Annotated in this window: 59 protein-coding genes and 3 pseudogenes (1 of these 62 cut by a window edge); 27 read left to right on the top strand and 35 right to left on the bottom strand. The window is 68.0% G+C overall.

Annotation, left to right across the window (positions count from 1 at the left end; all coding sequences use genetic code 11):
• A protein-coding gene (locus tag U0R18_RS17155; protein ID WP_526370577.1) for a glucose 1-dehydrogenase crosses the window boundary here: on the top strand, positions 1-121 show its 3' portion. 623 nt of this gene lie to the left of the window's left edge; the window shows 121 of its 744 coding nt (coding positions 624-744); the start codon falls outside the window, past its left edge; its stop codon occupies positions 119-121.
• Between the two features lie 86 nt (positions 122-207).
• Here the strand turns inward: U0R18_RS17155 and U0R18_RS17150 are convergent.
• Positions 208-756: pseudogene (locus U0R18_RS17150) on the bottom strand (TetR/AcrR family transcriptional regulator); the annotation flags it as partial.
• Positions 757-869: 113 nt separating this feature from the next.
• Here U0R18_RS17150 and U0R18_RS17145 point away from each other — a divergent pair.
• The 4 genes from U0R18_RS17145 to U0R18_RS17130 are packed head-to-tail and all read left to right on the top strand — an operon-like array spanning position 870 to position 3143.
• Complete coding sequence (locus tag U0R18_RS17145; RefSeq protein WP_526370963.1) at positions 870-1562, top strand: hypothetical protein; 693 nt, start codon at positions 870-872, stop codon at positions 1560-1562.
• Positions 1559-2287 (top strand): hypothetical protein, encoded by a 729-nt coding sequence (locus U0R18_RS17140; protein WP_526370575.1) that lies wholly within the window; start codon positions 1559-1561, stop codon positions 2285-2287. The genes U0R18_RS17145 and U0R18_RS17140 overlap by 4 nt, the downstream gene beginning before the upstream one ends.
• Positions 2284-2856, top strand: a complete 573-nt coding sequence (locus U0R18_RS17135; RefSeq protein WP_526370573.1) for a cytochrome c oxidase subunit 3 family protein — start codon at positions 2284-2286, stop codon at positions 2854-2856. Before U0R18_RS17140 ends, U0R18_RS17135 begins: the two co-directional genes overlap by 4 nt.
• The gene (locus tag U0R18_RS17130; protein WP_526370571.1) at positions 2853-3143 is read left to right on the top strand and encodes a cytochrome C oxidase subunit IV family protein; all 291 of its coding nucleotides are present in this window, start codon (positions 2853-2855) and stop codon (positions 3141-3143) included. Before U0R18_RS17135 ends, U0R18_RS17130 begins: the two co-directional genes overlap by 4 nt.
• A gap of 79 nt (positions 3144-3222) precedes the next feature.
• On the opposite strand, the gene U0R18_RS17125 is transcribed toward U0R18_RS17130, so the two are convergent.
• The 11 genes from U0R18_RS17125 to U0R18_RS17075 are packed head-to-tail and all read right to left on the bottom strand — an operon-like array spanning position 3223 to position 16803.
• Complete coding sequence (locus U0R18_RS17125; protein WP_526370569.1) at positions 3223-4647, bottom strand: aldehyde dehydrogenase family protein; 1425 nt, start codon at positions 4645-4647, stop codon at positions 3223-3225.
• Between the two features lie 32 nt (positions 4648-4679).
• Complete coding sequence (locus tag U0R18_RS17120; protein WP_526370567.1) at positions 4680-6392, bottom strand: thiamine pyrophosphate-binding protein; 1713 nt, start codon at positions 6390-6392, stop codon at positions 4680-4682.
• 6 nt (positions 6393-6398) lie between these two features.
• Positions 6399-7391 (bottom strand): acyl-CoA dehydrogenase family protein, encoded by a 993-nt coding sequence (locus U0R18_RS17115; protein ID WP_526370565.1) that lies wholly within the window; start codon positions 7389-7391, stop codon positions 6399-6401.
• The gene (locus U0R18_RS17110; RefSeq protein ID WP_526370563.1) at positions 7391-8554 is read right to left on the bottom strand and encodes an acyl-CoA dehydrogenase family protein; all 1164 of its coding nucleotides are present in this window, start codon (positions 8552-8554) and stop codon (positions 7391-7393) included. The genes U0R18_RS17115 and U0R18_RS17110 overlap by 1 nt, the downstream gene beginning before the upstream one ends.
• Positions 8551-9468, bottom strand: a complete 918-nt coding sequence (locus U0R18_RS17105; protein ID WP_526370561.1) for an acyl-CoA dehydrogenase family protein — start codon at positions 9466-9468, stop codon at positions 8551-8553. Before U0R18_RS17105 ends, U0R18_RS17110 begins: the two co-directional genes overlap by 4 nt.
• On the bottom strand, positions 9465-10619 hold the full coding sequence (locus tag U0R18_RS17100; protein WP_526370559.1) for an acyl-CoA dehydrogenase family protein: 1155 nt from the start codon (positions 10617-10619) through the stop codon (positions 9465-9467). Before U0R18_RS17100 ends, U0R18_RS17105 begins: the two co-directional genes overlap by 4 nt.
• A gap of 14 nt (positions 10620-10633) precedes the next feature.
• Complete coding sequence (locus U0R18_RS17095; protein WP_526370557.1) at positions 10634-11797, bottom strand: CaiB/BaiF CoA transferase family protein; 1164 nt, start codon at positions 11795-11797, stop codon at positions 10634-10636.
• The gene (locus tag U0R18_RS17090) at positions 11790-12722 is read right to left on the bottom strand and encodes an SDR family NAD(P)-dependent oxidoreductase (RefSeq protein WP_526370555.1); all 933 of its coding nucleotides are present in this window, start codon (positions 12720-12722) and stop codon (positions 11790-11792) included. Before U0R18_RS17090 ends, U0R18_RS17095 begins: the two co-directional genes overlap by 8 nt.
• Complete coding sequence (locus U0R18_RS17085; protein WP_526370553.1) at positions 12719-14560, bottom strand: flavin-containing monooxygenase; 1842 nt, start codon at positions 14558-14560, stop codon at positions 12719-12721. The genes U0R18_RS17090 and U0R18_RS17085 overlap by 4 nt, the downstream gene beginning before the upstream one ends.
• Positions 14561-14581: 21 nt before the next feature.
• On the bottom strand, positions 14582-15949 hold the full coding sequence (locus U0R18_RS17080) for an aromatic ring-hydroxylating oxygenase subunit alpha (protein WP_526370551.1): 1368 nt from the start codon (positions 15947-15949) through the stop codon (positions 14582-14584).
• Positions 15946-16803 carry an SDR family NAD(P)-dependent oxidoreductase gene (locus U0R18_RS17075; RefSeq protein ID WP_526370549.1) on the bottom strand — a complete coding sequence of 286 codons (858 nt, stop codon included), beginning with the start codon at positions 16801-16803 and terminating at the stop codon, positions 15946-15948. The genes U0R18_RS17080 and U0R18_RS17075 overlap by 4 nt, the downstream gene beginning before the upstream one ends.
• Positions 16804-16939: 136 nt before the next feature.
• Between U0R18_RS17075 and U0R18_RS17070 the strand changes: the two genes are divergently transcribed.
• The 11 genes from U0R18_RS17070 (at position 16940) to U0R18_RS17020 (ending at position 27514) form a co-directional block, all read left to right on the top strand.
• A complete protein-coding gene (locus U0R18_RS17070) occupies positions 16940-18550 on the top strand; it encodes an SMP-30/gluconolactonase/LRE family protein (protein WP_526370547.1) in 1611 nt (536 codons plus the stop codon).
• A 4-nt stretch (positions 18551-18554) separates the two neighbouring features.
• Positions 18555-19304, top strand: a complete 750-nt coding sequence (locus U0R18_RS17065; protein WP_526370545.1) for a GntR family transcriptional regulator — start codon at positions 18555-18557, stop codon at positions 19302-19304.
• A complete protein-coding gene (locus tag U0R18_RS17060) occupies positions 19301-20815 on the top strand; it encodes an AMP-binding protein (protein WP_526370543.1) in 1515 nt (504 codons plus the stop codon). Before U0R18_RS17065 ends, U0R18_RS17060 begins: the two co-directional genes overlap by 4 nt.
• Entirely contained in the window at positions 20806-21591 is a 786-nt protein-coding gene (locus U0R18_RS17055; protein WP_526370541.1) for an SDR family NAD(P)-dependent oxidoreductase, read from the top strand. Before U0R18_RS17060 ends, U0R18_RS17055 begins: the two co-directional genes overlap by 10 nt.
• The gene (locus U0R18_RS17050) at positions 21588-23054 is read left to right on the top strand and encodes an acyl-CoA synthetase (RefSeq protein ID WP_526370539.1); all 1467 of its coding nucleotides are present in this window, start codon (positions 21588-21590) and stop codon (positions 23052-23054) included. Before U0R18_RS17055 ends, U0R18_RS17050 begins: the two co-directional genes overlap by 4 nt.
• 101 nt (positions 23055-23155) lie before the next feature.
• Entirely contained in the window at positions 23156-23536 is a 381-nt protein-coding gene (locus U0R18_RS17045; RefSeq protein ID WP_526370537.1) for a YchJ family metal-binding protein, read from the top strand.
• A 77-nt stretch (positions 23537-23613) separates the two neighbouring features.
• Positions 23614-24024 carry a (R)-mandelonitrile lyase gene (locus U0R18_RS17040; RefSeq protein WP_526370535.1) on the top strand — a complete coding sequence of 137 codons (411 nt, stop codon included), beginning with the start codon at positions 23614-23616 and terminating at the stop codon, positions 24022-24024.
• A gap of 10 nt (positions 24025-24034) precedes the next feature.
• Entirely contained in the window at positions 24035-25024 is a 990-nt protein-coding gene (locus tag U0R18_RS17035) for an aldo/keto reductase (protein WP_526370533.1), read from the top strand.
• A gap of 19 nt (positions 25025-25043) precedes the next feature.
• A complete protein-coding gene (locus U0R18_RS17030; protein WP_526370531.1) occupies positions 25044-25940 on the top strand; it encodes an MmyB family transcriptional regulator in 897 nt (298 codons plus the stop codon).
• A 10-nt stretch (positions 25941-25950) separates the two neighbouring features.
• Positions 25951-26970: a zinc-dependent alcohol dehydrogenase family protein gene (locus U0R18_RS17025; RefSeq protein WP_526370529.1), complete on the top strand. Its 1020-nt coding sequence runs from the start codon at positions 25951-25953 to the stop codon at positions 26968-26970.
• A 31-nt stretch (positions 26971-27001) separates the two neighbouring features.
• Positions 27002-27514 carry a M15 family metallopeptidase gene (locus U0R18_RS17020; protein WP_526370527.1) on the top strand — a complete coding sequence of 171 codons (513 nt, stop codon included), beginning with the start codon at positions 27002-27004 and terminating at the stop codon, positions 27512-27514.
• 6 nt (positions 27515-27520) lie between these two features.
• Here the strand turns inward: U0R18_RS17020 and U0R18_RS17015 are convergent, their stop codons facing one another.
• The 3 genes from U0R18_RS17015 to pcaD are packed head-to-tail and all read right to left on the bottom strand — an operon-like array spanning position 27521 to position 29711.
• A complete protein-coding gene (locus tag U0R18_RS17015; RefSeq protein ID WP_526370525.1) occupies positions 27521-28171 on the bottom strand; it encodes a 3-oxoacid CoA-transferase subunit B in 651 nt (216 codons plus the stop codon).
• Entirely contained in the window at positions 28168-28950 is a 783-nt protein-coding gene (locus U0R18_RS17010; protein WP_526370523.1) for a CoA transferase subunit A, read from the bottom strand. Before U0R18_RS17010 ends, U0R18_RS17015 begins: the two co-directional genes overlap by 4 nt.
• A complete protein-coding gene (gene pcaD / locus U0R18_RS17005) occupies positions 28947-29711 on the bottom strand; it encodes a 3-oxoadipate enol-lactonase (RefSeq protein ID WP_526370521.1) in 765 nt (254 codons plus the stop codon). The genes U0R18_RS17010 and pcaD overlap by 4 nt, the downstream gene beginning before the upstream one ends.
• 77 nt (positions 29712-29788) lie before the next feature.
• On the opposite strand from pcaD, the gene U0R18_RS17000 reads away from it, so the two are divergent.
• Entirely contained in the window at positions 29789-30679 is an 891-nt protein-coding gene (locus tag U0R18_RS17000) for a LysR family substrate-binding domain-containing protein (RefSeq protein WP_526370519.1), read from the top strand.
• A gap of 22 nt (positions 30680-30701) precedes the next feature.
• Entirely contained in the window at positions 30702-31637 is a 936-nt protein-coding gene (locus U0R18_RS16995; RefSeq protein ID WP_526370517.1) for an LLM class flavin-dependent oxidoreductase, read from the top strand.
• Here the strand turns inward: U0R18_RS16995 and U0R18_RS16990 are convergent.
• From U0R18_RS16990 to U0R18_RS16980, 3 genes are read right to left on the bottom strand one after another with little or no spacing between them, the layout of a single operon-like run.
• Positions 31627-32553: an LLM class F420-dependent oxidoreductase gene (locus tag U0R18_RS16990; RefSeq protein ID WP_526370515.1), complete on the bottom strand. Its 927-nt coding sequence runs from the start codon at positions 32551-32553 to the stop codon at positions 31627-31629. The two genes, U0R18_RS16995 and U0R18_RS16990, sit on opposite strands and share 11 nt — an antisense overlap.
• A complete protein-coding gene (locus U0R18_RS16985; protein ID WP_526370513.1) occupies positions 32550-33134 on the bottom strand; it encodes a hypothetical protein in 585 nt (194 codons plus the stop codon). Before U0R18_RS16985 ends, U0R18_RS16990 begins: the two co-directional genes overlap by 4 nt.
• Before the next feature lie 23 nt (positions 33135-33157).
• Positions 33158-34003 carry an SDR family oxidoreductase gene (locus U0R18_RS16980; RefSeq protein ID WP_526370511.1) on the bottom strand — a complete coding sequence of 282 codons (846 nt, stop codon included), beginning with the start codon at positions 34001-34003 and terminating at the stop codon, positions 33158-33160.
• Positions 34004-34083: 80 nt separating this feature from the next.
• On the opposite strand from U0R18_RS16980, the gene U0R18_RS16975 reads away from it, so the two are divergent.
• Positions 34084-34944 (top strand): TIGR03620 family F420-dependent LLM class oxidoreductase, encoded by an 861-nt coding sequence (locus tag U0R18_RS16975; protein ID WP_526370509.1) that lies wholly within the window; start codon positions 34084-34086, stop codon positions 34942-34944.
• On the opposite strand, the gene U0R18_RS16970 is transcribed toward U0R18_RS16975, so the two are convergent.
• Positions 34916-35995, bottom strand: coding sequence for a phosphotransferase family protein (locus U0R18_RS16970; protein WP_526370507.1), 1080 nt, complete (start codon positions 35993-35995; stop codon positions 34916-34918). The two genes, U0R18_RS16975 and U0R18_RS16970, sit on opposite strands and share 29 nt — an antisense overlap.
• A 1-nt stretch (position 35996) precedes the next feature.
• Positions 35997-36458, bottom strand: a complete 462-nt coding sequence (locus U0R18_RS16965) for a VOC family protein (RefSeq protein ID WP_526370505.1) — start codon at positions 36456-36458, stop codon at positions 35997-35999.
• Positions 36459-36543: 85 nt separating this feature from the next.
• Here U0R18_RS16965 and U0R18_RS16960 point away from each other — a divergent pair, with 85 nt between their 5' ends.
• Positions 36544-37026, top strand: a complete 483-nt coding sequence (locus tag U0R18_RS16960; RefSeq protein WP_526370503.1) for an SRPBCC family protein — start codon at positions 36544-36546, stop codon at positions 37024-37026.
• Positions 37027-37030: 4 nt separating this feature from the next.
• Positions 37031-38548, top strand: a complete 1518-nt coding sequence (locus tag U0R18_RS16955) for a class I adenylate-forming enzyme family protein (protein WP_526370501.1) — start codon at positions 37031-37033, stop codon at positions 38546-38548.
• On the opposite strand, the gene U0R18_RS16950 is transcribed toward U0R18_RS16955, so the two are convergent.
• Both U0R18_RS16950 and U0R18_RS16945 read right to left on the bottom strand, forming a co-directional pair.
• On the bottom strand, positions 38531-38878 hold the full coding sequence (locus tag U0R18_RS16950) for a hemophore-related protein (RefSeq protein ID WP_526370499.1): 348 nt from the start codon (positions 38876-38878) through the stop codon (positions 38531-38533). The genes U0R18_RS16955 and U0R18_RS16950 overlap by 18 nt on opposite strands.
• Before the next feature lie 61 nt (positions 38879-38939).
• On the bottom strand, positions 38940-39425 hold the full coding sequence (locus U0R18_RS16945; RefSeq protein WP_526370961.1) for a hypothetical protein: 486 nt from the start codon (positions 39423-39425) through the stop codon (positions 38940-38942).
• Positions 39426-39466: 41 nt separating this feature from the next.
• Here U0R18_RS16945 and U0R18_RS16940 point away from each other — a divergent pair, with 41 nt between their 5' ends.
• Positions 39467-40057 (top strand): TetR/AcrR family transcriptional regulator, encoded by a 591-nt coding sequence (locus U0R18_RS16940; protein WP_526370497.1) that lies wholly within the window; start codon positions 39467-39469, stop codon positions 40055-40057.
• Here U0R18_RS16940 and U0R18_RS16935 read toward each other — a convergent pair.
• The 9 genes and pseudogenes from U0R18_RS16935 to U0R18_RS16895 form a co-directional block, all read right to left on the bottom strand.
• Positions 40051-40926, bottom strand: coding sequence for an alpha/beta hydrolase (locus U0R18_RS16935; RefSeq protein ID WP_526370959.1), 876 nt, complete (start codon positions 40924-40926; stop codon positions 40051-40053). The genes U0R18_RS16940 and U0R18_RS16935 overlap by 7 nt on opposite strands.
• Before the next feature lie 100 nt (positions 40927-41026).
• Positions 41027-41756: pseudogene (locus U0R18_RS16930) on the bottom strand (SDR family NAD(P)-dependent oxidoreductase).
• Positions 41753-42148, bottom strand: coding sequence for a nuclear transport factor 2 family protein (locus tag U0R18_RS16925; RefSeq protein ID WP_526370495.1), 396 nt, complete (start codon positions 42146-42148; stop codon positions 41753-41755). Before U0R18_RS16925 ends, U0R18_RS16930 begins: the two are co-directional and overlap by 4 nt.
• Before the next feature lie 9 nt (positions 42149-42157).
• Positions 42158-43330: an acyl-CoA dehydrogenase family protein gene (locus U0R18_RS16920; protein ID WP_526370493.1), complete on the bottom strand. Its 1173-nt coding sequence runs from the start codon at positions 43328-43330 to the stop codon at positions 42158-42160.
• On the bottom strand, positions 43327-44193 hold the full coding sequence (locus U0R18_RS16915; protein ID WP_526370491.1) for an acyl-CoA dehydrogenase family protein: 867 nt from the start codon (positions 44191-44193) through the stop codon (positions 43327-43329). Before U0R18_RS16915 ends, U0R18_RS16920 begins: the two co-directional genes overlap by 4 nt.
• 10 nt (positions 44194-44203) lie before the next feature.
• Entirely contained in the window at positions 44204-44986 is a 783-nt protein-coding gene (locus tag U0R18_RS16910; RefSeq protein WP_526370489.1) for an HpcH/HpaI aldolase family protein, read from the bottom strand.
• Positions 44983-45951 carry a zinc-binding dehydrogenase gene (locus U0R18_RS16905; protein WP_526370487.1) on the bottom strand — a complete coding sequence of 323 codons (969 nt, stop codon included), beginning with the start codon at positions 45949-45951 and terminating at the stop codon, positions 44983-44985. Before U0R18_RS16905 ends, U0R18_RS16910 begins: the two co-directional genes overlap by 4 nt.
• A gap of 3 nt (positions 45952-45954) precedes the next feature.
• Positions 45955-47184: a cytochrome P450 gene (locus U0R18_RS16900; protein WP_526370485.1), complete on the bottom strand. Its 1230-nt coding sequence runs from the start codon at positions 47182-47184 to the stop codon at positions 45955-45957.
• A 4-nt stretch (positions 47185-47188) separates the two neighbouring features.
• Positions 47189-47896: an NIPSNAP family protein gene (locus tag U0R18_RS16895; RefSeq protein WP_526370957.1), complete on the bottom strand. Its 708-nt coding sequence runs from the start codon at positions 47894-47896 to the stop codon at positions 47189-47191.
• 58 nt (positions 47897-47954) lie between these two features.
• Here U0R18_RS16895 and U0R18_RS16890 point away from each other — a divergent pair, with 58 nt between their 5' ends.
• The 3 genes from U0R18_RS16890 (at position 47955) to U0R18_RS16880 (ending at position 50668) form a co-directional block, all read left to right on the top strand.
• Positions 47955-48809, top strand: coding sequence for an SMP-30/gluconolactonase/LRE family protein (locus U0R18_RS16890; protein WP_526370483.1), 855 nt, complete (start codon positions 47955-47957; stop codon positions 48807-48809).
• Positions 48809-49615, top strand: a complete 807-nt coding sequence (locus U0R18_RS16885) for an acyl-CoA thioesterase domain-containing protein (RefSeq protein WP_526370481.1) — start codon at positions 48809-48811, stop codon at positions 49613-49615. Before U0R18_RS16890 ends, U0R18_RS16885 begins: the two co-directional genes overlap by 1 nt.
• A 222-nt stretch (positions 49616-49837) precedes the next feature.
• The gene (locus U0R18_RS16880) at positions 49838-50668 is read left to right on the top strand and encodes a type IV toxin-antitoxin system AbiEi family antitoxin (RefSeq protein WP_526370479.1); all 831 of its coding nucleotides are present in this window, start codon (positions 49838-49840) and stop codon (positions 50666-50668) included.
• Here the strand turns inward: U0R18_RS16880 and U0R18_RS16875 are convergent.
• Both U0R18_RS16875 and U0R18_RS16870 read right to left on the bottom strand, forming a co-directional pair.
• On the bottom strand, positions 50665-51921 hold the full coding sequence (locus U0R18_RS16875; RefSeq protein WP_526370477.1) for a cytochrome P450: 1257 nt from the start codon (positions 51919-51921) through the stop codon (positions 50665-50667). The genes U0R18_RS16880 and U0R18_RS16875 overlap by 4 nt on opposite strands.
• A 60-nt stretch (positions 51922-51981) precedes the next feature.
• On the bottom strand, positions 51982-53145 hold the full coding sequence (locus U0R18_RS16870; RefSeq protein WP_526370475.1) for a CaiB/BaiF CoA transferase family protein: 1164 nt from the start codon (positions 53143-53145) through the stop codon (positions 51982-51984).
• Between the two features lie 121 nt (positions 53146-53266).
• Here U0R18_RS16870 and U0R18_RS16865 point away from each other — a divergent pair, with 121 nt between their 5' ends.
• Complete coding sequence (locus U0R18_RS16865; protein WP_526370955.1) at positions 53267-53767, top strand: TetR/AcrR family transcriptional regulator; 501 nt, start codon at positions 53267-53269, stop codon at positions 53765-53767.
• Here U0R18_RS16865 and U0R18_RS16860 read toward each other — a convergent pair whose 3' ends face one another.
• Complete coding sequence (locus tag U0R18_RS16860; protein ID WP_526370473.1) at positions 53768-54778, bottom strand: zinc-dependent alcohol dehydrogenase; 1011 nt, start codon at positions 54776-54778, stop codon at positions 53768-53770.
• 13 nt (positions 54779-54791) lie between these two features.
• Complete coding sequence (locus tag U0R18_RS16855) at positions 54792-55685, bottom strand: IclR family transcriptional regulator (protein WP_526370471.1); 894 nt, start codon at positions 55683-55685, stop codon at positions 54792-54794.
• A 58-nt stretch (positions 55686-55743) separates the two neighbouring features.
• Here U0R18_RS16855 and U0R18_RS16850 point away from each other — a divergent pair.
• Positions 55744-55948, top strand: a pseudogene (locus U0R18_RS16850) (sulfotransferase family protein); the annotation flags it as partial.

Raw genomic sequence — 55948 nt, 5'->3', positions numbered from 1 at the left:
CGAAGAGGTCGCGACGTTCATCGTGTTCCTCACCAGTGACGAGTCGTCGTTCTCCACCGGCGCCGAGTTCGTGGTCGACGGCGGACTGGTCACCGACGTCCCGCACAAGGACCTGTTCTAGCGGCCTGACTTTCTCGGCGAGCGTGCGTGTCGGTCCGCCGACACGCCGCTGCGAGCGGACTTCTGTGCACCCTCGCCGGTAGAAGTTCCGATAATCCGGCGGGTCATTTCGATGACCTTCGCGCGCAACGTCTCGTCATCGATGTCGGCAACCAGCGGATGCATCACCGCCGTACTGATCGCACCGGACAGCATCGCGCCGGCGACGCGGCCGTCGTCATCCAATTCGCCCAACAGCACGCGGTAGAGCCGCGACATGAAGTGTTGGAACTGCTCGTGTTCGGCGAGCAGTCGCACAACCACGGGATCGAACTGCAGTGTCCGTACCAGCCGACGGTCCCGTACCGCCATGTCGATCACCCCGGCCAGCAAAGCATCGCGCGCTTCAGCCGCGTGACTGCGGTCCTCGGCGTCCTCGAGCGCCGGTATCAGCCGGGCGAGTTCCCGTTCGGTGACCGCCAGGACGATGCGATCCTTGGTCGGGAACTGATGGTAGACAGCAGCTTTGGTGATCCCGACGGCATCGGCGATCATCTGGAGTGACGTGGCGCTGACGCCATGCTCGGCGAACAGTCGCAGCGCCGCGTCCAGCACGCGCGTGCGAGCGGCGCTGTATTCGACCACCTTCAGTTCCACACCCCGACCCTAGCCGACCCTTGACTAGCAGCTAGCCGGATGGCTAGCCTTCGCCTGGCTAGCCGATCGACTAGCCGGAAAGGCGGACCGCGGTGCGACGGACTGACGGCGAACTGATCCTGTTGTGGACGCTGCCCCTTGTCGCGCTGATCTGGCTCTCGGCGTTCCTGTGGTTCCCGGGCTTCACCCCACCCATGTCGCCGGGCATGTCGGCACAGCAGGTCGCCGAGTTCTACCGCGACCCCCAGAATGTGCCCCGCATCCGCTACAGCATGGTGCTGTTCAACTGGTTCTGCGTGGGGCTGATCCCGATCCTCATCCTGATCGTCATGCAGATCCGGCGGATGGCACACCGGACGCCGATCTTCTCCTACGCCATGATCGGCTGCATCTCCGGTGCGCCGACGCTGTTCCTGGTCGCCAACGTCTGCTGGTTGCTGGCGGCGTTCCGGCCCGACCGGGATCCGGGTCTGACCCAGTTGCTCAACGACCTGGCCTGGTTGACGTTCACTACTCAGGTGCCGTACCTGATCGCCCAGAGCGTGCTGGTGGCGCTGGCGATCTTCTTCGACGACGGACCCGAACCCGTGTTCCCGAAGTGGGTGGCGTATTTCAATCTGTCGGCGGCCACGGCGTTCGTGCCGGCCGCCTTCACCGCACTGGTCACCGGCGGACCGCTCGCCTGGAACGGCGCACTTTCGTTCTGGCTCAAGAATGTCACCATCGCGGTATGGATCGTGGTGATGACAATCGTTCTGGCCCAGGCGATCTACCGCGAGCGGGCCACGGCACCGGTGCCGGCATGAGAGGCCCGAAACGCGAACTGTGGCTGGCGTGGTGGACCATGGTGGTGTTCTACCAACTGTTCGGGCTGGTGTTCTTCGTCATCACCAGGACCCAGCCACCGCCCCCGCCGGCCTGGGACACCCCACACAAGGTGCAGTGGTTCAACGATCATCACCACGGCCTGCTGATCGGTTTCGCGCTCATGTTCGTCATCACCGGGATGACGGCGCCGATCAACGCGCTGATCGCCTACTCGATGCGCCGCATGTCGGTCAGCCCGGTGTTCGGCTACACGTATCTGGTCATCTACTCACTCAGTGCCATTCCCGGAATGCTGCTGCTCTGCCTGGCACTGACGGCGGGTGCCATGCGACCCGATCGGGATCCCGAATTGATCGGCTGGCTCTACGATTTCGCGTTCCTGTCCTTCGTCGGGACCATGGGGGTATTCCTGATCGGCTCACTGGTCTGGATGCTCGCCATCCTGATCGACAAGAACAACGTGCTGCCCAAGTGGTTCGGCTATCTGAACCTGTGCAACGCGCTCACCGAGATCGTGGTGTCACCGGCGTGGATCTTCGACCGCGGTGGGGTGCTGGCCTGGAACGGTGTCATCGCCTGGTGGGTGAACATGGTGGTGTTCGGCATCTACACGGGGGCCTTCATCGTGCTGCTGCGGAGGATGATCCTGCGCGAGGACTTCGGCACCGGGGTGTTGCCGCCGCTGGCGGGGGCCGCGGTATGACCGGGGTCAAGGCACCGCGCGCGAGAGCCGTTCCCGGCCAGCCGGACATGTGGATGTTCGTGTTGTTCGAGACGCTGGTCTTCACGGCCTATTTCGGCGTGTATCTGTTCTTCCGGGCACAGGATCCACAGCCGTTCCTGGCTGCCCAACGGCAACTGAGCCTCGGCGTCGGAATCTTCAACACCATTGTGCTGCTGTCGAGTTCGTGGTCGGTGGCCCGCTGCATCGAGGCCTCCCGCGTCGGAGACTTCTCTCGCGCCCTACGTGACGTGGCACTGACCGCCGCCTTCGGCGCGGTTTTCGCGGTGTCGAAGGTCTTCGAGTGGGCGCATCAGATCCGGCTGGGTAACACGATCTCAAGCGGCAACTTCTTCACCTACTACTTCTTCCTGACCGGTATCCACCTGCTGCACGTCCTGATCGGTTTCGTGGTGCTCGGCGTGGCGGTCTATCAGATCCGCGGACCGCGCCGCCGCTCTCAGCAGTTGATCGAAACATGCGCAACCTATTGGCACACCGTCGATTTCCTGTGGGTGCTGATCTTCGCGATGCTCTACGTGGTGAGGTGACGACGGTGAACAAACGTCTGCTGGTGGTGTGGCTGATCCTGTCCGGCCTGACGCTGGGCTACCTGTGGATCGATCACTCCGCCCAGCGCGGCGGCGTGCCGACGGCCAGCACGGTGGTGACCGTCAGCGCCATCGTCATCGCACTGGTCAAGGTGCGCATCATCTTTCGTGAGTTCATGGACGTCCGGCATGCGCCGGCGTTCTTGTGCCGGCTCACCGACGCCTGGGTGGTGCTGGTCGCGGTGTGTCTCCTGACGAGTTACTTCGTCGGCTCGACAATGGCCTGAGAACTACCGCGAGTGTGCAGCCATATGCAAAATTGTTGGCCTGATTTGCATATGGCCGCACGCTCGCGCAACAGGTTGTCTAGGCCGGGGCGTAGCCCAGCGCGGCCTTGATCTCCAGGTAGTCGTCGAACCCGAACAGTCCCCACTCGCGGCCGTTGCCGCTCTTCTTGTAGCCGCCGAACGGGGCGTTCATGTCGAAGCCGTGGTTGATCGCCACGGAACCCGCCCGGATCCGGCGTGCCACCGCCCGGGCCGCGTCCAGATCGGCGCCCGAAACATAGCCCGCCAGACCGTATTCCGTGTCATTGCCGATCTCGACGGCCTGATCCAGATCGTCGTAGCCCAGGATGCACAGCACCGGCCCGAAGATCTCCTCGCGGGCGATGGTCATGTCGTTACGCACGTTGGCGAACACCGTCGGCTTGATGTAGTAGCCAGTGTCCAGACCCTCAGGCCGGCCGGGTCCACCGGCCACCAGCGTTGCACCCTCGTCGACGCCCTTCTGCAGCAAGCCCTGGATCTTGTCGAACTGCGCCCTGGACGCCACCGGCCCGATCGCCTTCTCGTCGGCGGGATCGCCGACCGTCACCGCGCCCGCGACCTCACGCGCGATCGCGATGGCCTCATCCATCCGAGAATTGGGAACGAGCATGCGCGACGGCGCATTACAGCTCTGGCCGCTGTTCACCATCATCACCGATGTGCCGGCGACGACGCTCTTGGCAAAGTCCTCGTCATCGAGCACGATGTTGGGGCTCTTGCCGCCGAGTTCCTGCGTGACGCGCTTGACCGTCGGGGCCGCGTTACGGGCCACCTCGATGCCCGCGCGGGTCGACCCGGTGAACGACACCATGTCGATGTCGGGGTGGGTGGCCAGCACGACGCCGACGCCGGGACCGTCGCCGTACACCAGGTTGTAGACACCGGCGGGCACACCGGCAGCATCGATCACCTCGGTGAAGATCTGCGCCGAGTACGGCGCCACCTCCGACGGCTTGAGCACCATGGTGCAGCCGGTGGCCAGTGCGGGGAACACCTTGCAGGCGATCTGGTTGATCGGCCAGTTCCACGGCGTGATCAGACCGCACACGCCGATGGGTTCCTTGACCACCAGCGTCGACCCGTGCTGCTCCTCGAACTCGAAGTTCTTCAGCACATCGATCGCGGTGGCCAGGTGTCCCAGCCCGAGACCGACCTGCGGGCCCGCCGCCAGCGAGGCGGGTGCGCCCATCTCCTCGTTGACCGCATCGGCCAGGTCACCGGCGCGTTTCTGGTACTCGGCCATGATCGCCTGCAGCACGTCGAGGCGCTCCTCGCGGGTGGTCTGCGACCACGTTCCGAAGGCCTTGCGCGCGGCCTTGACCGCCCGGTCGACGTCGGCGGCGGTACCCAGCGCGATCCGGCCGGACACCACCTCGGTGGTCGGGTTGTCGACGTCGAGGGATGCCGGTTCGATGGGGTCGACCCACTGGCCGTCGATGTAGAACTTCAGGTACTCGCGCATGGGTCAGGTCCTTCTGCTGGGGCTACCGGGTGTCACTGGGTTCCTTCTGCATACCATGTGCGGAACCGGTCGTACTTGGGCATTTCTTCAGAATTCGCCTTCGGATCGATGCACACGTGCACCACGCCCACCTTCCCGCTGGCGTAGGCGCGGGCGATGGCCGGGCCGATCTCCTCTTCCTTCTCGACGTATTCGCCGTGGCAGCCGAAGCCCTCACCGATCTTGTCCATCCGGACCTCTTTGCTCCAGTGCACGCCGGGCTGCGGCGAGGGCTGCTCGAAGGTCCGCTTGTACACGCCGACCTCCAGACCCCACTGGTGATCGACGCCCACCACGCAGACCAGCGGAAGTTTCAGTCGCGCAGCGGTTTCCAGCTCGGCGATGTGGAACAGGAAGGCCGAATCCGAGGTCAGCAGCATGACCGGGCGCTTGCCGCCCTCGGCCACCGAGGCGCCGACCGCGTACGGCAGGCCGGTGCCCAGATGACCGAAGTTCTGGTTCCAGATCACGTCGCGAGGCTTGGATTGCGAATAGGTCCACTGGAAGATGACCGTCGCGCCGCCATCGCGGACCAGGATGCCGTCCTCGAGCTCGTTGAACGCCTTGGTGGCCTCGACGACGTACCGCGCCGGGTGGATCGGGGAGCGACCCGACGGCGCTTCCTCGGCCACCCGGGCGATCTCGGCGGCGTCGGCCTTGATCAGTGCATCCAGGTTGGCCGACGCTTCGCGGGGCGCGTCCCGCAACGCCTCGACCAGCTGCGGCACGACGCCGCGCAGATCGCCCACCAGGGCGACGTCGAAGGAGCGGTTGACGCCGATGGCGGTGGGATCCTGCTCGACGTACACCCACTTGCGGTTGGCATCGCCCTCGGCCCAGTGCTGGGTCCTGCCGTAGTGCATGGGCTCACCGAGTTCGGTGCCCAGCGCGACGCACAGGTCGGATTCCTCGACGGCCTGGTTGGCAGCCGGGGAGAACAGGTACGGGAAGGTCCGGTCCTGCAGGCCGGGGATGAACGAGGTGCCGCCGGAGGTCTGGATCACCGGGCAGGCCATCAGCTCGGCCAGCTCCTTGACCGCGGCCTGGGTGCGCGAGGTGTGCACGCCGTGGCCCACCAGCAGCACCGGGCTCTTGGCCGCGCGGATCAGCTCGACGGCCCTGGCGACCTCCGGTGCTCCGGCACCCTGGTTGACGAGCCGGTACTTCGACGGCTCCGGTGCCGCCGCGACATCCAATTCCTCGAGGATGACGTGCGACGGGAACTCGATGTAGGCCGGGCCGGGGGTGCCGGACATCGAGCGCCGGATCGCCTCGTGGATGATCTCGTCGGTCTGGTCGGCGTATTCGATGGAGCTGCTGTACTTGACCGACGGCGCGAAGAGTCCCTCCTGTTGGACGAACTGGATGCGGCCGCGCCGAACCCGACGCTCGGTGACACGGGCCCGCTGGCCGCCCAGGAAGATCACCGGCGAGTTCTCCACCAGCGCGCACATCATGGCGCCGGCGATGTTGGCGACGCCCGGACCCAGCGTGCCGATGCACAGGCCCGGCTTGCCGGTCATGCGGGATGCGGCCTCGGCCATGAATCCCGCCGAAAGTTCGTGGTGCGGTGCGACGACGGACCACCCACGGGCCTCGGCCTCGGTGAACATGTGCACGAAGTTGGGGTCCGGGATGCCGAACAACGTGTTGATGCCCTCGGCCTCGAAGAGGTCGAGGATGCGCTTGTAGACGGGGACGCCCATGGTCTTCTAACTCCTTGATTTCTTGTAGCGTTCTGCGAGTTCGTGTCGGTGCGCTGCCGGCGAGCCGAACAGCGAACGGTTGAGCGCGGCACGTTTGAGATACACGTGGATGCCGCTCTCCCACGTGTAGCCGATGCCGCCGTGCAATTGCATTGCCTTGCCGGCGATCTCGACGGCTGCACTGGTGACGAATGCCTTGGCCATGGCGGCGGCCGTGGTGGCCTCGGCCTCACCGGACCCGGTGGCCAGGGCCTCCACCGCCGTGCCAACCAGCTGGCGCGACACCGCGAGCGACACCATCATGTCGGCGCACGCATGCTTGACGGCCTGGAAGGACCCAATCGGACGGCCGAACTGGTGGCGCACCTTCACGTACGACACGGTGGCGTCCAGCATGGCCTGCGCCAGGCCGAGGCTGTCGCACGCGACGGCGACGGCGGCGCGGTCGCGTAGTTGCGGTGCCGCCTCGAACGGCAGCACCTCTGCGACGGGTGCGCCTTCGGCGGAGATCTCTGCCAGTGACCGGGTTTCGTCGACCACCGGCTGCGGCATCACGGTCAGTCCGGTCGGGGCAAGGGCCAGGGCGTTGCCGGCGACCACCAGAATCCGGTCGGCACCGGCCACATCGGGAACGAATTCCGCCGCACCATAGAGCTTTCCATCGCGCAGCTCGAACCCGTCCAGCACCACGGCGGACCGGATCTGGCCGGCCGCGATACCCGAGAGCAGCTCGTCGCGGGTGCCGCCGGGTGCCACCGCGGCCAGCGCCCCGACCGACAGCAGGCCACCCAGGTAGCCCGTCGCCGCGGCGGCGCGGCCGATCTCCTCACAGATCACCGCCGTCTCGGCGAAACTCGCGCCCGCGCCACCGAGCCCCTCGGGCACCTCGAAGCCGGTCCACCCGGCGTCAGCCAGCACTTGCCAGCCGCCACCCTTGGCCAGCACGCCGCCGGCCACCGACCGTAGCTCGTCGTGGAACTCTGCGAATTGACCTGTCATCAAGCCACACTCGGCTCGCGAGGCAGTTCCAGACCCCGTTCGGCGATGATGGTCCGCTGGATCTCGCTGGCGCCGCCGGGAATGGTCCACTCCCAGGAGCCGATGAAGTCGAGCATCCAGGCACCGGACTCCCAGCCGCTGGACATCGGTTTGGCCACCTGGGTGTGCACCGGCAGCCCACCGATCTCGGTCGCAAAGTCCGTCATCCGCTGCAGCAGTTCGCTGTAGAACAATTTGACGATCGACGCGTCCGCGGGTCCGGCCGCACCGTCATGGCTGCGCTGAACCAGGTCGCTACACAGGCCGCGTAGCGCGGTCAGCTCGATCTCGAACTGCGCCAACCGGTCCAACACCATTGGATCATCGAGCGGAGCGGACTCCACCAGCCAACGGAAGCCGGCGTTGCCCAGTCGCTCGGCCAGCTCGAGCATCGTCATCCCGCGCTCGGCACCCAGCGTCGCCTGCGCCACCTGCCAGCCGTTGTTCTCCGGCCCGATCAGATTGGCGGCCGGGATGCGGACGTCGCTGAGGAAGATCTCGCAGAAGTGCGAGTCGCCGATGGCGTTGCGGATCGGCCGGACGTCGATACCCGGGGTGGTCATGTCCATCAGGAAGTACGAAATACCCTTGCGTTTGGGGGCATCCGGGTCGGTCCGGGCCAGCAGCAGGCACCAGTCGGCATGTGCGCCACCGCTGGCCCACAGCTTCTGCCCGTTCACCACATACGTGTCGCCCTCCCGGCGGGCCGTGGTGCGCAGCGCGGCCAGATCGGAGCCGGCTTCGGGTTCGGAGAAGCCCTGCACCCAGATCTCGCCGTCGAGGATCGCGGGGAGATGCCGTTGCTTCTGCTCCTCGGTTCCGGCAACCAGCAGGGTGGATGCGGCGTGGTGGATACCGACGAAGGCGAGCACCAGGCGAGGTGCGTCCGCAGCAGCCAACTCTTGGTAGAGCACTACCTGCTCGGCCACCGACATCCCGCCGCCCCACTCGGCCGGCCAGTGCGGCACCGCGTAGCCGGCCTGGTGGAGCTCGGCGAGCCACTGCTTCTGGAACGCAACGAATTCGGCTTCGCCGACGCCGGTCTGGCGATCACGCCAGTCCGCCGGGATGTGCTCGGCACACCACGACCGCACCCGGGCGCGGAACTCGTCGAGATCACTCATGCGTACAACCCTGTCAAGCCGCGGCGACCGACGGCATGAGTCAGCGCTTCCCGGGTGCCGGACAGCCCGAATGGCAAGCGCCGCAACGGCTGGCTGTAGCGCGAGAGCCACGACAGGGTGGTCTCATCACAGAATCCGACCGCGCCGTGCAGCTGGTGGCACACCCGGAACACCACTTCGGCGGCCTCCAGTGCCGCCAGCCGCAGCGCCAGCGCGTCGTCGAAGGCTTCGGGCCGGCCACCGGCGATGCTCCACAGCGTGTACTTGGCCAGGATGTCGAGTCCGCTGCGCTCCACCTCGGCATCGGTCAGTTGGAACTGCACCCCTTGGAACGACGACAGCGTCTGCCCGAACTGCTTGCGCAGGCTCACGTGGGCGATGGTCAGCTCCAGGGCGCGGTCCAGCATCCCCAGCAGGGTCCAGGCCGACAGCGTCAGCGGCAGTGCCGCATCGCCGGCGCCCTCGGTATCCAGCGCGCTCAATTGCAGCTCGGTCACGAATGCCGGCCCCACCGCCCCGACTCCGCTGACCGTGCTGCGGGTGCCGTCCAGAGTGACAGTCGTCCAATGGTTTTCGAGGCCGCCCAGTGCGGCCGAGGGCCGCACGTCGGAGACCACCACCAGACCGTCGGCCTCGAGACCGATCGGAGCCGACAGCCGTTCGGCCACCGGGTACGGCAGGGCCCAGTATCCCGCGCTGCGGCACAGTGCGGCCGCCGCCTCGAGCCCGTCGGCGTCGGTCCGCGGATCCAGGTCGAACGCACCCAGACCGTCGAGCACCGGTTCGATCAGCGCGGCACGATCCTCCGGCTTCGCCTCTGCCTGCTGAACGAGTTCATCGCCGCCGGCCGCCTCGAAAGCCCGGAGCGCCTGGCGGCCATACTCTTTGGCGTCATCGCTCAGATCGAGGATCACTTGGCACCTCCCAGGAGCGAGCGGGACAACAGGATCCGCTGCATCTCGATGCTGCCCGAGGACACCGTCGACGCCTGGGAGTACTTCCAGTGGTCCTCGACCTCACCGAGGAACCAGGCGGCCCGCGGGTCGTCGTGGGACACCTCGGCGGCGATATCGGACAGCACCTCGGCGCTGTCCTGGTCCAGTTTCGTCACGGCGATCCGGTAGGCGGCGGCGTCGCCGGGTCGGACCTGCCCGGTGCTCTGCATCTCGACCACCCGGTAGGCCATCAGCCGGGCGCGGCGGCAATGGGTCAGCATCCGTACCCACCGGGCCCGCAGCTCCGCGGGCAACTCGTCCCATCGGTCGCCGAGAACCGTTGGCGCAGATGCCAACAGCCGCTCGCAGCGCGCGTACCGGGCAATGCCGACCCGTTCGAAGGACATCACGTCCTGCACGATCGACCAACCCTGGTCGACGGTGCCCAGCACATGGGCCGGGGTCACCCGCAGGTCATCGAAGAATACCTCGTTGAGGTGGTGCGGGCCCATCATGCAGCGGATCGGCCGCACGGTGATCGCCGGATCGTCCATGGGGACCAGGAAGATCGTCAGGCCCTGCTGCTTCTTCTGCGTTGCGCCCACTCCCACTTTCGAGGTGCGGGCCAGCAGGAAGCACCACTGCGCCATGGTCGCGTACGAGGTCCAGATCTTCTGCCCACTGACCAACCATCCGTCGCCATCGGGGCGGGCGGTGGTGCGCAACGACGCCAGGTCCGAACCGGCCTCCGGTTCGGAGAAGCCCTGACACCAGATGACCTCACCCGCGGCGATCGGCGGCAGGTGCGTGCGCTGCTGCTCGGGGGTGCCGTGCCGCATGATGATCGGCCCGACCCAGTTGACGCCCATGTACTGCGCGCCGCGCGGTTCGTGGTGCGCCCACATCTCCTCGCGGACCACGGTCTGCTCCCACACCGAGGCGTCCCGGCCGCCGAACTGCTCCGGCCACGCCATGCACAGCAGGTTGCGCTCAGCCAGGGTGCGGCAGAATCGTTGCGCCACATCCAGGTCCGCCGGGTCGTCGGTGAAGGCACCCAGATAGTGCTCGGGCACTTCAGCTTTCACCAGGTCCCGCAGTTCGGTCCGCAGGTCGTCGGCCTGCTGTCCCATTCGGAATTCCACGGCTATACCGCTCCCTCTGTTGCGGGCGGGGTGATGCCGAGTTCGCCGAGTACATCCTCGGTATCGGCACCCAGTTCCGGGGCGGGCCCGCGCACCCGGCCCGGTGTGCGTGAGAACCAGGTCGGCACACCGGGAAAGCGCACTGGTCCGGTGGACGTCTGAACCGTCTCGAACATGCCGGCCGCGTTCAACTGAGGTGAGTCGAACAGCGCGTCCAGCGAGTTGATCGGCGTTGCCGGAATCTCCAACTCGCCGAACAGGTCCAGCCACTCCTTGGTGGTTCGCTCGCGCATGGTCTGCGCCACCAACCCGTAGACGGTGTCGATCTGCTTGGCCCGCCCCGCCAGGGTGGCGTATTCATCACGGTTCCAGGTCGGCTGGACGGCCTCGATGAATGCGGCCCAGTGCTTGTCGTTGTAGATCAACGCGGCGACGTGGCCGTCCTTCGTCTCGTACGGACGCCGATTGGGCGCCACCGTGCGCGGATACACCGCCGGCCCCAGCGGGGGATCGAACATCGCACCGTTGGCATGTTCGACGAGCATGAACGAGGCCATCGTCTCGAACATGCTGACCTCGACCTCCTGCCCCTCGCCGGTGCGCTCCCGGTGGAACAGTCCCATCATTGTCGCGTACAGCGCGGTGAGCCCAGTGACCTTGTCCGCCATGATCGTTGCCACGTAGGTGGCGTCCCCGGTGAGTTGCTTCTGGACGGCGGGCAGGCCGCACTCCGCCTGAATGGTGTCGTCGTAGGCGGGCCGGTCGGCATCCGGGCCGCGTCTGCTGTAGCCGTAGCAGTTGGTGTAGACGATCTTCGGGTTCAGTTCGGCAACGCTCTCGTAGTCGAAGCCGAGCTTCGCGATCGCCTTCGACCGCATCGAGTGGATGAAGACATCCGCGGTGGAGATGAGCGCGCTCAGTGCATCTTTGCCCGACTCGGTCCGGAGATCCAGGACGACACTGCGCTTTCCGCGATTGACGTTCATGAACACACCGTTCATCCCCGGTGTCGGCCCGACGGCGACGTTTCGGGTGATGTCACCTTCTGGAGGTTCGATCTTCACGACATCGGCGCCCATGTCGGCCATGATCTGCGTGCAGTACGGCCCCATCACCACCGAGGTGACGTCGACGACGCGGATGCCCGCCAGCGGCCCGTCAGCCAATGGTCACTCCCTCGTCAAAAGGGCGGGCCATGCCGAAGCTGTACGCGATGTGGGCGTTATGGCCGTCGGGGACGACGGGGAACACCACGGATTCGGCGGTGTCGCGGATGTTGTCGATCTGTGCCGCGACGTCCTCGATGGACCAGGACGGCCGATACACGCCGGGTGTCTCGGCGATGTAGGCGCGGGCGATCCGGCCGGCGATTGCCACCAGCATTTCGCCGGTGATCGAACAGCTTTCGTGCGCCAGCCAGCCGACGGCGGGTGCGACCAGGTCGGCCCCCATCGGCGGATAGGCCGTGGTGTCGATGCCCTCGGCCATCCGGGTGACGGCGGCGGGGACGATCACGTTGCTGGTGACGTTGTGCGCCGCGCCCTCGATGGCCGCGACATTGGACAGCCCGATGACGCCCGCCTTGGCCACGCCGTAGTTGGCGACGTCGTGGTTGCCGTACAGGCCACCGATCGACGACGTCAGCACGATCCGGCCGTAGTCGGCGCGGCACATGTGCGGAAACGCCTCGCGCACCACGTGGAACGCGCCCCGCAGGTGCACGTCGAGCACAGCGTCGAAGTCGGTGTGGGACATCAGCGCCAGGGGTGCCCGCCGGACGTTGCCGGCGTTGTGCACCAGGATGTCCAGCCGGCCGAAGTTGTCCAGCGCGGCGGCGATGATCGCCCGGCCACCGGTGACCGTGGCCACGGTGTCGGTGGACACCACCGCGCTCCCGCCGGCCGCCTTGATCTCGGCGACCACCTCGGCCGCCGGACTCACGTCGGCGCCGTCCCCGGTGAGTGAGCCGCCGACGTCGTTCACCACGACGTGCGCGCCCCGGGATGCCAGCAGCAGCGCGTACTGTCGCCCCAGACCTCGCCCGGCGCCGGTGACGACCGCGACCCGGCCGTCGAACCGCAACTCACTCACGACAGTTCGAGACCTTCCAGGTCGCCCTTGTCGCGCCACTCGGCGATCAGTTCGTCGAAGGCGTAGAAACCCGGTGAGTAGAAGTCACCGAGGAAGCCACCGTTGTCGACGCGCGCGCCGCGGCCCTCATTGTTGTAATAGCCCGGGGTGCAGGTCATCTCGAACGCCGAGTTGTCGAATGCGAGTTCGTGGACGGTATCGACCCAGCCGTCCTGGCCCTCCTGGCTGGCCTCGACGACGGTCGCGCCGCGCTTCTGCGCCTCGGCGATGATGTAGGCGATGTGCTGTGCCTGCTGCTCGTACATCGCGGTGGTGTTGGCCGACACGCCACCCTGGATGAAGCCGGTGTGGAACTGGTTGGGGAAGCCCCGGCTGGTCATCCCGTGCAGCGTCCGATAGCTCTCGTGCCAGTGGTCGAAGAGCGACACCCCGTCGCGGCCCTCGATGGCGTCGATCGCATACCGGCGGCTGATCTCGGTGGAGATCTCGAAACCGCTGGCGAAGACCACGCAGTCGACCTCGTACTCAACGCCATTGGCGACAATGCCCTTCGCCGTCAGCCGCTCCACTCCCTTGGTCTCCGACACGTCGACCAGCGTCACGTTGGGCAGATTGAACGCGGGCAGGTACGTCTCGCTCGATGTCGGCCGCTTGCACATGAATCGGTAGTACGGCTTCAGCGCCTCCGCGGTGTCGGGGTCGTCGACCAGATCGGCCACCCGCCGCCGCAACCGCTCCATGATCTTGTAGTCCTCTTCTTCCTTGATCGCCATGATCTCCTCGACGCCCAGCGCGGCGGGGTCGGCGCTGGCCGCGATCCGTGCGCTCACATTGCGGCCGAGTTCGGTCCAGAAATCGCACACCAGATCGGGCTCGCCGAAGACCACGCCCACGAACGGTGACCAGTTGTGGAAGTTACGCTTGCGTTCTTCCTGCCAACCGGGCTGCAGCGCCGCCGCCCAGGCCGGATCGGTGGGCGTGTTGGCGCGCATGTCCACCGAGGACGGTGTGCGCTGGAACACGAAGAGCTGCTGGGCATCCCGGCCCAGGTGCGGTACCAGCTGGACACCGGTCGCGCCGGTGCCGACCAGCGCGACCCGCTTGTCGGCCAGCTTGTGCAGACCACCGTTCGCGTCGCCGCCGGTGTACTCGTAGTCCCAGCGCGCGGAGTGGAAGGCATGCCCGCCGGCGTCCAGGTATTCCTTGATCCCAGGGATGCCCGGCAGTTTCGGCTTGTTGTAGGCGCCTTGGGCCATCACCACGAACCGGGCCCGGATATCGTCGCCACGGTTGGTGCTCAGCCGCCAGCGTTTGATCGACTGGTCCCAGCGCATCGTCTCGACCTGGGTGGAGAAGATCGCGCCGTCGTACAACCCGAAGTGTTTTCCCATCGCCTGGCAGTGCGCGAAGATCTCGGCACCGTCGGCGAACTTCTTGCTCGGAACGAACTCGAGTTCTTCGAGCATCGGGATGTAGCAGTAGGCGTCGTTGTCGCACTGAATTCCCGGGAAGCGGTTCCAGTACCACACCCCACCGAAATCCCCGGCCATGTCGATCACCCGGACGTCCTGTACCCCAGCCTTTTTCAGGTACGCACCGGATAGCAGCCCGGCGAACCCGCCCCCGAGGACCACGACCTCGATGTCCTCATCGATCGGATCGCGTTCGGCCGCGGTGGTATAGGGGTCCACCTCGTAGAGGTCGGCCAGATCGCCTTCGAGTTCGAGGTACTGCGCCCCGCCGTCGGTGCGCAGTCGCTTCTGACGTTCCTGCGCGTACTTGGCGCGCATCGCGTCGATATCGACGTCCTGCGGTACGTCGGTGGGGCCGCATTCCATGTGCTCTCCTTCTCGGTGATTTCAGATCTCGCGGGGTTCGCCGATACCCATGTACTTGGACAACTGGTGGTGCAGGTTCACGGTGCTGCGTTCGCGGTACGGGTTGGGCAGCGTGCCGGGGAAGCCGGCCGACTTCATGCCCCGCTGCACGGCGGCCATGTTCGAGAAGTCCTGCGGCAGCACCGAGCGCCAGCGCGGGTCGCCGACCGGGGTGTATTCCCATTCATTCTGCGGCTCTTGGCCTTTCGGGTACAGCTCGAACACCGACACCTCGAAGATGCACTTGTCCGGGTTGTAGCTCGGATCGGGCCGGGCGCTGTAGCACAGCGCGCTGGTCAGGCCCTGGCCGATCTGGAAGTTCGGGAAGATCTGCCATGCGGTGCCGCTCTGGCCCAGGATGTCGGCGGGGATCACCGGCCAGATGACACCTCGCGCCGCGTCGTCGGCACGCGCCGAGGACAGCCAGTGCTCGAGCACCTTGTCCGCCGGGGTGCCCTCGGGCAGTTCGTCGACCAGTCGTTTGGCCGCCTCCACGAGCGTCTGCGTGGTGGTCGCGTTGGTCTCCTCCATGGTGTAGACCTGCATCTGCGCGGTCGAGATCCGCGGATCGCCGGAACCCAGCCGGATCTTCGACTTGGTCTCCTCCAGGTCGTCCGGTGCGTCGTAGCCGATGTTGGAGTGCCGGCCCTGCGCCTTGGCCCAGCCCTTGAACTCGCCGAACTGGTTGAACTCGGGATGGGTGGTGAACACGTGGTAGGTCTCGTTGAAGGCCTCCAGCGCAACCTTCCAGTTGCAGTCGAAATTCACCCACTTGCGCCACTTGCAGCGCATGTTCTCCAGACCGAACGGGTCGAGGATCTTCGCGGCGGGAAACAGGAAGTCCGCCAACGGTTCAGCGTCGGGATCCATGTTGATCCATAGCCAGCCGCCCCAGGTGTCCACCCGAACCGGGGCGAGGTGGGTGTTGCGCCGTGTCAGCGCCCCCTTCCAGTCGACCTGCTCCCGGACGTGGGTGCAGGTGCCGTCCAGACCGTAGGTCCAGCCGTGGAATCCGCACACGAACGACTTCCGCGCCCGGCCGAGCGCGTTCTTGGCGCCGTCGGGCACATCGATCAGGCGACGGCCGCGGTGCATGCAGACGTTGTGGTGGGCGGTGAATTCGTTCGGGCCAGTTCGTACGATGATGACCGAGTCGTCCAGGATGTCGTAGGTGAGGTAGCTGCCCACCTCGGGCAGCTCCTCGACCCGGCCGACCTGCTGCCAGACCTTGCGCCACAAGCGATCCCGCTCGGCACGGGCGTACTCGGGCGAGATGTAGGCGTCGACGCCGATGGTCGTCGGCTCCGACAGTTCTTCGATGCCGGCGGTGCCGGGTTCGAGGTCCGTCATGTGCCCTCCCAACTGGTGATGGCGGTGCGGAAGCTGTCGTCCTTGAGGAACAGCGAGGTGTTGTCCGGACCCAGGTGCGTCCAGCGCAGGTTCAGACCGCCGTCGACCAACAGGGTCTGCCCGGTGACGTAGCTCGACAGGTCCGAGAGCAGGAACAGGATGGCGCCGGCCTGTTCGGTGGGCCGGCCGCGGCGGCCCATCGCGATGGCGCGCAGATCCCGCTGAGGATCCTCATCGACATAGGCGCCCGACGCCGGCGTCTCGGTGACACCGGGCGCGACGGCGTTGACGCGGATACCCTGCGCGGCCAGTTCGGCCGCCATGGTCCGGGTGGCGGCGACGACGGCGGCCTTGGCGGTGCCGTAGGCCACGTGATACGGCGCGGTGTTCATCCCACTGATCGATGACAGCGACACGATTGATCCCGGCAGCCCCTGGGTCCGTAGCTCCTCGGCCACCGCCTGGCTCATGAAGAACATGGTCTCCAGGTTCTGGGTGAACAGGTCGCGCCAGGCCTGCCGGGTGACGCGGGTGGCCGGCATCCAGGTGTCCGGCGCCGCGCCACCGGCGATGTTGACCAGACCGTAGAGGCGCCCGTCGGCGCTCCGGGCCCGGTCGAGCACGGTGGCGATGCCGACGTCGGTGGCCGCATCGGCAACCACGGGCACCACGGCCAGCCCCTGGTCGGCCAGGGGTGCCACGTGTTGGTCGAGGTTGTCCCGGGACCGGCTCACCGCGAGGACCGTCGCGCCGCACCGGGCCGCCAGCTCGGTCACGGTGGTGCCGATGCCACCACCGCCGGCGCCGGAGACGACGACGATCCGGCCGGTGAGGTCCAACAGTCCCTCACCCATTAATTGTCCAGACAATAGAGTGCCATATTCACGATGGAGAACATCGTTCTACATATCGTGAGGTGGCGTCAAGGTCGGGGATCAAAGTTCCTCGGGACCTATTGTCTGGACCAATCGGCTGCTATGGTCACCACCTGTGACCGCACCCCAGGCCGCAGTCCTGCCGTCCCGCTACGTCGCCGCCGACGCCCCGCGCACCGCGGCTGACTGGACCCTGAAGCGCTGCACACCACCCAGTCGCGTGTTCGGGGCCAACGGCCTGCGCACCGGCCCCGACGGCCGTGTCTACATCGCGCAGGTCACCGGCAGCCAGATCAGCGCCCTCGACATCGCCACCGGATCGGTCGACACCATCAGCCCCAAGGGCAGCGACATCGTCGCTCCCGATGACGTCGCCTTCCTCGGCAGCACACTGATCGCCACCGAGGTGATGAATGGGCGGGTGAGCGCCCTGGAGAACGGTGTGTCCCGGGTGTTGCGCGACGACGTGCCGTCCGCCAACGGGATCACCGTCCACAATGACCGGCTGTTCATCGGCGAGTGCCGGCACGGCGGCAGGCTGTTGGAGCTCACCCTGGATGGCGCGGCACCCCGGGTGATCCTGGAGAACGTGCCGTCGCCCAACGCCATGGAGTTCGGGCCCGACGGCCTGCTGTACTTCCCGGTGATGGACGCCAACGAGATCTGGCGAATCGACGTCGACAGCCCGGATGCCGGCCCCGAGGTGGTTGCGACCGAACTCGGGGTGCCCGACTCGGTCAAGTTCGACACCGACGGCACCATCGTCTCCACCCAGGTGTTCAGCGGGCAGGTGCTGCGCATCGATCCCCGCACAGGCACCAAAACCCTACTGGCACAACTCGAACCGGGTCTGGACAACTGCACGTTCGTTGAGGGCAGGTTGTTCGTGTCGAGCTTCACCGGCGCGATCACCGAGATCCTCGGAGACGGCGGTACCCGCTCGGCGCTGCCCGGCGGCCTCAACTGGCCGCTGGACCTCGCGGTCGGCGCCGACGGCGAGCTCTACATCGCCGACGGCACGTTCTTCTACCGCCTGCAGGCCGACGGCACCAAACAGGTTGTCGGGACGCTGTTCACCCCCGGCTATCCGGGTTTCACCCGCGGCCTGGTGGCTGCCGGGCCCGGCGAGTTCGTGGTCACCACCGCCAACGGCGCGGTGGCCCGGTACCGGATCCGGACCAGCGAGCACGACGTGCTCGCCGAGGGCTTCGATCAGCTCTACGGCGTCGATCTGGCCGCCGACGGCACACCCCTCGTGGTCGAACAGGGCACGGGCCGAGTGCTGGCCATCCGGCCCGGTGGCGCCGAGGTCCTCGCCGACGGACTCGACCTGCCGGTCGGCGTGACGGTGACCCCCGACGGGTCCGTGCTGGTGTCGGAGCGGGGCCGGGTCGTCACCCTGAACAACGGCCGGTCCGAGACACTCGTGGGTGAGTTGGAGCTCCCGCAGGGTCTGCTGGTCCGCGATGGGCGACTCTACGTCGTCGACGCCGGGCTCAAGGCCGTCGTCGAGGTCGACCTGACCACCGGTGCCCGCCGGACCATCGCCGGCAACCTGCCAGTGGGCGCCCCACCCGGGGTCGTGCCCCGGCCGCTGCTCGGGATGCCGCCGTTCTCCGGCCCGCAGGGCCCGTTCGCCGGGATCACCGCTTCGGCTGATGGCACCTTGTATCTCTCCGCCGACGCCGACGGCAGCGTCCTGGCTCTCGTCCACTCCCAGCCGTAGCCCGATGACCGCGGCCGAGGAACAGCACCGTGCCGATCCGCGCTACCTCCAGGTCGCGCGTGAGCTGCGCCAGGACATCGTCGACGGCGTGTACCCGGTCGGGTCACAGCTACCCACCGAACACGAACTGTGCGAACGGTTCTCGGTCAGCCGCTACACCGTCCGCGAGGCACTGCGCCGCCTGCGGGACGACCATCTGATCGAATCCCGGCCCCGGGCGGGCACTCTGGTGGTGCCGCGCACCACCCCCGGGTCCTACGCGCAGGACGTGATGTCCATCGACGACCTGATGGCGTTCGCGACCGGCGCCCAGTTCGTGATCCACGCCAACAAGATGCTCACCATCGACGCCGCGCTGCACCAGCGCACCGGGCTGCCGATCGGCGAGGAGTGGCTGGCGGTCGGCGGGTTCCGCCAGGTGGACGGTGCCCCGCACCCGATCTGCTTCACCGAGTATTACATCAACCGCGCGTTCGCGTCCGTCGGCCGAATTCTGCAGCGGCACAACGGCCCCATCTTCCCGTTGATCGAGGATATGTTCGGCCGCACCGTCGTCGAGGTGCACCAGGAGATCACCGCGGTCGCCATGCGCGACGACCTGGGCGCCCGGCTGGACGTGGCGCCCGGTACGCCCGCGCTCGAGGTCCGCCGGACCTACACGACCTCCGACGGTGAGATCGCCCAGGTCACCATCAACACCCACCCGGGGAACCGGTACCGGCACTCGATGACGATGCGGCGGATCAAGGGGTGACGGCGCCCCTGCCCAGCACGCTTGCCGACGCGCTGCGCGACGCCGCGCCGGAACGCGTACTGATCATCGACGGCGACATCCAGCTCGATGCCGCGACCCTGCGGGAGCGGGCCACCGTGCTCGCCCGGACGCTGCTGGGCCGGATGCCCGTCGGCAGCGTCGTCTCGTTCATGCTGCCCAACTGGCACGAGGCCGCGGTGGTCTACCTCGGCGCCACCCTGGCGGGGATGGCCGTCAACCCGATCCTGCCCTCCCTGCGCGACCACGAGCTCCGTTTCATCCTCGACGACGTCGATTCCCGGATCATCTTCGTGCCCAGCGAGTTCCGTGGCCACGACTACGCCGGCATGCTGGACCGGGTGGTCGCCGACCTCCCCGATCCACCGGAGGTCGTCGTCGTCCGCGGGCCGGGTCACACCCCGTACGAGTCGCTGTTCGCCCCGGACGCGGTGGTGGCGCTGCCGGCCCTGGACCCCACCGACGTCCGGATGATCATGTACACCTCGGGAACCACGGGTCGGCCCAAAGGTGTTCTGCACACGCATAACTCGCTGCACGCACTCATCGGTCAACTCCGCGACAACTGGCACATCGAGCCGGCCGACCGGTTCCTGGTGCCCTCCCCCATCGCGCACATCGGCGGTTCCATCTACGCCTTCGAGTGTCCGCTGCTGCTGGGCACCACCGCGGTGCTGATGGAGCAGTGGGATCCCGCTGCGGCCGTGGGGCTGATGACCGCACAGCGCTGCACCCACATGGCCGGCGCGACGCCGTTCCTGACGGGTCTGCTGTCCGCCGCCGAGCGGGCCGGCACCCACCTGCCCGATCTGAAGGTGTTCATCTGCGGTGGCGCATCGGTACCGCCGTCGCTGATCCGCAGTGCCACTGACTATTTCGACAAAGCCATCGTGACCCGGGTCTACGGGTCCACCGAGGTGCCGGTCACCACGGTGGGGTCCACCCGACCGGGCGACACCGACCATGCCGCCGACACCGACGGCCGGCCGGGCATCGCCGACGTCCGGCTCGTCGACGGCGAGATCCGGGCCCGCGGTCCACAGATGCTGGTCGGCTATCTGCACTCGGAGGACGACGGCGATGCCTTTGATGCCGACGGCTACTTCCGCACGGGCGATCTGGGCGCATGGGTGGACGAGCACTATCTGGTGGTGACCGGCCGCGCCAAGGATCTGATCATCCGCAACGGCGAGAACATCTCGCCCAAGGAGATCGAGGACCTGCTGATCACCGAGCCGAACATCGCCGACATCGCCGTGGTCGGGCTGCCCGATCCGCGCACTGGCGAACGCGCCTGTGCCGTCATCGTTCCCGGCGATGGCCCGCCGCCGGACGTCGATGATCTGCGCCGGCTGCTGGCCGACCACGGGGTGGCGACGTTCAAGGCACCCGAAGAGGTGGCGATCTGGGATACGTTGCCCAAGAACGACGCCGGCAAGGTACTCAAACATCGGATCCGCGCACAGCTGATGGAGGAGCGGGCATGCCAGTAGCACACAAGGTTGCGATCGTCACCGGCGCCAGCAGTGGCATCGGCCTGGGTACCGCGGTCAAGCTTGCCGGTGAGGGCATGGCCGTCCTCGGCGCCGGCCGGGACGCCGCCAGGCTCGCCGAACTCGAGGCCACCGTCGGGGATTCTGGGCGCATCGCCACCGTCGCCGTGGACCTGACCGCGGACGACGGACCGGCCACCGTGGTGCAGGCGGCACTGTCGCGGTGGGGGCGCATCGACTATCTGATCAACAACGCCGGCGTCGGAAGTCCCAAGCCGCTGCACGAGACCGACGACGAAACCCTGGACCAGTTCCTGGGTCTCATGCTGCGCGCACCGTTCCGGCTGGCCCGGGACGTGATCGGCCACATGCAGCCGGGCTCGGCCATCATCAACGTCACCTCGACCTTCGCCGTCGTGGGAGGTCTGCGCGGCGGGGCCTACTCGGCGGCCAAGGGCGGGCTGACATCGCTGACCACCCACATCGCCGCCCAGTACGGGCCGCAGGGCATCCGGTGCAACGCCGTGGCCCCCGGGGTCACCGTCACGCCGATGGTCGAACACCGGCTCGAGGATCCCGGATTCCGCAAGATGCAGACCGAGATGACGCCGCACACGCGGCTGGGCCGGGTCGACGATATCGCGAGCACCATCGCGTTCCTGTGTTCGGAAGGTGGCAGCTTCATCAACGGTCAGACCATCGTGGTCGACGGCGGCTGGAGCTCCACCAAGTACCTATCCGAGTTTGCGCTGTCCTCGGAATGGGTTGCCCGATGAGTCTTTTCAGCCTGCTGGACCAGGCGGCCACCCGATTCGCGGATCGAGGTGCGGTATTCCGGGGAACGGAGCAGGTGTCGACGTGGGCCGAGCTGCGGGCCCGGGCGCTCGGACTGGCCGGGGCCATCCGGGCGTCCCGCGGACCGGGGACCCGGGTCGCGGTGGCCACCGAGAACTGTCCGGAGATCGTCGAGTTGATGTTCGGCATCTGGGCGGCGGAGTGCGTGTTCGTCCCGCTGAACTACAAGCTGCATCCACGTGAGATGGCCGACATCCTGGCCGATTCCGGGGCCGAGATCGTGTTCGCCTCGGCGAAGATCGGGACGGCCCTGGAACCGGTCACCGACCTGCCCCTCACGGTGCTCGGCTCGGATTCCTATGCCGCGCTGCTGGATTCGGAGCCATGGCGGCCCGCCGACGTCGATCCGGACGCATTGGCCTGGTTGTTCTACACCAGCGGTACCACCGGCCGCTCCAAGGGCGCGATGCTCTCGCACCGCAACCTGATGGCGATGACCGTGTCGCACCTCGCCGACTTCGATGACCCGGACGCCGACTGCAGCCTGGTGCACGGTGCTCCGATGTCGCACGGGTCCGGGATGTACGTGATGCCGTACGTGCTGCGCGGGGCGCGTCAGGTGATCCCCGCCTCGGGCGCCTTCGACGCGCAGGAGTTCCTCGACCTCTGCGGACACCACCCCGGCGCCGCGGCTTTCCTGGCACCCACCATGGTCCAGCGGCTGGTGCAGACCGGCCGGCCGTGTCCGGGCAATCTGCGCACGGTGATCTACGGCGGCGGGCCGATGTACGTCGAGAGTCTCAAGTCGGCGATGGCCGCGTTCGGGCCGATCTTCGTCCAGCTCTACGGCCAGGGCGAGGCGCCGATGACCATCACCGGACTGCGCAGGGCGGATCACATCGGGGCCGACGATGACGTCCTGGGCTCGGTGGGCTACCCCCGCTCGGGGGTAGAGGTCGCCGTGCTGGACGCGGACGGCAGCCTCGCCGCTGTCGGCGAGGTCGGCGAGATCGTCTGTCGCGGGGACGTGGTCATGTCCGGCTACTGGAACAACCCCGACGCCACCGCAGCCACGCTGGTCGACGGCTGGCTGCACACCGGGGATCTGGGTTCCTTCGACGACCGCGGTTGCCTGACGCTGCGCGACCGGTCGAAGGACGTGGTCATCAGCGGTGGGAGCAACATCTATCCGCGGGAGGTCGAAGAGGTGTTGCTGACCCACCCGCGGGTCGAGGAGGCGTGTGTGGTCGGGGCGCCCGACCCGGACTGGGGCGAGGTCGTCGTCGCGTTCGTAGTAGGCAGCGCGGGTTCGGACGAATTGGACGTCCACCTGCTCGAGCGCATTGCCCGGTTCAAGCGGCCCAAGCGGTACATCTTCATCGACGAGCTGCCCAAGAGCAGCTACGGCAAGGTGCTCAAGCGCGAACTACGGGACCAGCTCTAACCCCGCCACCAATCCTGCCGAGCGGCCGTGTTTGTACAGCTCCGCGCGGCGTGTCGCGTACAAGGGCGGACGCTCGCCGCTGATCTGGTAACAATCGACGCATGGCACAACCCTGTCCGTGTGGATCCGGTGCGGCCTACGGCGACTGCTGCGAGCCCCTGCACCACGGTGCGCCTGCCACGACGGCCGAAGCACTCATGCGCTCCCGATTCAGTGCCTACGCGGTGGGCAACGCCGACTACCTGCTGACCAGCTGGGATCCGGGAACTGCGCCCCGCCGGGTCGAGGTCGACCACGACACGGTGTGGCGCCGCCTGCAGATCGTCGACACCGAGGCCGGCGGCGCCGGGGACGACGAGGGTGTCGTCGAGTTCCGGGCCACCTATCTCCGCGACGGCCGGCATGGCGTGCTGCACGAGCGCAGCCGGTTCGGCCGGGTCGACGGCAGGTGGGTGTACGTCGACGGGGACACGTTCGACTGACCCCCGAAAGGGGTATTGGCGTTACCCGGCACGGCAGCCACTGGCTGGTTCGCCGTCGCCGCGCTTGACTGGGAGCCATGCACCGCATCCCGAACAGCAACTCCACCAAGGGGCCGGCCGATTTCTTCACCGGCGAGGTTTATTTCGACGTCATCGCCAAGGGTGAGGAGCCATCCCGACTACGGGTCAACACGGTGCGCTTCGCACCGTGCGCCCGCACCGCCTGGCACACCCACGCCTGCGGTCAGACCCTGCACGTGACCGACGGTATCGGCCTGGTCCAGTCCCGCGGCGGGAACGTCCTCGTCATGCGGCCCGGCGACACCGTGTACACGCCGCCGGACGAATGGCATTGGCACGGCGCGGCGCCCGATCACTTCATGACGCACCTCGCGATGTGGGAGGCGCCCGACCCGGACTCAGGCCGAGCGGAGACCACGTGGGGCGAACACGTCACCGACGACGAATACGGCTACCCGGAGAACTGAGGAGAGATCAATGCACACAAGGACCCTCGGACAGGGACTACGAGTATCGGCAATCGGCCTGGGCGCCATGGGGATGTCCATGGGCTACGGCCCCAACCCCGGCGACCGCGACGACATGCTTGCCGTCCTGCGCTACGCCGTCCAGGAAGCCGGCGTGACGTTCATCGACACCGCGGAGGTGTACGGCCCCTACGTCAACGAGGAACTCGTCGGCGAGGCGCTCGCGCCGTTGCGCGAGGAGGTGGTCGTGGCCACCAAGTTCGGCTGGCACATCGTCGACGGGAAGATGTCCGGCACCGATTCGCGGCCCGAGCAGATCCGCCGCGTCGCCGATGCGTCGTTGCGCCGCTTGGGAATCGACGCGATCGACCTGTTCTACCAGCACCGCGTGGACCCGAACGTGCCGATCGAGGACGTCGCCGGAGCGGTCGGTGAACTGATCTCCGCCGGGAAGGTCCGTCACTTCGGGCTGTCCGAGGCCGGCGCCGCCACCATCCGCCGCGCGCATGCCGTCCAACCGGTCACCGCGGTGCAGAGCGAGTACTCGCTTTGGACCCGCGACCCCGAGCCCGAAGTTCTCCCGACGTGCGCGGAACTCGGCATCGGGTTTGTTCCGTTCAGCCCGTTGGGCAAGGGCTTTCTCACCGGAACCGTCTCGCCGTCAACGGAATTCGCCGACGGAGACGTCCGGAACACCATTCCGCGATTCGAGGCCGGCAACATCGACGCCAATGCGGCGCTGCTGGACCGGATCCGCGCACTGGCCACCGAACGGAACGCGACGCCCGGTCAGATCGCACTGGCCTGGCTGCTGGCCCAACAACCCTGGATCGTGCCGATCCCGGGAACCCGCCGTCGGGACCGGATCGACGAGAACGTCGGCGCCACCGCCGTGGCGTTATCCGCCGATGAGGTGGCGGCGCTGGACGCCCTGGCCGCACGCGTCGGTGTGCAAGGAGACCGCTACAACCCGGCGGGAATGGCGATGGTCGGTCTCTAATGAGAATTAGCCTGATCCCATGAGCACCCCCGACCGTCGCAACGAGGTCCGCGAATTCTTGCGGACCCGCCGCGCCCGGATCACCCCCGCGCAGGCCGGGTTGCAGGTCTACGGCGGCAACCGCCGGGTAGCGGGGCTCCGGCGGGAGGAGGTGGCGCTGCTGGCCGGGGTATCCGTCGACTACTACGTCCGGATGGAACGCGGCAACCTGGCCGGCACCTCCGATTCCGTGCTCGCCGCGCTCGCCGACGCGCTGCATCTCGACGACGCCGAGCGCGACCACCTGTTCTCCCTCGCGCGGCAGTCCCAGACCGGCAGCCCGCGCCGCACCCGCAGCGCGCCCGCGACGGTGCGTCCCGCCATGCAGCAGGTGCTCGACGCGATCACCGGTGCGCCCGCCTGGATCCGCAACGGCCGGCACGACATCGTCGCGATGAACCACCTCGCCCGGGCGCTGTACTCGCCGGTGCTCGCGCTGCCCCGCCGGCCCGCCAACACCACCCGGTTCGTCTACCTGTATCCGGAACAGGCGCGCGAGTTCTTCGTCGACTACGACCAGATCGCCAACGACGCCGCGGCCATGCTGCGACTCGAGGCTGGCCGCAATCCGCACGACAAGGCGCTGATCGAACTGGTCGGCGAACTGAGCACCCAGAGCGAAACGTTCCGTCAGCGCTGGGCGTCGCAGGACGTGCGCTACCACCGAAGCGGGCGAAAGCGGTTGCGCCACCCCGTGGTCGGTCAACTGGATCTCGACTTCGAGGCCATGCCGCTGCCATCGGATCCCGGTTGGCAACTCAACATCTACACCGCAGCCGCGGGCACGCCGACCTCGGATGCGCTCAAACTACTGGCCTCCTGGGCCGCATCGCAGGACAGTATCGACACCGAACACCGTTCGGCCACAACCTCATAGGAGGAACTTCATGCGTGGCGCAGTTCTCTACGGTAAGGACGACGTCCGGCTCGAAGAGATCCCGGAGCCGGGGATCGTCGAGTCCACCGACGCCATCGTGCGCATCGCCGCCACGTGTGTGTGCGGGTCGGATCTGTGGCACTACCGCGGCATCAACCCACCGCCGAAGAAGCCGTCGCCCTTCGGGCACGAGTACTGCGGGGTGGTCGAGGCCGTCGGTGCCGATGTCACAACCATCAAACCGGGTGACTTCGTCATCGGGTCGTTCTTCGCCTCCGATGGCACCTGCCCCAACTGCCGCAACGGATTTCAGACCTTTTGTCTGCACATGGAGCCGCTGGTCGGCTGCCAGGCCGAAGTGGTGCGGGTGCCCTGGGCCGACGGCACCCTGGTCGCGACGCCCGAGATACCCAGCGCCGAGCTGATTCCCAGTCTGCTGGCCGCCTCCGACGTGCTGGGCACCGGCTGGTTCGCCGCGGACTCCGCGCAGGTCGCCCCCGGGATGACGGTGGCCGTGGTGGGCGACGGCGCCGTCGGGCTGTGCGGCGTCATCGCGGCCGCGCAACTGGGCGCCGACCGGATCATCGCCATGAGCCGACACTCGGCCCGTCAACAACTCGCCCGCGAGTTCGGCGCCACCGACATCGTCGAGGAACGCGGTGACGACGGCGTCGCGCGGATCAAGGACATGACCGATGGGATCGGGGCCGACGCCGTGCTCGAATGCGTCGGCACCGAACAGTCGATGCGGCAGGCCATTGCCTCGGGACGGCCGGGCGCGCTCGTCGGCATCGTGGGAGTGCCACACGACGTGGCGATCACCGGAACCACACTGTTCCGCTCCGGCGTCGGCGTGCGCGGCGGGCCGGCGCCCGTTCGCCGCTTCCTCCCGCACCTGATCGAGCTGATCTTCGACGGAAAGATCAATCCCGGGAAGGTGTTCGACCTCACCCTGCCGCTCGACGACGTCGCAGATGCCTACGCCGCGATGGACCAGCGGCGGGCCACCAAGGTGCTCTTGCAGCCGTAGCCACTGACCGGCGTTGCTAGACTGACGCTCCATGTTCCCGATCCGCCAGACGCTGGGCGCCCTGTGCCTCGGTGCCGTCGTCGTGATCGGCACCCCGGTGGCCCGCGCCGACGATGACGGCGCCCGCGCCGATAACCAGGTGCTCACCCCGTTCGACGTCGCCGATCCAGCGGTCGGCCGACTGGAGCCGGCGCTGTTGACCGCCATCCAGAACGCCGCCACCGCGGCCGCGGTCGACGGCATCACGATGACGGTGAACTCGGGCTGGCGTTCGCCGGACTTCCAGCAGCGGCTGCTCGACAACGCCATCCAGACCTACGGCAGCTTCGCCGCCGCGCGGCAGTACGTCCAGACGCCGGCGGCATCCAAACACGTCACCGGGCAGGCCGTCGACATCGGCGGGGACGCCGCCGATCAGTGGCTGATCGCCAACGGATCGCGGTTCGGACTGTGCCAGATCTACGCCAATGAGGCGTGGCACTTCGAGTTGGCCGCCGATCACGACGGTGTCTGCCCGCCGTTGCTCCCCAACGCGGCCGCCTGACGGGCCTCAGGCCGGCACCGGCAGCCTTCCATCGGTCAGCGGGGCGCCGGTCCTGGCCACCACCTCGTCGTGGCCGACACCGGGGGCCAGCTCGATCACCCGGAACCCCTCGCCCGTCACATCGAAGACTCCCAGATCGGTGATCACCCGGCTCACCACGGCTCTACCGGTCAGTGGCAGATCGCACGACGAAACCAGCTTGGCGGCACCGGATTTCGAGGCGTGATCCATCAGCACGATCACCCGGCCGGCGCCGCTGACCAGATCCATCGCCCCGCCCATGCCCTTGACCATCGAGCCGGGCACCATCCAGTTGGCCAGATCGCCGTTGCCGGCGACCTGCATACCGCCGAGCACCGCGACGTCGACATGCCCACCGCGGATCATCGAGAAACTGGCGGCCGAGTCGAAGTAGGAGGCACCGGGCAGCACCGAAACGGTCTGCTTGCCGGCGTTCACCAGATCCGGATCAACCTCGTCGGGGTACGGGAACGGGCCGACGCCCAGGATCCCGTTCTCGGCATGCAACTGCACATCGCTGCCCTCCGGCAGGTGGTCGGGGATCAGGGTGGGCAACCCGATACCCAGGTTCACGTACTCGCCGGCGCGCAGCTCCCGCGCGGCCCGCGCGGCCATTTCGGCTCTGTTCCAACTCATTTCACAACTCCGGATGTCCGTTCGCGGGTGGTCAGCTTCTCGATGCCCTTGCGGGCGGCCTGCTCGGGGGTCAGCTCGAGGATGCGCTGCACGAAGATGCCCGGCAGGTGGACCTCGTCGGGATGGAGTTCGCCGACCTCGACGACCCGCTCGGCCTCAACCACGGTGACCCGACCCGACATCGCGGCGGGGGGGTTGAAATTCCGTGCTGCGGCATGGAATACGCAGTTGCCCGCCCGGTCGGCGACGGCGGCGCGCACCAGGGCGTAGTCGGTGACGATCGACTCCTCGAGGAGCATCTCGCGGCCGTTGAAGACCCGCACCTCCTTGGCCGGAGAGGCCAGCGCGATGGTACCGTCGGCGTGATAACGCCACGGCAGTCCGCCCTCGGCCACCATCGTGCCGACGCCCGTCGGCGTGAAGAACGCGCCGATTCCGCTGCCGCCGGCGCGCATCCGCTCGGCCAGCGTGCCCTGCGGGGTCAGCTCCACGGTCAATTCGCCGGACAGGTACTGCCGGGCGAACTCCCGGTTCTCGCCGACATAGCTGGCGATGACGCGGTCGATCCGGCGCGCCTCGAGCAGCAGCCCCAGGCCGCCGCCGTCGACGCCGCAGTTGTTGCTCACGATGGTCAGCTCCCGCGCGCCCTGCTCGAGCAGGGCCTCGATGAGGAACCACGGGATGCCGGCCAGGCCGAATCCCCCGACCGCCAGGCTGGCTCCGTCCGGGATGTCGGCAACCGCATCGGCGGCCGAGCTCACCACTTTGTTCAGTGTCATCGTTCCTCCAGATTCAGGTGCTCCAGTAGGGCGCGGGTGACGGCGTCGGACTGCTCGACGTTGGCCAGATGGGCGGCGTGTTCGAGCACCACGAGCCGCGAATCCGTCATGGCGGCAACGATTTCCTGCAGCTTGGCCGGCGGGGTGGCCGGGTCGTCGGCTCCGGCGATGGCCAGTGTCGGCGCGGAGATCGACGAAAGCTCGTCGCGCAGATCGAGTTCCGCGATCGCCGCACAGCACGCGGCATAACCCACCGCCGGTGTGGCGGCGATCATCGACTGCCAGTACCCGAGGTCACCGTCGTAGTGCCGGGTGAACCACCGGCGCACCACCGTCTCGGCCATGCTCGCGGCGCCCTGCTCCCGCACCGCGGCCGCCCGTTCCAGCCACGCCGCCCGCGGCGGCAGGTGGGCCGCGGTGCACAGCACCGCGAGCCGATCCACCCGGCCGGGATTGCGGGCCGCCAGACGCATGGCCGTCATGCCGCCCAGCGACAACCCGACCACGTGTGCGCGGGGGACCCCGAGGCGGTCCAGCAGCGCCACCACGTCGTCGGCCAGATCGTCGATCGAGTAGGGCCCGGCCGGCACAGGTGATGCGCCGTGGCCGCGGGTGTCGTACCTGATCAACCGGAAGTGTTTCGCCAGCGCCTCCACCTGGTGGTCCCACATGCGGTGAGTGGAGCCGAGCGAGTTCGACAGCACCACGGCGGGAGCATCGGGGCGGCCACTCACAACAGCGTGAACATCGACTGCGGACATGTCATCGACCGTAACCACCAGCAGCGATATTCTGAAGTACTCATATCCGCGCTATTGATATACGTAAAGTCTTGATCATGGAGCTGCGTCACCTCCGGTACTTCCGGGCCGTCGCCGAGGAGCTGCATTTCGGGCGCGCCGCCCAACGCCTGCACATCGCCCAGCCGCCGCTGTCCCAGCAGATCCGGCAGCTCGAGCACGAACTGGGTGTCGATCTGCTGGTGCGCAGCACCCGGCGGGTCGAACTCACCCCGGCGGGCGAGGCCTACCTGCGCCGCGCGGTCGCAATCCTGGATGCCGTCGACGACGCATCCCGCCAGGCCCAGCGGGTGGCCCAGGGCATCGAGGGCCGGTTGGTGATCGGATGCGTCGGATCCGCAACGTATTCGCTGCTGCCCCGGTTGGTTCGCGCATTGCGCGACGCCCTGCCCGCGGTGGAGGTCAGCGTCCGCGGCGAGATGCTGGCGCCGGCCCAGACCTCGGCGCTGCTGGCCGGCGAGATCGACCTCGCGCTGCTGCGTCCCCCCATCAACCATCCCGCGATCCACACCGAGACACTGCGCCGCGACCGGTTGATCGTCGCGCTGCCCGACGGACACCCCGCGGCCGACTCCGACGGCGTGCGTATCGCGGACCTGCGCGACGAGGACTTCATCGCACACGCCGGCGGTGGACGGTCGGTGATGCACGGACTCCTCGGCGCGGTGTGCGCCGACGCCGGATTCGTGCCACGGGTGCGCCACGACGTGCAGGAGACGTCGACGTTGGTGACCTTGGTGGCGGCCGGTCTCGGCGTGGCCCTGGTGCCGGAACCGACTGCCGCCCTTGATATTGGGGGCGTGGGCTATCGGCCGCTGCAACCGGAGGGGCTGGGTGTCGACCTGCTCGTGGCGCATCTGCACGACGAGGTCTCACCCCTGCTGGGCCGGGTCCTCGAAGTCCTGCGCGACGTCGCCCGCCCCGCGTGATTTCGCGTTGTAGGGTGCAGGCATGCCACTCGACATCGGGGTGTACGTCCCGCAAATGGGCTTCGAGTATCCGGACCTTCGGCATCGCGCCCGTCGCTGCGAGGAACTCGGAATCGGCTCACTGTGGCTCTACGACCATCTCTACGGCCCGGGCCTGCCGGACGTGCCGTCCCTGGAGGCCTGGACGTTGGCCACCGCGCTGCTCGCGGACACCGAACGCCTCCGGGTCGGACACATGGTGCTGTGCAACCAGTTTCGCCATCCCGTCCTGCTGGCCAAGATGACAACCACCCTGGACCAGATCTCCGGCGGCCGACTCGCACTCGGCCTGGGCAGCGGATCGATCGAGGCCGAACACCGGCAGGCCGGTCTGGACTGGGGTAGCTTCGCCGATCGTTCAGCCCGCCTCGGTGAGACGCTCGAGATCCTCACCCAGGCCTTCGCCGCCGGCCGGATCGACCACGACGGCGCGCACTACCGGGTCAGCGACTTCCCGGTCAGTCCGGGCGCGATCCAGGATCCGCGACCACCGATCGTCGTCGGCGGGGTGGGCGAGAAGTTCACCCTGCCACTGGTGGCCCGGTACGCCGACGTCTGGAACGTGCCGACCTATGCCCTCGACAAACTCGAGCACAAGATCTCGGTGCTACGCGGCATCTGTGCCGACGTCGGCCGCGATCCGGACAGCATCGTGATGTCCGTCGAGGCCGTACTGGCGCTCGCGCCGGACGACGCCGCCCTGCCACGCGTCCGTGAACTGGCCGAAAAGCGGTTCGGTGGAACCGGTTTCGGCCTACACGACACCAACTTGATCGGAACACCCGCCACCATCGCGGCGCGGCTGCGGGCCCTCGGTGACCTCGGCTTCGGTCAGGTGGTGTTGTTCACCCATGACCGCGCTTCGGACACCACACTGGAACTGCTTGCCGGCCAGGTGATTCCGGCGCTCAGCGACTGAACGGCTCGATCACCTGGACCCGGAACTGGTCCAGCGCCGCCAGCGCACCGTCGAGGCTGTCGCCGGGCACGGACACCTGGGTCCAGGTAACCCCGAGCTTCGCGAGCTCCTCCAGACCGCCCAGATACGCCTCGGCGTCGAAGGAATCCGTACCCGGCGTACCACCGGTCAAGTTCGAGAAGGCGATGTCGACCGTCGCCGGGTCCCGGCCCGCGGCATCCAGGCGCCGGCGCAGATCGTCGATGCCCTGCGCCAGTTGTGCGTTGGAATCCAGCACATCGGTCCGGGCCGTCTTGGCGAGCATGCCCTGCGCGGGGAACGGGCACCAGCCGTCGCCGTACTCGGCGACCCGGCGCCGGGCCGCGGCGGTGTTACCGCCGATCCAGATCGGCGGGTGCGGGCGGCTGGGTGGCCGCGGGTGTGCGGTGATGCCCTGGGCGCTGAAGTGCCGGCCCTCGTAGGTCACGTCGTCGGTGGTCCAGATGGTGCGGATGACGTCGAGTGCCTCTTCGAGCAGCGCGCCACGTTCCTCGAAATCCACGCCCAGCGCGGTGAATTCCCGCTTCAGGTATCCGACGCCGATCGCCAGGGTGAACCGTCCGCCCGACAGGAGATCCAGGGTGGCACCTGATTTGGCGACGACGAACGGATTCCGGTAGGGCAGCACGACGATGTTGGGGATCAGCCGCAGAGTAGTAGTGTGCGCCGCGGCGAATCCCATTGCCACGAAGGGATCCAGCGCGTCGTGGCCGCCGGCGTCGAGCCAGCGCTGGGTCGGTGCGGGGTGGTCGGTGAAGCCGAACCCGCTGAATCCCGCCGCCTCGGCCGCCGAGGCCATGGCCGCCACGCCCGCTCCGGTCACGAGGTCCGGGTTGTAGGGGTGCGTGTGCATCGGATGGGTGATCGAGAACTTCATCGTTGTGGCGCCCATACCGCCGCGGGGGGAAGGGTGGCCCGACCCGGTACGGCGGCCAGCCGGGGCCTGCCCCGGGAGCCGGAGTGGAACAACTCGGTGGCCGGCGAATCGTCGAGCGCCGCCGCGTGCATCGCGTGCCGCTTGAACGCCCGCGCCGCACCACTGGGGACGTGCTCGACCGACTGCAGTCGTTCGGCCATATCGGGCGGGACGTCGCGGCCCCAGACCGTGACCTCCGGTACGCCGCGGGTGATCTCGTCGGCGAGGTGCTCACGCATGTCGGCGCTGACGGCCACCGCGGTGGGGCGGTGCGGCTGCGCGCGGTAGGCGGGCGCGTCGGCCAGTCGGTGTGGGGTGACACCCAGGATCCGCAAGGGCGCGGCATCGTCGGCGTCGGGCACGAACACGTTGACGTCCCAGCCCGCCAGGGCACGATCGGCCAGCCACCCGCCGGCCGAGCGGATGACATCGGGCACCGATCCGGCGATCACGTCCAGCCGGTGCCGGGTCGCCGCACCGGCCTCCGCCTCGGCGTGCGTAGCCCGTCGCCGTGGTGTTGCCGCAAAAGCGCTAGCCGCCATGCCGATTCACCTTTCTGCCGCTGTCAGCGCCGGTCGACGAAAATGTCCATGATCGGGTCCGGCCCGCCGCCGTATCGGGACAGGTCGCTCACCCCGGCCTCGGACAGCACCGCACTGTCGATGAAACACTGCGCGGTGGCGGCCCCGGCGGGCCGCGAGAAGATCTCCACGGCGGCGTCGGCCATGATCTCCGGACTGCGCGAGGCCGCGAGCATCTGGTCGCCCTGCCCGGAGTTGGCGACGGCTGCGGTGGCGATGTAGGTCTCGGGCCACAGGCAGTTGGACGAGATCTGCTGCTCGCGGTATTCCTCGGCCCAGCCCAGCGCCAGCAACGTCATGCCGTATTTGGACAGCGTGTACGACGGATGCACGCCCAGCCAGTACGGATTCATGTTCAGCGGCGGCGAGATGGTCAGCACGTGCGCGTTGGGCGACTTCCTGAGGTACGGCACGCACGCCTTGGTCAGCAGGAACGTGCCGCGGATATTGATCTGCTGCATCAGGTCGAACTTCTTGGCCGACAGTTCCTCGGTCGGTTCGACGGAGATGGCGCTCGCGTTGTTCACGCAGATGTCCACACCACCGAACCGGTCCACCGCGGCGTCGACGGCCCGCTGGACGTCCTCCTCACGCCGGACATCGCCGACCACGGCGAGCGCCGTGCCGCCGGCCGCCTCGATCTCCGCGGCGGCGGTGTGCACGGTGCCGGGCAGCTTGGGATGCGGTTCGGCCGTCTTGGCCAGCAGGACCACGTTGGCGCCGCGGCGGGCCACGCCGAGCGCGATGGCCAGACCGATGCCCCGGCTTCCGCCGGAGATCACCAGGGTCCGGTCCGCAAACGACCGATCCGCGCTATTCGGCAGGGCCATGCCACCACTCTCGATGTCGGGTGCGAAATGTGAACTGACCCCCAGCGTGACACTCTGGCGAAATTTTGTAAAGTACGGAGATGGCCGTTCCACTCCCCCGTGGTGTCGGACTGTGGTCGGGGTTCCTGGACCGGTTGCCGGCGCACGACGCAGTGGCTGCCGCCCGCACCATCGAATCCGGCGGCGTCTCGACCATCTGGCTGCAGGAGTTCAGTGGTGTCGATCCGTTCGTCCGCGCGGCCCTGTACCTGCAGGGCACCGCGGAACTGACTGTCGCACTGGGCGTCGCGACCATCCATGCGCGCGACCCCGAGGCCACGGTCGCCGCGGCCGCCACGCTGCACGAGGCGTTTCCCGGACGATTCCTGCTGGGGCTGGGAACCAGCCACCGGCAACTGGCCGAGGCCCGCGGGGGCCGCTATGACCGGCCCCTGTCGGACATGCGCGCCTACCTGACCGCCATGGATGCGGCGGTTGGTCGCCGGGTCCTGCCGCCGCGGTTCCTGGGCGCTCTGGGTCCCCGCATGGTCGAACTGGCCGCCACGGCCACCGACGGGCTACACACCTACTTCTGCCCGGTGGCCCACACCGCGGCCACCCGCACGGCCGTCGGTGCGGCCCCGTGGATCGCGCCGACACAGCTGGTGTCCCTGACCGCGGCGTGGCCCGACGCCGCGCGGGAGTACCTCGGCTTCTGCCTCGCAATGCCCAACTACCGCAACAACCTTCGCCGGTTAGGGTTCTCCGACGACGACCTCGACACCGCGTCCGACCGGCTGCTCGACGCGCTGGTGGTGCCCGACGAACCCGGGGCGCTGGCCGCCCGGATCGATGCCCACCACGCTGCGGGCGCCGATCACGTTGTGCTGCAGTTCATTCCTCCGCCCCGCGCTCAGGTGGTGCTGGACCGGATCACGGCAGAGCCGATAACTCCGCGATGAGTTCGAGCGAGCCCAGCTCGCGGATCGCCCGGCAGCTGCGCTGGATCATCGCGACCATGACGTCGTCGCCACGCTCGGTGGATGTCACGAACGCGACCGCCAGCGCGGTGATCAGCGGAACCTGCAACAGCCCCAGCCGGTAGTCGCGCCAGCAGGTGTCTTCGTCGTAGTCCTCCACCCCGTGGGTCAGTAGCTCCCGGTGGTAGCTGCCGACGAGATCACGTTCGATCTCGGCGCGCAGCTGTGGGTCCAGCCCGGAGGCGACGAAATAGGCCAGATCCCGCGCAGGCAGCCCGACCGCCAGTGTCTGCCAGTCCACCACCGAGATCCGGGTGCGGTCGGGATCGAAGAGCAGGTTGTCCAGCCGGAAGTCACCATGCAGGATGCTGTAGCGATCCGGCTCCAGCAGGAGCCAGGGAGCCATGACCTCGGCGACGGCGTCCAGGGTTGCCGCATCCTCGGCCGAAAGCCGTTGGCCGAGTTTGTCCTTGGTCAGACCCACCGCCATGGTGAAGATGCTCCCGAGGCCGTTGGCCGAGTCCGGGTCCGGCTTGCCCATCGCCGCGCCGGCGAAATCCCGCCACACCGGGTCGCACCAGCGAGGGCCGTGCAGACCGGCCAGCGCCCGCGCCGCCAGCTCGGCCTCCGGTGCGCCGCAGCCGGCGATCTGGTCGCCCTGCACAGCGGGCGCCATGTCGGCGAGCACCAGCACGAAATCGGTGCCGTCCGAGTTGATGTCGCAGTGGTAGCAGCGCGGCATGGGAACCTGCACGGTGTCGGCGACCTCGGTGTAGAACGCATGCTCGGCCTGATAGCCGAACGAGGCGCTGGCCCGCACCGCGGGATCCTGGGCGGGCAGCTTGACGACGAACGTCGCGGGCAGATCGCCCCCACCGCCGGCGCCGTAGGTCACCTCGGCACGGTAGGTCGCCCCGGTCTGCCCGGTACCGATCGGGCTGACCGTCACCTCGGCGACCGGCGTCGCCAGGATCGTCGAGAGCCACTGGGCGGTGATCTCCTCGGGGGTGGCCGGGATCGGGGTCCTCGTCATGTCAGCGGGCCATCGCTGCCAGGAACGCCGCCCAATCCCCGAACGCGTTGCGGCCCACCAACTCGATGCGCACGCCCAGGGGGTCGAGGTAGTAGGCGAAGATCGGCGAGTCGTCACCGCCGGCGCGCGCCTCGAACGCGTAGCCCGCCCGCTCCAGCGCGGCGCCGGTGGCCAGCACGTCGTCGGTCCAGTAGCCGAGGTGGTGCGCGGCGTTGCGCGGCGCACTGGTCCACGTGGTGCCGGGAACCTCCTGCACCAGTTCCAGGTGCGGGGCATCGATCGAATAGACCATCTTGAACGGAATGTCGACGGGCCCGTCGGCGGTGATCACCGGGATGGTGGCCTCGACCGTCTTCGTCCAGCGGTACCCCCCGACCGCGGACAGCCGCTCGATCGCCTCATCGAGATCCGGGACCACCACGCCCGTGTGGTAGAGGTCGGCGGGATTCAGCACAGACGTCATCTGCCCAGCCTGCCACAGGGGGGCGTGACACATTGTCCATAAGCTGTAAAGCTACTGAAATCGGGGCGCAACGAGAGGTAGAGCATTGGGCATCGTGACAACCACATCGGAGACGGCGTTCAACCACCCGCCGGAGGTCGTCTACGACTTCGTCACCAACCCGGCGAACTGGACCAAGACCTATCCGGGCAGCAACTACGTCGGCAAGCTGGACGACCTGCCGCTGAAGGTCGGCGACACCTGGGAGGAGGGCGGCCCGGACGGCACGCACATCTATACCTGGCATCTGGCCATGGCGATGCGGCCCAAGCTGTGGGTGTTCAACTCGGTCGGCAACCTCGGCCACGACGCCGACGGGAACGGCGGCAGGCCGGGTCGGATCACCGTCCAGTACCACTTCACCCAGCCCGGCCAGGGCATCACGCTGTTCACCCGGACCATGACCATCGAGGCGTACCAGGATTCACCCCTGCCCGACGGGCTGTTCCGGGTGGTGAACCCGGCCAACATCGACAAGTACCACGCGGCCGTCGCACGGGAACTCGAAGCGGTCGCGATCGGCGGCTGAGCCGGTGCGGATCACCCCGACCCACCCACCGTCGCCGCCGGCCGTGGCTCGCTTCCGCGCGGACGGCCACTGGCCGGCGACTGGACCGGCCGAGTTGCCCAGGACCTCCCGGCCCGCCCTGTCCGACGGCACCTCGGTGTGGACGTACGCCGACCTGAACGACGCTGTCACACGAATTCGGCTCGTGCTCAGCCACTCCGGCGTCACCCCCGAGGACGCGGTGCTCGTGGTGGCGCCGCTGCGGAACCAGGCCGTCGCCGCCCACCTCGCGGTGGTACGTCACGGCAGCGTCGTCGTCCTACTGGACCACCGCAGCGGCCGGGCCGACATCGAGACCGCCTGCGCCGCCACCCGGCCGCGGGTCGCACTGGCCATGCCCAGCGATGCGGATCGGTTGGGGCTCAACGAATTCTGCGTGGTACTCCCCCTCGACGGCGGCGGGACCGAGCTCGCCGTACCCGCTGCCGTACCGGTCGATCCCGACGCCGCGGCCGTCGTCGTGTTCACCTCCGGGACCACCAGCACGCCCAAGGGCGTGATCCACACTGTCAACAGCCTGCGCTGCGGCGTCGCCAACATGGTCGACGCCCTGCACCTCGACGCCCGCGACACCTTGTTCCTGGCCAGTCCGGTGGCCAGCATCACCGGTGTGCTCCAGCTCGAATCCGCGCTGTCGGTCGGAGCGCGAGTTGTACTGGCCGAACGCTTTTCGCCGGAGCACGCCTTCGAACAGGTCCAGGCCACCGGCGCCACCGTGATCGGCGGGGCCCCGGTGATCGCCGAGACGGTCCTTGCCGAAGCCGACAGGCGCGGTCTGACCTCGCTGCCCCTGCGCTGTATTGCATTGGGCGGGGCCATGATCCCGCCGGCCGTCGTCGAGTCCGCGAACCGGTTCGGGGTGCGGGTGGTCCGCGTGTACGGCTCGTCGGAGGTGCCCTTCTCCACGTCGACGGCGCTGGATGCCTACTCCAGCGACGACGGCGTCGCGCTACCCGGAGTGGACGTCGCGATCGGGGATTCGGGCGAACTGCTGATCAGCGGACCACACCAGTTCCACGGCTACCTGGATCCGGCCCACAACGACGAATCGTTCGACGACGACCGGGTACGCACCGGGGACCTGGCCGAGCTGCTGACCGATCACCGGATCCGGATCACCGGGCGGTTGAAGGAGATCGTGATCCGCAACGGCAAGAAGATCTCGCTGGCCGAGATCGACCTGGCGGCAACCGGACTCGGTGAGTGCGTGGCGTTCGCGGTGCCCGACGAACAGACCGGCGAACGGCTGGCACTGGCCATCCGCGGCACCACTACGGCCGTGACGTATCAGGCCGTCCGGGATGAACTGACCGCGGTCGGGCTGGCCGTCTGGAAGTTGCCGGAACAGATCGTGGTCTGGTCGGGTGAGTTCCCACGCACTCCCAGCGGCAAGGTCATCAGGCGTGCGCTGGCCGACGAAACCCGATGGATGGGGGTGCTCTACGGACCCCGGCTGTCCGAAGACTCAGGCCAGCGGATCTGAATCCGGTACGGGGAAGCCGCACCGAGCCCGCAGGTCGGTCATCGGCTGCCGGATGGCCCGGACCTCGGCCGCGGTCTGCGGGTTGTCCGCCAGATAGGCCTGGAGTTTGGCCCGCTGTTCGTCACGTGACTCGCCCTTCAGGCCGGTGACGAAGTCGTTGACGTCGGGATGGGTGAACAGATACGCCGAGGTGGCCGCCGTGACGCCCGCAGCGACGCCGGCCACGTCGGCGGTCGAGCAGTTGGGCGGGACATCCGCGGACGCGATGCTCGCGCTCGAGTAGGCCCCGGCGACCAATACCGCACCGATCATCCACAATCCCCGACGCATGTCCGACTCCCTTGTTCCAAAGCTGCCAACGCTCACATCTTCGCGCAGATTTTCCCCACCGTCACGCATTTGTCCGACGTGGCGCGCGTGCGGTGATGAGCGGCAGATCCAATGGCGTGAACACGCCGGCCGGTGCGGCAACCACCGCGGTGATCGCGTTGACCGCCGGCATCGCCGTGGTGGTGCCGACGTCGTAGCTCTCGAAATCAGCTGGTGCGAAAGACATCCGGAGCTCGACATTGGGATCGCCGACGATGTTGATCAGGTAGCCGTTGGCCAGCTTCCACCGAGGTTCCTGCGGGTGCCCGAGGACGGTGCCCAGGGTCCAGGTGGTGCGGAGATCGGCGACCGGTCGGCCGTCGCGGCTCCCCGTCCAGGTCGCGTCGATGCCGGCGACCGAACCGGCCGGGATCTGCAGGAAGCCCAGATCGCGGTCGGTCGTGGCGACCGCGAGTTCGACGCCGAGCTCCACATGGTCGATCTCCACCCCGATCGCCCGGGCCATCGCCGCGAGGGTTTCGGGGTAGTCGGGTTCGGCTGCCCGCAGGCCGGCCTCGATGGCCGATGGATCCGGCGGCGGTAGCAGTGATGAGCCGACAGGAACAGGCCCGGGCCACCCGTGCGGCGCTGATCGACGCAGCGCGCGAACTATGGTCGGCCAACGGCTTTTTCGCCACCAGCACCTCCGACATCGTGACCGCCGCGGCGGTGGGCACCCGCGGCGCCTTCTACGCGCACTTCCCCGACCGCGAACAACTGTTCCTGGCCGTCCTCGAGGACGTGAGTGTGCGGCTGAGCGCCGAACTCGAACAGCGGGTGACCCCCGCCGGGGACCCGCTGACCGATCTGCGGGCCGTGCTACTGGCCTTCCTCGACATCGTGGTCGAGGCGCCTGACGTGCAGGCGCTGCTGGTCGACGGCCCCGCGGTGTTCGGCCCGGCCCGCTGGCATCAGGCCGAGCAGGCCCGTGGCCTGGTGCCGATCGAGCAGCGGATCACCGCCGCCATCGCCGCCGGCGTCATCGCCGAACAGCCGGTGCGGCCGCTCGCGATGATCCTGCTGATGTTGGTCAACGACACCGCGCTGATGATCACGGCCGCCGCGGACCGGGCGGTGGCCCGCCGCGACGCGGGAGCGGCACTGGCGCAATTGATCTCGGGGTTGCGCACCGATCACTGATCGAGCTGGAACGCCCGGCGCAGCGCGGCCACCTGCATGGCATACAGCCGAAGGCTGACCTCCCAGTCCGGCAGGAAGGCGTCGAAGCCGTGACACGTGCCGGGGAAGACATGCAGTTCGGTCGCAACGCCGGACCACATCAACCGCAGCGCGTAGTCGATCGCCTCGTCGCGCAGTGGGTCGAGTTCCGAACACGTGATCAACGCCGGCGGCAATCCCGTCAGGTCGGCGAGCGCCGCCGGAACCGCCGCATCGGCGGGTTCGGCGAGCGGCGTCCTTCCGCGAGCAAGAGGCCCGGCGACGACCGCATCGTGCGGCCGGTCCGCACCGCCGAGGTAGTACTGCCACATCAGCTCGGCGGCGGGGCCGTCGAATCCCGGCGTGTCGGCGAACTCCTCCTTCGACGGTGAGGGCCGGTCGTCGAGCACCGGTTGGTGCAACAGCTGGAACACGAGCCGGTCCGCGGCCTGCTGGGCCAGCCCGGCGGCCAGCGCCCCGCCGGCACTGCTTCCCGCGACGGCCACCCGGTCCGGGTCGATGTCCACCGCACCACCGAGCACGGCGTCCAGCACGGCGCCGACGTCGTCGACCGCCGCGGGGTAGGGCTCCTGCGGGGCCAACCGGTAGTCCACCGAGACCACCGAACATTCGGCTCCGCGGGCCAGTTCGACACACATCCGATGGTCGGTGTCCAGATTGCCCAGGACGAATCCGCCGGAGTGACAGAAGATCACCGCGGGTGCGACACCCGTGCCGCCGCGATAGAGCCGGACCGGGACCGATCCGATCCGGACGTCGGTGATGTCCACCCCCACGGTGTCCATGACCGCGGCCTGCTGTGCGCGCCGCTCGTCCAGGCCGGCCCGCACCGCGGGCAACGTCCCCGGCGTCAGATCGGTGCGGGTACCCGCCAGATGACGTAGTGCTGGATCGAGACGCGCTGCAATCGAAAGTTCCTGGCCCACTGGGTCATCCGATCTTCAGGGATTGACCGCCGTCGACGACGAGCTCGGCCCCCGTGATGAACGATGCGGCATCGGAGATCAGGAACGCCACCGCATCGGCGATCTCCGTCGGTGTGCCCAGTCGGCCCGCGGAGGCAACCCGCCGCCAGCCGGGCCTGGGTCTGATCGTCGAGCATCGGCGTCGCCACCGCGCCCGGCAGGACGGCGTTCACCCGGATCCCGGCGGGCGCCAGTTCTGCGGCCGCGATCTGGGTGAGCCCCCGCAACGCCCATTTCGACGATCCGTACGCGACATGGTTCGGAAAGGGCCGCAGTGCGCCGGTGCTGCAGGTGTTCACGATCGAGGCTCCCTCGGCCTCCCGTAGTGCGGGCAGGCAGGCCTGCATCCCGAGGAATGGCCCCAATGTGTTGACCCGCCAGAGCTTTTCGAAGCCGGCGGCGGTCTCCTCGGCCAGCGTGGCCCGGTGCAGTACGCCCGCGTTGTTGACCAGCGCGGTCAGCGCACCGAAGGTGTCCAGCACGGCGGTCACACCAGCGGCCCACTGCGGTTCGGAGGTGACATCGAGCGGCACCGCGAGCACGCCGTCGTCGGACAGTTCCGCCACGAAGGCGGTCAATTCGGGGCCGGCCAGGTCGGCGGCGGCCACCTTGACGCCGTCGGCGCGCAGGCGCCGCACGATGGCCGCTCCCTGACCGCGCGCCGCGCCGGTCACCAGGGCCACGCGAGCGGTCATACCGGCTGCTCCTGAGGTGAGTCCGAAAGCCCTGCGGTGGTGAGGAATTGACAGCGCCGGCGGCGGAACCGCCACTGGCCGTCGACCTTCACGAGGTCGTCGTCGTAGAGCGCAGGGCGCATCGTGTGCGTACCGGCCTCGACGAACAGCACCTGCGTGCGCGCGACGGCGCTCTCACCGTCGACGGTGATGGTCGACACCCCGGTCAGGTGCATCCCGCGGGGCGCACGGGTGAACATCTTGCGCACCTTTTCGGGGCCCAGCAGCGTCTTGCCGAATACCTGATACTCGGAGTCCTCGGTGAACAGCCGCAGGCATCCGTCGATGTCGTCGGCGTCCAGCAGCAGCGCGTATTCCGCGATCAGCTCGCAGATCTGCTCACGTTCGGTCATCTCGTCCCCTCACCAGGATCTCGGTAGGCCCAGCAGCTGGGTCGCCAGTACGTTGTGCACGATCTCCGACGAACCACCCGAGATGGTCAGCGCCCGCGACCACAGGAATGCCTGCTGCCAACGGGCATTCACCTCGGCTCCCGCCGGGCGCAACCGGCCCGCGGCGGCCAATGTGATCGCGTACCGGCACAACGCGACGTTCAACTCGGTGTAGGCCAGTTTGGCGATCATCCCATCGGCCGGTGCGTCGATGCCCTTGGCAACTTTGTCGACGGCGTCGCGCGCGATCTGCTGCACGCCCGCCACCCGGGCCGCGAAGTCGGCCAGATCCTCCCGCACCACGGGGTCGTCGACGGCCACACCGTCGGGCAGTTCGACAACACGGGCCAGCTCTACCAGGTCGTCGAACAACAGCTCGAGCATCACCGCGTTGGCACCGACATAGGCACGCTCAGATATGAGCCCCGAATTCGCCACCGCCCAGCCCTGATTCAGCTCTCCGAGCACACTGTCGGGCGGCAGTATCGCGCCGTCGAAGTAGACCTCGCAGAATTCGTCGGACCCGGTCATCTCCCGGATCGGCCGTACCTCGATACCCGGCGTCGCCATGTCGACGACGAACATCGTCAGCCCGGCGTGCGGGCGCGCGGCCTCCGGATCGGTGCGGGCCAGCAGCACACCCATCTGCGACCACTGCCCGTCGGTGGTCCACACCTTCTGCCCGTCCACCCGGAACCTGCCGTCGGGCTGGCGGGCGGCCCGGGTGGTGAGCCGCGCCAGGTCGCTGCCGACGCCCGGCTCGCTGAGCAGCTGGCACCAGATATCCTGGGCCGAACGGATTCTCGGTAGGTACCGGTCCTGCTGTTCGGATGTCCCGAAGGTGATGAGCAGGTGCGCCGCCAGCATCACCTGGTCGATCGGCCGGGGTGCGCGCGCACGGACGATCTCCTCCATGACGACGGCGTCGTGCTGCGGTGTGTGTCCGGCATTGCCGCCGTACGCCGCGGGCCACGAGCCGCCCATGTAACCGGCGTCGAACAGGGCGGCGTACCACCGGCGCACGGCGGCCTCGGCTGCCGGATCCCGCGGCACCCGGATACCGTCGTACCAGTCACCGTCGGGTCGTTGCTCGGCGATGAATTGCCTTACCCGACTGCGATATTCGTCGACCGCGGTGTTCACCAGCCGGCCTCCTGCGCCAGTCGGCGCGCGGGCCGGCCATGGCCCGAGCCCAGCGGACCGTTCGCGGCCACCCGGCGCAGGTACAGGTGATGTCCCCATTCCCAGGTGAAGCCGATCCCGCCGCACAGTTGGATGCAGTCGCTGACGATCTCGGTCGCGCGGCTCCACAGGAAGGTCTCGGCGACGGCCAGCCGCATCGGCAGTCCGTCGTCGCGGGTATCGAAGGCGGCCACGGCCTCGGCCAGCAGCAGCCGGAGTTGCCGCGTGGTCACCGTGTGGTCGACCAGCCGGTGCGCGACGGCCTGGTACTTCCCGATCGGCGCGCCGAACGTGGTGCGCTGCTTGGCGTAGTCGACGGTCTTGGCCAGGACGTGTTCGAGGCAGCCCAGGGTATCGGCGGCATACAGCAGGCTGCGGGCCGCGCGGGCCCGGACGACGGTATCGGGTTGTACGACAAGGTCTTCGGTGTGCGCCGTGTAGGTCACGAAGCGACGGGAGACGTCCAGGACCGGCGCCTCGACAGCCTCGGCGGCGGTGGCCCGGGCCAGGGCGTCGCCGGTGGCGATGAGCAGCGCTGCGGGGGTCGGGACTTCCACCGCGGTGCCACCGGTGACGAACGCAGTCGGGCCGTCGATGCCGAGTTCGTCGGCGAGCAGTTCACCCACCATCGTCTCGTACGCGGGTCCGGGATACAGCCCGCGGCCCAGCTCCTCGGCGACCACCGACGCCAGCGCCAGCGAGCCGTCCGGCGGAACGAGGGTGGACCACACCCCAAGTTCGTCGATCGAGACACGCGCTGCCAGCGCGTCGCGGACGGCGTCGCGCAGCAGCGTCATCTCTTCGCGGAGGTGGTTCTGTGCCACGGCGGTCACCTCAGTTGTAGCCCTTCGTCGTCTCGGCCACGCCGCCGCCGGCGTCGCGCAGATGCTCCTGGGCACCACGTCGCAGCGCCTGCGATTCCGAGGCCAGCGTGATCATCCGGAATCCGCGCTGCGCCATCACCTTTCCCGTCCGGCCGTCCCCGGCGTGGATCCCGGCGACCAGTCCGGCCGCGGAAGCGGTCCGTTGGATCGTGTCGATCGCGTCGATCACGGCGGGCGCAGTGGTCATCTCGTCCAGTCCATGTCCCATCGATATCGCCAGATCGGCGGGTCCGACATATACCCCGGAGAGTCCTGGAACCGCGCAGATCTCGGCCACCGCAGGCAGCGCGGCAGCGGTCTCGATCATGACGTACACACCGGCCCGGGTCTCCAGGTCGACCGGGTTGATCCCGAGCGAGGCCCGCAACGGCCCGAAGCTGCGCACCCCCGCCGGGGCGTAGCGCGTGGCGGCAACCGCGGCTGCCGCCTGTTCGGGCGTCTCCACCATCGCGATGATGACGGCGTCGGCACCGGCGTCGAGGACCCGGCCGATCGGTGCCGGCGCGGCGGACGGCAGCCGCACGGCGGTACCGATCGGGACGTGCTCGAGGCGGCGCAACAGGCCGGCGACGTCGGCGTCGTCCAGATAGCCATGCTGCGTGTCGAATCCGACGTAGTCGTATCCGCAGCGGGCGTACTCCTCCGGGCCGATCGCGGTGGGTCCCACCACCCAGCCGCCCCACACCTGATCCTTGGCGGCCAGTGCAGCCTGCAGCCGGCTGAGCCCGCTCATCGGGTGATCGCGATCTTGACCCGCCCGGGGATCGGACGGCAGGCCAGTTCGAAGGCGCCCTGGACATCGTCGACGCCGAAGGTGTGGGTGATGTAGGCCGGCAATAGATCCGGGTGGGCGCGCGCGAATTCGTCGGCCGCGTGCAGCACTCGGGTTCGGTCGGCGGTGACCCCCGACTTGAGGGTCAGGTTGCCGCGCAACATGGTTCGCATGCTGAGGGGATAGCAGTCGTCATCGGGAACCCCGAAGTAGAACACGGTGCCGGCGAATGCGGCGGCCTCCACGGCGTGCTGCAGGGTGGCCACCTGATGCCCGACGGCTTCGATGACGACGTCGGCCTTGTCGGCGTACTCGAGCCGGCCGACCCAGCGGTCGCTGGTGGCCCGGACCGCGGTGTCCACCCCGAACGTCGCCGACAGTGCCGACCGGTCCACCGGGTCGACGCCGGTGATGTGACTGGCGCCCAACGCCTTCGCCACGTAGGCGAACAGCAGTCCGATCGAACCCTGGCCGATGATCGCCACGCGCTTCCCGGTCAGGTCGCCGACCTGTTCGAGTGCGTAGAGCACACAGGCCAGCGGCTGCAGCCCGATCGCCAGTTCCGGACCCAGCGCCGGGTCGTAGGAAACCAGGCCGTCGCCGTCGGAGCGCACGATGTCCATCAGGCCGTCGAAACCCGACGCCCACCCCACCACCCGGTCACCGACGGCGTGGTCGGGGTGACGGCTGGCCAGCACCTCGCCGACGATCTCGTGGATGGGGAATCCGTCGATGCCGGCGGCGCACGGACCGGTGTCACCGGGCAGCTTGCCCTGCGTGCCCTTGAATCCGGGCAGGTCGCTACCGCAGATCCCCGCGGCCAGGAATCGCAGCAGGACCTGGCGCTCGGCAAGCGATTCCGGGTCCGGTTCAGGGATGTCGATCCGTTCGAAGGTGTACGGGGCGACGAGCCGCTGGCACCACATCTCCTACACCTCCACCGGAATGTTGTTCCAGCCCCACTGGAAGCTCGACGGTGGTCGCGACGCCTGGTCTCCGGCGATCCGGTAGTCCGGGACGCGCCGGAGGAACTCCTGGATCATGATGGCGATCTCCAGGCGTGCCACGTGGACACCGAGGCAGAAGTGCTGGCCGTGCCCGAAGGACAGCAGCCGTTCGATGGGCCTGTTCCAGACGAACTCGTCCGGGTCGGCGTACTCCCGTTCGTCACGGGCCGCCGATGCCAGCAGGGTGATGATCCGTTGACCGGGCCGAAGCGTGGTGTCGTGGATGGTGTAGGGCCGGCGGACCGTTCGGGCGAACCACTGTGCGGGTGCGCAGTACCGGATGATCTCCTCACGCGCGACGGGGACGTTGGTCTCGAGGTCGGCGCGCACGGCCGCCAACTGGTCGGGTCGCTGCGCGAGCTCCCACAGCCCCGTCGCGGTGATCTTGGGGACCGTCTCGGTCCCGCCGATGAAGACACCGAGCATCTGCGTGGCCGCCTCGAGGTCGGTGAACTCCGATCCGTCCGGCAGCCGGAAGCCGATCAAGCTGTCGGCGATCGGGACAGAGCCGTCGGCACCGGCGGCCCGGCGGCGCTCGATGATCGGCGTCAGGTAGGACAGGTACCCGGGGCGCGCGTTTCCGACCTCGACACCCTCGCCGGGCTGCGCCAGGCTGCCCGCGTTGACCGTCGCGAGCACATCGGGTGCGAGATCGACCGGGAGGCCGACGAATTCGCACACCAGTGACGCCGCGACGATGCCGCCGTAATCCTGCGTCAGGTCGAAACTCCCCCGCGGCAGCAGCTCGTCGAGCCGCTCGTTGGCCAGGGTGCGGATCCTCTCGGTCAGCGTGGCGGCCGACCGCGGACGGAACTGCGCCGACGTACAGCGGCGCACGTTCTCGTAGATCGGTGAGTCGAAGTTGGCGTGGAAAGGCATGGGGTGCAACGGCGGATCGGCGACCGGCCCGTCGTTGTGATGTCCGAGCACAGTGGCGGCCGGCAGCGTGCCCTCCGAGGCGACGAACGTCCCGTCGGTGAGGCCGAGCACCTGCCAGATATCGTCGAACCGCGACAACGCGTAGGTGTCCCACTTGTCGATGTAGTAGACGGGGTGCTCGTCGCGCAGCCGCCGGTAGTACGGCAGTGGATCGGTCATCACGTCCGGATCGAACGGGTCGTACGAGAAGTTCTGCAACACGGGCTGATTCATATCGCTATCCCTGCAGTGGTGAGGGCGGCAGAGCCTGCAGGATCGAATCCTCCCAGCCGTCGCGCAGGGCCGGCGCGACGCTCATCCAGGTGACGATCTCGGCCGGCGGACTGTCCTTCCAGGACGGATAGTGGTTGTCGAAGCAATCCCAGTCGCCGTCGAGGGCCCAGTAGTGGATCACCTCGTTGAACCGGAAGGTGGTGATGAACGAACCCAGCCAGCGTTTGCCGGTGGATTCCGACCACGGGACGTAGAGCCGCTCGAGTTCACGGATGTAGTCGTCCTGGCGGCCCGGTTTGGTCTGCATGATCTCCTGGATCACCAGTCCAGCACCGAAATTGGCCTCGCGCAGCTGGGCCAGGGTCTTGTTGTACTTGCCGGCGTACATGATCCGGCCCTCCCCCGTCGCCCCCAGGCCCGACAGGTACTGCGCCCACTTGGCCGCCGCCTCGTGATGGCTGCCACCGCCGGCCTGGGCGCGCCCGATGCGCGCGTAATCGGCGAACGCGTCGATCTCCCAGATGATGGTGACCTGCGGCCAGTGCCCGTTGTAGGGCGTGGTCTCCCAGATGGCGAACAACCGGGCACCGAGATCCTCCATCATGGGCTGGTAGACCTCGCCGAACACGGCCGCGAACTGTTCACCCCGACCGGAGCCCAGCTCGATCGTCTCGTGCAGGTACAACAGTGTGTGACCGTAGTACTTCTTCATGCTCATAACGCGCGGAGGCTGGTTGACATTGGCACCTAGCGAGCGTGACACTTACGGCGTGATTTGTAAAGGTGCAACGTCACTGACGCCCCTGGCCGACGGATTCTGTTTCGGCGAGGGGCCACGCTGGTTCGAGGGCATGCTGTGGTTCTCCGACATGCTCGGGGAGGCCTTGCACACCGTCACGCTGTGCGGCTCGGGGACCACGGTCCCGCTGCCCGGTCAGGCCCCCTCCGGACTGGGCTTTCGTCCCGACGGCACCTTGCTGATCGTGTCCACCGAGGCCAAGCAGGTGCTCGCCTACGACGGCGACCACGTCACCGTCGTCGCCGACCTGTCCGAGCTGGCGCCGGCTGCCCTCGGGGACATGGTGGTCGACGAGGCCGGCCGCGCCTACGTCGGCTCGCAGGCCCGCGAGGGCGGTGTCGTCATCCGGATCGACCCCGACAACGCGGCCACCGTCGTCGCCGGTGATCTCGAATTCCCCAACGGCATGGTGCTCACCCCGGACGGGTCGACCCTCATCGTGGCCGAGTCGACGGGGCGCCGCCTGACCGCGTTCACCGTCGGCGCGGACGGCCTGTCGCAGCGACGGGTGTTCGCCGACGGCCTGGAAGGTCCGCCGGACGGCCTGGCGCTCGACGTCGACGGCGGCGTGTGGACGTCCCTGACGCTGGCGCACCGATTCGACCGCATCCTGTCCGGAGGAGCCGTGACGGACCGCGTCGAGACGGGCGGACGGGTCGCGATCGCCTGCGCGCTGGGCGGGCCGGAGAACAAGACCCTGTTCCTGCTCAGCAGCACCGACGCCTACCCGGAACGACTGCGTGGCACCCAGCTGTCGCGGGTCGACACGCTTGGCGTCGAGGTCGCCGGCACGGGCCCCCTGGATCGAGAGGTACACCACCACTGATGACCCACTCCCACTACTACGAACTACTCGACGCCGACGACGAACGGGGTGAGAAGTTCTCGGCCACCGACATGGTTCGCAGCACGTGGTCGGACAAGATCCAGCACGGCGGCCCGGTCTCGGCACTGCTGGTGCGTGGTCTGGAACGCTGCGCCCGCCGGGACGACACCCGGCTGGTGCGCGTCGTCATCGACCTGCTCGGTCCCGTACCGGCCGAGGGCGAGTTCTGGATCAGTAGCCGAATCGACCGCTCCGGCAAGCAGATCGAGCTCGTGAGCACCGAGATGCTCGCCCGCGGACCGGACGGGCCGCGGGCCGTCGCCCGGGCCAGCGGCTGGCGATTGCAGACGCTCGATACAACGGGGCTACTGCACGCACCCGCCGCGCCGTTGCGCCCGCTGTCCGAGGCGCGCAGCCGGGACATGGCCAAGGACTGGGCCGCCAACTACGTGCACAGCGTCGATTGGCGCTGGCTGACCACGATGGGTGAACCCGGCCCCGGTGAGTCCTGGCTCACCCCGATGGTCGGCCTGGTGGACGGCGAGGATCTGACTCCGATCCAGCGGCTGTTCACGGTGGCCGACTGCGCCAACGGGCTCGGCAGCAAGATCGACATCCGCAAGTACACGTTCCTCAACACCGATCTAGCGGTACACCTGCACCGGGTTCCCGTTGGGGAGTGGACCGGCATCCGGGCCGAAACCAACTACGGCCCAGACGGTATCGGGGTCACCCTCGGTACGCTGTTCGACCAGACCGGCCCCGTCGGGGCCATCCAGCAGTCGGTGCTCGTCCGCCCCCGCTAGCGCCGCATACGCCGAAACGCACGAACGGGCGAACTTGTGCGAGTAAGCGCCACCATTTCGTCGAACTCGGCACTCGTTGACCCCCGTTGGCGACCACTTGTCAGTGCTCACGGGAAGCATGCGGACATGACAGAGATATTTCTCGGCAACGAGGCCCTCGGCGAGGGTCTCTCCCGACACGAATTACGCCGCTGGTATCGCCCCTTGTTCCGCGGCGTGTACATGCCCACGGGCGCCAAGCCGTCCTTGGGTGACCGAACGCTCGGGGCGTGGCTGACCACAAATCGCACCGGAGTAGTCGCGGGTGTCGCAGCCGCGGCCCTGCACGGCTCCGCCTGGATCGACCCCGATGAGCCGATCGAACTCCTTTCAGAACACCGTCGCATGCAGGACGGCCTGATCCTGCGGGCTGATCGTTACCGCGACGACGAAGTCACCGAGATCGACGGGATACGAGTCACCACCGCGGCCCGCACGGCATTCGACATGGGCCGGCACCAGACGCAACGCGGCACCGCACTGGGCAGGCTCGACGCGCTGATGCGCGCAGCGCCGTTCACGATCGAGGACGTGCGCTCGATCATGGCGCGATACGGCCCCGTTCGCGGTGTCAGCCAGCTGCGCGAACTACTGCCCCTGATCGATGCCGGCGCGGCTTCGCCGACCGAGAGTTGGTGGCGACTGTTCCTCATCGACAACGGTTTTCCCGCACCAGAGACACAGCTTCCGGTTGTCGACGACGATGGCGTGGCGTTTGCCTACCTCGACATGGGATGGCAGGACCTGAGGCTTGCGCTCGAGTACGACGGCGATCAGCACCGCACGGACCGGGATCAGTACGTTCGCGATCTGCGGCGGCTTCCTCGCGTCGAGGGCCTTGGATGGCACGTTATCCGGACCATCGCCGAGGACCGGCCACACGATGTCCTGCGCCGGGTTTACGAAGAATGGCAGCGCCGCGGCGGACCCGAGATCGACAAAATGGTGTGGGCTTCTCGTACTCTTCCGCCGAGACGTACGTTTCGGCGTGGTGAGGGTGAGGAGGCCGCCTAGCCGATGTGGGCCGGTAGTCGCTTCACGCCGTGCACGAAGTTGCTGTGGAGCAGATCGGGCTCGCCGAACTCGATCGGCCCCAGCCGGGTGAGCAACTCGCGGAACAGGTTTCGCAGTTCGGTCTTGGCCAGCCGGTTGCCCAGGCAGAAATGCGGGCCACCGCCGCCGAACCCGAGATGCGGATTGGGCGAACGCGACAGATCGAAGGCGGTCGGGTCGGGGAACACCGACTCGTCGCGGTTGGCCGAACAGTAGAACAGCCCGATCTTGTCCCCGGCGCTGATCCGCTGCCCGGCGATCTCGACGTCCTCCGTGGCGAATCGCGCGAACTGCAGGACCGGTGACGCCCAGCGGACGAACTCCTCGACCGCCCCGTTGATGCGGTCGTCGAAATCCGCTGTCAGCCAGTCACGTTGGGCCGGGTTGGCGGCCAGTGCGAGCATCGCGTGCGTGGTGGTCTGTTTGGTGGTGTCGTTGCCCGCCGAGGCCAGCAGGATGAGGAACGCCCCCACCTCCTCGTCGGTCAGCCGGTGGCCGTCCACCTCGGCATTGACGATCTCGGTCATCAGATCGTCACCGGGATTGGCCCGGCGGAACTTGGCCAGCTCGATCCCCGTGCTGGACAGCAGCAGCATCTCGTTGATGGTGTCCTGGGCCCGCTCCTCGAGTGACGAGTACTCGTCGTCGCTCATGCTGAACAGCTTCTCGGCGGCCTTGGCGACGGCGGGTTGATCAGTGGTCGGTACGCCGAGCATGTCCATGATCGTGGTCATCGGCAGCCGGGCCGAGCACGCCTCCACGAAGTCGACGTCACCGGCGCCGACCAGGTCGTCGACGATCCGGACCGCGTTGGTATGGATCTGTTCCTCGATCCGGCGCAGGTGCCGCGGGGTGAAGGCCGCGCTGATCAGCGCGCGGTACCGGGTGTGCTCCGGAGGATCCATGGTCAGGAAGAAGGTTGCGATGCGCTGGAATTCGGCGGGCATCGGGTCCAGCGCCACCCCCTGCGCCGAGGTGAACAGCTCGGGATGCTGGCTGGCGAAGACGATGTCCTCGCGCCGGGTCAGCGCCCAGAATCCCGGCTCCTCGAGGTCGAAGAGGCTGGACAGGGGTGGGTGCCAGCTCAGCCCGTCGCTCTGGCGGAGCCGCGCGAACGCCTCGTCCCGCTGCGCGAAGGGCCGGCTCCAGAAGTCATGCGAGGTGATGTCGACCGAGCTGTACTCACGGGCCGGGGAACTGCTGACAACCGTCACTGCCACTCCTCACGTCGCCGAACAGCGTGACAGTTCTTCCTGTGTTTGTAAAGGCGGAGCTCAGGCCTCGCCGCGCAGGGCCGCAAGAACCTCCTCGGTGTGCTCGCCGAGTTTCGGAGCGGGGCAACGAGGTTGGGCCGGTGTTCCGGAGAAGTCGGCCGGCGAGGCAATCATCGGTACCGAATCGTCACCGTCCGGCACGTACACCACACCGCCGGCCGCATGGAACTGGTCGTCGACCAGAACGTCGTCCAGCGAGTTGATCGGGGACCAGAAGAACTCCGGTTCCCCGTCGAATATCGCGGCCCACTCGGCCATCGTGCGGGTCGCGAAGATCCGGTCCAACTCCGCGATCAACTCGACCGCATTGCCGGCGCGGGCGCGCGGAGTGTCGAATCGCGCGTCGCTCTGCCATTCCGGGTGGCCGACCGACCGGCACAGCGCGGGCCAGTGGCGATCGACCTCCAGGCCGACGATCCAGAACCGCTTGCCGTCGGAGGTCGCATAGTTGTTCATGCACGGGTTGCCCATCTTCTCCCGCTGACCGATCGCAATGGGCTGGCCGCTCATCAGCAGCGTGTTGAGATCGAAACTGACGGTGTAGACGCCCTGGCGGTACAGCGATGTCGTCACCAGCTGCCCGACCCCGGTTCGGTTGCGGGACAACAGCGCCGCGCAGATCGCCGCGGTCAGCGTGGTGCCCGCCGAGTGGTCACCCATGCCGCCGCGCTGGAACGGCGGGGTGTCACCGGGGCGGGTCAGCAGATCGGCGATGCCGGCCCGGGCCCAGAACGCGGCGACGTCGTACGCGGGCCGGTTGGCATCCGGGCCGTCCAGGCCGTACCCCGTGAGGATGCCGTACACCAGCGCCGGGTTGCGGGCCGCGACGGTCTGGAAGTCCAGGCCCAGGCGATCCAGTGCGGCGGGCCGGATGTTGGTCACGAAAACGTCCGCCGCAGCGAGCAGTTCGAGTGCGTCCGCCCGGCCTTCCGCAGTACCCAGATCCAGCACCACACTGCGCTTGGACCGGTTGTCCATCTCGAACGGCGGGTTCACGCCGGGACCCAGACCCAGCAGCCGCCCCCACATCCGGGCGGGATCACCGGACGGCGGTTCGATCTTCACGACGTCGGCGCCCCAGTCCGCGAGCAGACCGCCGGCGGCCGGACCTGCCACCCAGACACCGAGTTCGACAACTCTGACGCCCTCGAGTGGTCCGGCCATGGCTAGCAGTGTGCCCAGTGACGGCGCCGCGGCACGCCACTTTTCCGAAAGTATTTACAAATACGTATATGTTTGTAACGCTTGTCGGGTGAGTGAGACCGCAGCGCAGACCGAGGAGGAGATGTCCTCGCGGAATCGCATCCTGCGCGCTACCTCCGAGGTGCTGGGCCGCAGCGGTCAGGCGAAGCTCAGTCTATCGGAGGTCGCCCTGCAGGCCGGGGTCTCACGGCCCACCCTGTACCGCTGGTTCGCGTCCAAGGACGACCTGCTCAAGGCGTTCGGCGTGTTCGAGCGCGAGAACTTCGACTCGGGCATCACCAAGGTGACCGCCGGCCTGCGCGGTAACGAAAAGCTCGATGCCGCATTGCGCTTCATCGTGGAGTATCAGCAGTCCTATTCGGGTGTCCGGATTGTCGACATCGAGCCGGAAGTGTCGATCGAAGCACTGTCGAAGGTGATTCCGCTGATGCGGTCCCAACTGGAGAAACTGGTCAGCGGCCCCAACGGAGCCGTCAAGGCCGCCGCCGCGGTGCGGGTTGCGGTGTCGCACTACATCGTTCGCAGTGACGACGGCGAACAGTTCCTCGCTCAACTGCGGCACGCGGTGGGGCTCAAGGCCTGATCAGTCGCGGGTGACCACCACCTTGTCGGCCGCCCCAGGTGTGCCCGCCTTCGCCAGCGCGGTGTCGATCTCGGTGAACGGGATGGTGTCGCTGACGATCAACGCGTATCTGCGCCAGTTGGCCACCAGATCGGCGGTGACCGCGAAGAACTCGTCGGGGTAGCCCATCGAGCCGACGACGGTGATCTCGTGGCTCATCAGGGTCACCAGGTCCACGGGGACGGGTTGCTTGTGGACGGCCACCACGCCGATGGTGGCACCCTGCTTCGCCGACGCGATCGCGGTGTCCAGCACGGCCGGCACCCCAGCCGCGTCGAGATAGATGTCCGTGTCGGCCCGGCCGCCGAACATGGACTCACCTTCCCCGTGCAGGTCGACGAGACGTTCGCGCACATCCTCGGTGTTCGAGTCGATGACCGCGTCGGCGCCAACGGCCAGTGCCTTGTCCAGCCGGGACGGAATGATATCCGCCACCATAATATGGTGTACCCCAATCGATTTGAAGGCGAGTACCGCGCCGAGCCCGATGGGCCCCGCACCGAAGATCAACACCTTGTCGGTGCTGCGCGGACGGCAGCGGTTGGCCGCATGTCGCGCCACCGCCATCGGCTCGTTGAGCGCCGCGACCTCGAACGGAATGTGGTCCGGGATGACCTCCAGCCCCACTCCCCGCCGCGCGTCGGTGACCAGTAGGAACTCCGACAGACCCCCCTGTGGTCCGCCGTTGCCGATGATGCCGTCGGGTGCGGCCATGGGGTTGATCACCACCAGATCTCCGACGCCGATTCCCACGACGTCGGCACCCACTTCGACGACTTCCCCCGCGGGTTCATGTCCCAGCGGCATGTGCCCTGCCCGGGGTGGAAGCCCTCCGATGGCGATGTACAGCGCGTCGCTGCCACAGATCCCGCAGGCCCGAATGCGGACCAGGACGTCGCGCGGACCGGTGGCCGGTTTCGCCACCTCCACCACCGCTGTGGTACCTGGACCCGTCACGATCGACGACTTCATCTGCACCCCTTCGCTATTCGGTGTAACGGGTGGCCTCGATGCGCGCCGCGGCGGCCCGCACGTGCTCACCCAGTTTCTTGATCTCGGCACCGGTGATTCCCGCGAAGGGCGCCACGGTGATCGACATGGTGACCCCGGCGCGGCCCCGGATGGGCGACGACACCGATGCCACCGGATGGATCCGGGCGGCCCGCAGCTCGCCGGGAAGGAAGTCGACCAGGGCCAGATCGGCGAACGCGCCGGCCAGCCGCGCGGTGATCACGTCCGGTTGACCGTCCACCGACAACGCCTGCAGCGCCGTGTATACCCGGACGTACTCTCGGGTGAGCCGCTCGATGACGTAGCCGCGGTGCCGGATCTCGGCCAGCACATCCGAAAATCGTTGTGTCAGCTCCGGTGTCGGGCTTCCGATGCCCGCCAACCAGGCGTCCCGGTCTTCGTCGGTGGACCAGGCCAGGTAGTCGCGGCCGAACGGGGCCACCAGTGGCAGCCGCAGACCCGGACGTATCGGCGAACCCGCCGGAGCCTCGCCGACGCTGTCGAGCACCATGATGGTGGACGATTCGCGGCGCGCCACGAAGACCTGTACGCCCGTCGACTCGTACAGGTCCCGCAACACCGCATGGAACGGCCGTTCTGCGGCCAGCATGGTCACGGCCGGCAACCCCGGCCCCCAGGAGTAGCCGCCGGTGTGCTCGTCGCGCACCGCCCAGCGATGGTCCACGAGCGTCGCCAGGATGGCGTGTGCCGTGGCGCGGCTGATGCCCAGGGTGCGTGCGATCTGGGTCAACGACAGTCCACGACGGGATTCCGCGGCGAGCAGTTCCACCACCGCGATGACGCGCTCCGTGGGCGGGGAAGACGCTTGACGCACCCCCTCGGTGCGCTCTACCTTCGGTAGCGTCATATTTTCGAACAGTACATCGAATATTCGACGCCCACAATCCACGATCGGAGTGTGCACGATGAGCCAGGCGACCGAGGTGCTCGAATTCGACGACCTCACCGCGCCCCGGCTCACCGACATCCAGCGGCAGATCCTCGATCACACCGAATCCCGGACCGTCGACCTCGATGTCGAACAGATGCTCGACGAGGCGGTGCGCCTGGCCGGCGCCGACGACCTCGATAACGGCGACGGCGTCACGACGCGTATCGCCGCCTACGTCA

This window comes from Mycobacterium sp., assembly GCF_046330795.1.
Lineage (GTDB): Bacteria > Actinomycetota > Actinomycetes > Mycobacteriales > Mycobacteriaceae > Mycobacterium.
The sequence above is the reverse complement of the archived record's forward strand: the minus strand, read 5'-3'. Positions and strand labels throughout refer to the sequence as shown.

Coding starts and splice junctions, on each gene's coding strand:
- U0R18_RS17140 (WP_526370575.1), top strand. CDS start 1,559: ATGAGAGGCCCGAAACGCGAACTGTGGCTGGCGTGGTGGACCATGGTG.
- U0R18_RS17135 (WP_526370573.1), top strand. CDS start 2,284: ATGACCGGGGTCAAGGCACCGCGCGCGAGAGCCGTTCCCGGCCAGCCG.
- U0R18_RS17125 (WP_526370569.1), bottom strand. CDS start 4,647: ATGCGCGAGTACCTGAAGTTCTACATCGACGGCCAGTGGGTCGACCCC.
- U0R18_RS17120 (WP_526370567.1), bottom strand. CDS start 6,392: ATGGGCGTCCCCGTCTACAAGCGCATCCTCGACCTCTTCGAGGCCGAG.
- U0R18_RS17115 (WP_526370565.1), bottom strand. CDS start 7,391: ATGACAGGTCAATTCGCAGAGTTCCACGACGAGCTACGGTCGGTGGCC.
- U0R18_RS17110 (WP_526370563.1), bottom strand. CDS start 8,554: ATGAGTGATCTCGACGAGTTCCGCGCCCGGGTGCGGTCGTGGTGTGCC.
- U0R18_RS17100 (WP_526370559.1), bottom strand. CDS start 10,619: ATGGGACAGCAGGCCGACGACCTGCGGACCGAACTGCGGGACCTGGTG.
- U0R18_RS17085 (WP_526370553.1), bottom strand. CDS start 14,560: ATGGAATGCGGCCCCACCGACGTACCGCAGGACGTCGATATCGACGCG.
- U0R18_RS17080 (WP_526370551.1), bottom strand. CDS start 15,949: ATGACGGACCTCGAACCCGGCACCGCCGGCATCGAAGAACTGTCGGAG.
- U0R18_RS17075 (WP_526370549.1), bottom strand. CDS start 16,803: ATGGGTGAGGGACTGTTGGACCTCACCGGCCGGATCGTCGTCGTCTCC.
- U0R18_RS17065 (WP_526370545.1), top strand. CDS start 18,555: ATGACCGCGGCCGAGGAACAGCACCGTGCCGATCCGCGCTACCTCCAG.
- U0R18_RS17055 (WP_526370541.1), top strand. CDS start 20,806: ATGCCAGTAGCACACAAGGTTGCGATCGTCACCGGCGCCAGCAGTGGC.
- U0R18_RS17050 (WP_526370539.1), top strand. CDS start 21,588: ATGAGTCTTTTCAGCCTGCTGGACCAGGCGGCCACCCGATTCGCGGAT.
- U0R18_RS17045 (WP_526370537.1), top strand. CDS start 23,156: ATGGCACAACCCTGTCCGTGTGGATCCGGTGCGGCCTACGGCGACTGC.
- U0R18_RS17040 (WP_526370535.1), top strand. CDS start 23,614: ATGCACCGCATCCCGAACAGCAACTCCACCAAGGGGCCGGCCGATTTC.
- U0R18_RS17035 (WP_526370533.1), top strand. CDS start 24,035: ATGCACACAAGGACCCTCGGACAGGGACTACGAGTATCGGCAATCGGC.
- U0R18_RS17030 (WP_526370531.1), top strand. CDS start 25,044: ATGAGCACCCCCGACCGTCGCAACGAGGTCCGCGAATTCTTGCGGACC.
- U0R18_RS17025 (WP_526370529.1), top strand. CDS start 25,951: ATGCGTGGCGCAGTTCTCTACGGTAAGGACGACGTCCGGCTCGAAGAG.
- U0R18_RS17020 (WP_526370527.1), top strand. CDS start 27,002: ATGTTCCCGATCCGCCAGACGCTGGGCGCCCTGTGCCTCGGTGCCGTC.
- U0R18_RS17015 (WP_526370525.1), bottom strand. CDS start 28,171: ATGAGTTGGAACAGAGCCGAAATGGCCGCGCGGGCCGCGCGGGAGCTG.
- U0R18_RS17010 (WP_526370523.1), bottom strand. CDS start 28,950: ATGACACTGAACAAAGTGGTGAGCTCGGCCGCCGATGCGGTTGCCGAC.
- pcaD (WP_526370521.1), bottom strand. CDS start 29,711: ATGTCCGCAGTCGATGTTCACGCTGTTGTGAGTGGCCGCCCCGATGCT.
- U0R18_RS17000 (WP_526370519.1), top strand. CDS start 29,789: ATGGAGCTGCGTCACCTCCGGTACTTCCGGGCCGTCGCCGAGGAGCTG.
- U0R18_RS16995 (WP_526370517.1), top strand. CDS start 30,702: ATGCCACTCGACATCGGGGTGTACGTCCCGCAAATGGGCTTCGAGTAT.
- U0R18_RS16990 (WP_526370515.1), bottom strand. CDS start 32,553: ATGAAGTTCTCGATCACCCATCCGATGCACACGCACCCCTACAACCCG.
- U0R18_RS16985 (WP_526370513.1), bottom strand. CDS start 33,134: ATGGCGGCTAGCGCTTTTGCGGCAACACCACGGCGACGGGCTACGCAC.
- U0R18_RS16980 (WP_526370511.1), bottom strand. CDS start 34,003: ATGGCCCTGCCGAATAGCGCGGATCGGTCGTTTGCGGACCGGACCCTG.
- U0R18_RS16975 (WP_526370509.1), top strand. CDS start 34,084: ATGGCCGTTCCACTCCCCCGTGGTGTCGGACTGTGGTCGGGGTTCCTG.
- U0R18_RS16970 (WP_526370507.1), bottom strand. CDS start 35,995: ATGACGAGGACCCCGATCCCGGCCACCCCCGAGGAGATCACCGCCCAG.
- U0R18_RS16965 (WP_526370505.1), bottom strand. CDS start 36,458: ATGACGTCTGTGCTGAATCCCGCCGACCTCTACCACACGGGCGTGGTG.
- U0R18_RS16950 (WP_526370499.1), bottom strand. CDS start 38,878: ATGCGTCGGGGATTGTGGATGATCGGTGCGGTATTGGTCGCCGGGGCC.
- U0R18_RS16940 (WP_526370497.1), top strand. CDS start 39,467: ATGAGCCGACAGGAACAGGCCCGGGCCACCCGTGCGGCGCTGATCGAC.
- U0R18_RS16925 (WP_526370495.1), bottom strand. CDS start 42,148: ATGACCGAACGTGAGCAGATCTGCGAGCTGATCGCGGAATACGCGCTG.
- U0R18_RS16910 (WP_526370489.1), bottom strand. CDS start 44,986: ATGAGCGGGCTCAGCCGGCTGCAGGCTGCACTGGCCGCCAAGGATCAG.
- U0R18_RS16905 (WP_526370487.1), bottom strand. CDS start 45,951: ATGTGGTGCCAGCGGCTCGTCGCCCCGTACACCTTCGAACGGATCGAC.
- U0R18_RS16900 (WP_526370485.1), bottom strand. CDS start 47,184: ATGAATCAGCCCGTGTTGCAGAACTTCTCGTACGACCCGTTCGATCCG.
- U0R18_RS16895 (WP_526370957.1), bottom strand. CDS start 47,896: ATGAAGAAGTACTACGGTCACACACTGTTGTACCTGCACGAGACGATC.
- U0R18_RS16885 (WP_526370481.1), top strand. CDS start 48,809: ATGACCCACTCCCACTACTACGAACTACTCGACGCCGACGACGAACGG.
- U0R18_RS16880 (WP_526370479.1), top strand. CDS start 49,838: ATGCCCACGGGCGCCAAGCCGTCCTTGGGTGACCGAACGCTCGGGGCG.
- U0R18_RS16870 (WP_526370475.1), bottom strand. CDS start 53,145: ATGGCCGGACCACTCGAGGGCGTCAGAGTTGTCGAACTCGGTGTCTGG.
- U0R18_RS16865 (WP_526370955.1), top strand. CDS start 53,267: ATGTCCTCGCGGAATCGCATCCTGCGCGCTACCTCCGAGGTGCTGGGC.
- U0R18_RS16860 (WP_526370473.1), bottom strand. CDS start 54,778: ATGAAGTCGTCGATCGTGACGGGTCCAGGTACCACAGCGGTGGTGGAG.
- U0R18_RS16855 (WP_526370471.1), bottom strand. CDS start 55,685: ATGACGCTACCGAAGGTAGAGCGCACCGAGGGGGTGCGTCAAGCGTCT.